Below are 42,623 nucleotides of genomic sequence, written 5' to 3'. Positions count from 1 at the left end.
AGATGTGTATAAGAGACAGGGGCTGGGTCGGGGGCGGTCTGGTCGACGCGGAACGACACTGTCGATGTCGTACGACGTCGACAGTGTCGTTCCGGGTCAGCGGGCGGTGCCGTTCCGGGTCAGCGGCCGGTGTCCTTTCGGGTCAGCTGAGCGTGCTGGTCCGGCTGGTCCGGCCCCGCGCCGCGAGCAGCGCCACGACGGCCACCACGGCGGCGGCGAGCATCACGATCGCCAGCGGCGCCGCGGTGTCCGAGCCGCCGATGCTGACGAGCGGGGACACGAGCGCCGCGAGCCCGAACTGCAGGGCACCGAGCACGGCCGAGGCGCTGCCGGCGGCCGAGGGCACGGCACCGAGGGCGAGTGCCGTGGCGTTGCCGAGCACCAGGCCGAGCGAGCCCACCGCGGTGAACAGCGGCACGGCGAGCCAGATGACCGGCGCCCCGGACACGACGAGCAGCGCGAACGCCACGGTCGACGCGAGCACCAGCACGATGCCGAGCGACAGCACGCCCGTGACCGAACGGGTCGCGGTGAGCTTGGCGGACAGGATGCTGACGCCCATCAGCGCCAGGGCGTTCAGCCCGAAGGCCAGGCCGTAGCCGACCGTGCCGAAGCCGATCATGTCCTGGTACAGGAACGGCGACGCGGAGATGTAGGCCATCATCACGGCGAACGCGAAGCCGAACACCGCGGTGTAGCCGAGGAACGTGCGGGAGCGCAGGGCACGCAGGGCCGAGCCCGAGCCACGGCGTTCCTCGCGCAGGGTGTCGCGGTGTTCCTTCAGGTGGGTCTCGCGGATCACGGCGAGGACCGCGATGAGCATGACGACCGACAGGCCGAGCACGATCGAGAGCAGGCCGCGCCAGCCGATCGGACCGGTGAGCAGGCCGCCGAGCAGCGGTGCGACGACCGGGGCGACCCCGCCGACGATCATCATGAGCGAGAACGCGCGGGCGGCGGACTTGCCGGTCGCCAGGTCGGAGATGACCGCACGGCTGATCACCATGCCGGCCGCACCGCCGAGGCCCTGCAGCAGGCGGGCCGCGATGAGCACGCCGATGTTCGGCGCGAGCACCGCGGCGATGCTGGCGAGCACGCACACCGCGGCACCGGCGATGAGCGGTGGCACGCGGCCGAACCGGTCGGACAGCGGACCGAACACGAGCTGGCCAGCGGTCACGCCCACCAGGAACGCGGTCAGGGTGAGCTGGACGGCGGTGGCGCTCGCCCCGAGCTCGGTGGTCATCTGCGGGAACGCCGGCAGGTACAGGTCGGTGGCGAAGGGGGCGACGGCACTGAGCAGGCCGAGCACCAGGAGCAGCGCGGTCGTGATGCCCTGCTGCTTGGTCGTGGGTGTCGCGATCGTCGCGCGGATGGTTCCGGTGTCCGTGGTCATGGTTATGAAAGCATAACTCATCGCCGGAGATCGGTACAGTACGGTCATGCACTCCGCCGTGTCCGACCACGTCCTCGCCGAGTTCGCGGACGTCCTGCTCCGGATCGCGCGTGACATCGATCCACACGGCTCCGAGACCCTCGACATCGTGCCGCTGACCGGCACCGAAGCGCTCGTGATGCGCTGGATCAACCGCAACCCCGGCACCTCGCCCAGCGCCACCGCCGAGGCGACCGCCCTGCAGCGCAGCAACCTCAGCGTCGCACTCCGGTCGCTCGTGGCGAAGGGCATGGTCGAGCGGCGCCAGGACCCGGCGGACGCCCGGACCGTGCAGCTGCACTCGACCGCCCTGGCCCAGGAGAGCGTCGACCGGCTCTACCGGCACTGGTCCGGCAAGCTCCGCACGGCCCTCGGTGGCGACGAGCGGGGTGCGGTCGAGGCGCTGGAGCTGCTGCAGCGGATCGACGACGGGCTCCGCGCGGGCTAGGCGACGGCGTCCTCGGCGGCGGCGGCGGCATCGTCGTCCCCCTCGTCCTGGATCGGCAGCAGGCGACGCGCACCGTGCCCCTCGTCGCCCAGGGCATCACCGGGGTTCACGACCGAGCAGGCCCCGAGCGAGACGCACCCGCAGCCGATGCACTGCGTCATCTCCTGCTGCAAGCGCTCGAGCTCGAGCTGGCGGGCCCGCAGCCGTGCGCGCCACCGTTCGTTCAACCGGTTCCAGTCGCGCAGCGAGGGCATGCGGTCGGCGGGCAGGGCCTCGAACTGCTCGGCGACCTCGCTGAGCGGGATGCCGAGGCGTTTGGCCACCTGGATGATCGCGATCCGCCGTTCGACGTGCCGCGGGTACATCCGCGTCCCGCCGTCGGTGCGCTCCGGGTGGATCAGGCCCTTGCGCTCGTAGAAGTGCAGGGCCGAGGCTGCGACGCCGGTGCGGCGGACGATCTCGCCGATGGGCAGCAGGTCGGTCGGCCGCGGCGCCGGGATCTCGACCATGGTGGAGATCCTACTGCTGGAACGACTCCCAGAGCAGGAACCCGGTGAACAGCACGAACGGCGTGCAGGCGACCACGTTGAGCCAGCGGTGCTCGACGATCACCGCGGCGAACTCCCGCAGGAACGCACTCGGGACGTAGTACGCCGCCGTGCGCGCGCCGACGACCTGGGCTGGCAGGTCGAGGCGACGGGCCAGGGTCGCGGCCCGCAGCACGTGGTAGTTGTTCGTGACCACGACCATCTGGCCGTCCCGGCCGGCGGCCGTCTGCACGTCCCGCGAGAACCGGAGGTTCTCGCGGGTGTTCCGCGACGCGGTCTCCGCGACGACGTCGTCCGCGTCGGCACCGTGCGCCACCAGGTACTCGGCCATCGCGGTCCCCTCGGGGCGGGGTTCGTCGTCGCCCTGTCCGCCGGACGGCACGAGGAGCGGTCGGCGTCCGGCGGCTCGTTCGGCGCGGTAGACGCCGAGCGCGCGGTCGAGCCGGCTCTGCAGCAGGGGCGGGACCTCGCCGTGCACGAGCCCGGAGCCGAGGACCACGATCGTGTCGGGGACGATGCCGTGCCGCGTCCGCCCGTAGACCACGGAGTACAGGGCGAACGCGACCAGCGACAGCGCGAAGTACCCGCAGACGAACACCATCAGCACGGCGACCGCGATCTTCGTGCCGTCCCACAGTGTGAAGCCCTCGCCACTGCCGGAGACGAGCAGGGCGATGGCGACCGCCGGCAGCACGAACACCGCCACCCCGGCGGCGAGCGACAGCAGGTTGCCGACGCTGCGTCCCTCGGCCCGGAGCATCTGCAGGCCGTTCGCGACCAGGGCGACGCCGAGCACCACCACGGCGAGCGGCACGAGCAGCAGCACCACGGCGACGAGCAGGCTGAACCCGGGGACCACCCTGGTCAGCACGGCCACGACCGTCGCGAGCCCGAACAGCACGGCCGCCGTCAGGAACACCCCGTTGCGGAGCATCCGCGGGTCCCGTCGCCGCCCCAGGACGTACAGCACCAGGAACAGCAGGGCGAAGACGGGAGCGGCGCCCAGCCCGAGCACCGTCAGCCGACCGCGCGACGGATCAGGTCGGCGACCCGTGCCTCGTCGGCCTCGGAGAACTCCGGGCTGATCGCCCACGACGTCGGCCAGAACGTGCCGTCGTCGAGCGCGGACGAGTCCTGGAACCCGAGCGTCGCGTAGCGGGCCTTGAACTTCGCGGCGTCCTGGAAGAAGAACACCGCCTTGCCGTCCCGGGCGTAGGCGGGCATGCCGTACCAGAGCTTCGGCGCGAGCTCGGGCGCGACCTCGAGCGCGATGCGGTGGATGCGCTCCGCCAGACCGCGGTCCGGCTGGGGCATCTCGGCGATCTTCGCCTCGACCGCAGCGGCGTCGGCCGCCGCCTTCTCGGCCTTGGTGCCCTTCGTGCCGCGGGCGCGCTTGACCTCCGCGGCGTGCTCCTGCATCGCCGCGCGCTCCTCGTCGGTGAAGGTGGTCTCGGTCTTCGTCGTCCGTGCCATCGTCGTCTCCTCGTGGTCTCGTGCACCCATCATGGGTCCGGGAAGCGAAGCATGCGAGGTCAGGGCCCGATCGAGTGCCAGGCTCGTCCCATGACCTACATCGCCAGTGACGACCGCTACGACTCGATGACGTACCGCCGGACCGGCCGCTCGGGCCTCGACCTGCCGCTGCTCTCCCTGGGGTACTGGCACAACTTCGGGGACGACATGCCCTTCGAGAACCAGCGCGCCATCAGCCGCCGGGCGTTCGACCTCGGGATCACCCACCACGACCTCGCGAACAACTACGGCCCGCCCTACGGTGCCGCCGAGGTGAACTTCGGCCGGCTGATGCGCGAGGACTTCCGGCCCTACCGCGACGAGATGGTCATCTCGACGAAGGCCGGCTGGGACATGTGGCCGGGACCGTACGGGCAGGGCGGTGGCTCGCGCAAGTACGTGCTCGCCTCGCTCGACCAGTCGCTGCAGCGAACCGGCCTGGACTACGTCGACGTCTTCTACTCGCACCGCCTCGACGCCTCGACCCCGCTCGAGGAGACGATGGGCGCTCTGCACACCGCGGTCCAGCAGGGCAAGGCGCTGTACGTCGGGATCTCGTCGTACGACGCCGAGCGCAGTCGGCAGGCAGCCGAGATCCTCCGCGACCTCGGCACCCCGCTCCTGATCCACCAGCCCTCGTACTCGATGCTCAACCGCTGGATCGAGACCGAGGGGCTGCTCGACGCCGCCGGCGAGCTCGGCTTCGGCGTCATCGGCTTCACCGCGCTGGCGCAGGGGCTGCTGACCGGCAAGTACCTGAACGGTGTGCCCGAGGACTCCCGCGCGGCAGCGGGCAAGTCCCTCGACGCGTCGAGCATCACGCCCGAGGTCGTCGAGCACCTCCGTGCCCTGAACGACGTCGCGGCCGCGCGCGGACAGTCCCTCGCGCAGCTCGCCCTCGCCTGGGCACTCCGCGACGAGCGGGTGACCTCACTCGTCATCGGTGCGTCACGGGTGTCGCAGCTCGAGGACAACGTCGCCGCGCTGTCGAACACGTCGTTCACCGACGAGGAGCTCCGCGTCATCGACGAGCACTCGGTCGGCATCACGGACGTCGACCTGTGGGCGGGAGCCCGCGCGGGCGAGGTCTCCTGACCCGAGCCCCACGCCGCACCAGTCCCTCGGCCGGTCGCATCGCGTGGCCGGCCCCGCTGACCGGTCACGACACGTCGCGGGTCGCCCGCCGAGCGGTCACGACCTGTCGGCTGGCGGCGCCGCAGACGACGGTCTGCGACCGCACCGCGCACGGCCGACGGGGTGTCGTGACCGCTGCGGTGCCCTGGGCGCGCGGCGCGGCGGCCGGGAGGCGCGGGGCACGCCGCCACGCGCCTCCCGTCCGTCGTCCGGTCGCGTCGCGTCGCGTGGCCGGTCCGCGGGGGCCGGTCACGACCCGTCGCGGGTCGCCCGCCGAGCGGTCACGAACTGTCGGACAGCGGCGCCGCAGGCGACGGTCTGCGACCGCACGGCGCACGGCCGACGGGGGGTCGTGACCGCTGCTGGGCCCTGGGCGCGCGGCGCGGCGGACGGGAGGCGCGGGGCACCCCGCCACGCGCCTCCCGTCCGTCGTCCGGTCGCGTCGCGTCGCGTGGCCGGCCCGCGGGGGCCGGTCACGACCCGTCGCGGGCCGCCCGCCGACCGGTCACGAACTGTCGGACAGCGGCGCCGCAGGCGACGGTCTGCGACCGCGCCGCGGCTGACCGCCGGGACGGCGCCCGGAGCGAACTCCTCCGGGGCGCGGCGGCCGGTTGGTACCATCGACAGCGTTCGACAACACGCAGTGTGTATCTACCGGCCGCCGGCATCCCGGCGGACAACGGCGGCACCCGATGGGTCCGCCGCCACCGAACCGGGCGGGCCGAGAAGGCACAACCCCGATGCTCCAGACCCGTTCCACCGACGCCCCGCCCGCTCCGGACCGCTCACTCGTCTCCCTCGCCGGACGCTGGTACTTCCCCGTGGCCTTCATCGCCCGGCTCCCGTTCGCGATGATGGTGGTCGGCGTCCTGACCCTCGTCGTCGCCGCCCGTGACTCCGTCGCCCTCGGCGGCATCAACTCCGCCGCCGTCGGCATCGGCTCCGCGATCTTCGGCCCGATGGTCGGTGCCGCGGCGGACCGTTACGGCCAGCGGGCGGTGCTCGTCCCCGTCGGCCTGGTGAACGCGGCGCTGCTCGGGTTCTTCCCGTTCGTCGTCAGCGGCACCGCGCCCGACCTCGCCGTCCTCGCGGTCGCATTCTGCATCGGTGCCTCGGCCCCGCAGGTCGCCCCGATGTCCCGCACCCGGCTCGTCGCGATCATCCGGCAGCGGATGGCCCCGGCGCGGCGCGAGAAGACCCTCAGCGGCACGATGGCCTACGAGTCCGCCGCCGACGAGACCGTGTTCATCATCGGCCCGTTCCTGGTCGGCATCCTCGCCAGCGCGATCGCCCCGTGGGTGGCCGTCGCCGGCGCCTCGGTCCTGACGTTCGTGTTCGTGACGGCGTTCGCGCTGCACCCGACCGGCAAGCTCGTGGTCGGCCAGCACGCGGAGTCGACGCAGGCACCCGCGCGGCAGCTCCTGCGTCCGCGGCTCGTCGTCGTGGTCGTCGGCATCCTCGGCATCGGCCTGTTCTTCGGCTCGACGCTCACCTCGCTGACGGCGTTCATGGAGACCCACGGCGAAGCCTCGCAGGCCGGCCTGCTCTACGGCCTGATGGGCATCGGCTCCGCCGGGTTGGCGCTCGGGTCGGCAGCGTTCCCCCGGGCCTTCGGCCTCGGCTGGCGCTGGCTCGTGTTCGGCGTCGTGCTCCTCGCCGGTGCGATCGCGTTCGCCAGCGCCGACTCCGTCGTCGCCGCGGGCGTCATCCTCGCGATCATGGGCATCGGGATCGGGCCGACCCTGGTCGCCCAGTACAGCCTCGGTTCCAACCGCTCACCGGTCGGCCGGTCCGCCACCACCATGACGATCCTCGGGTCCGCCGTCATCGTCGGCCAGTCCATCGCCTCCGCGATCACCGGGGACGTCGCCGAGCACCACGGCACCGCGGCCGCGATGCTGCTGCCGGCGGTCTCCGCCGCGATCGTCGTGGTCGCCGCGGTCGGCAACCTGCTGCTCCCGCGTCGGGTCGCGACCGCCTGACCGCGAACGTGACCATCTGACGGACTGGAGGCCCGTGGCGACGCCGCCACGGGCCTCCAGCCGGTCAGGTCGGTGCGTCAGGACTCCGTGTCGTCGACGAGCAGGTCCTCGTGCCGGTAGTCGTCGGCGCGCAGGCCGGCGCGGGCGATCATGTGCGTCGACACCGGCACCAGGAACAGCTGGAACACCATGATCGGCAGCACGACCCAGAACGCCGTCCACGTCCACACCGCGACGACGATGGCGGCCAGCGCGAGTGCGAGCCCGAGCACCTGCGGCTTCGCCATCGCGTGCAGACGGACGAGCGGGTCCGGGAACCGGACGATGCCGACCCCGGCGCCGAGCGACAGCAGCGACCCGACGAGCAGCAGCCCGATGGCGATCCACGCCCGGATGCCGGCGTCGTCGACGAACGACTCGATGATCTCGATCACGACTGGTCCTCCTCGGCGCGCTCGGGGGTGGTGACGGTCAGTCCCTCGTCGGACGGGTCAGCCGAGGGCGTGACGGCCCGGGCCACGGCGACCGTGGCGAACACGCTCGTCGCCGAGATCACCACGAGCACGGGGATGCCGGTCAGGTCCTGGCGGATGACCATCGCGGCGGCGATCACCACGAGCACGGTGGTCAGCACCATGTCGGAGCCGATCATGCGGTCGAGGATCGTCGGGCCGCGCACGATGCGGAACACCGCGAGGGCGAACGTCGCCCCGAGGAGCGCGAGCACGAGCGCGACGGCGATGCCCATCACGACGACGGCGGGGCTCATCGGGTCACCTCCGGCAGGGGCTCGGACAGCTCGGAGACGTCCTGCTTGGATCCCAGTGCGCGGATGACCATGGCCTCGATCCGGAGTGCGACGCGGCGTTCGTCCTCGACCTGCTCGTGGCGCTCGGTGTCGAGCACGTGGAGCAGCAGGCGACGACGCCGCAGGTCCACGTCGGCGACGTACGAGCCGGGCACGAGCGAGATCGCGAGGGTGGCCAGGGTGAAGGTCATCTCGGAGGTCGAGTGCAGCTGCACGAGCGTGATCGAGCTCCGCCGCACACCCCGGAGACGGAACGCGACCCAGGCGACCCGGAAGGACGCCACGACGACGAGCCCGGACCAGACCGCCAGGAACCGCAGCACGTGCACGATCGAGAACCGTGCGGACAGGGGGACCGGCGGGAGCGGCAGCGCCTGGGTGACGATGAGCGCCACGACGATGCCGCACAGCAGCGTCAGCGGGGTCCACGACCCCCAGAGCAGCGCCCACAGCACGGTGAGTCCCGCGACCAAGGGCACGTCGTAGCGCCACGCCAGTGCGATCCGCCTGGCGTTCGAGATGCGGCGGACGTCGGTCATCGCTCACCTCCGAGCACGGCCTGGACGTAGCGGTCGGGCGACTCCAGCGACTCCGCTGCGCGGGTCGCGTAGCCGTAGAGCGGGCCGGCGACGACCGTCAGGGCGACGGACCCGAGCACCGCGACGGTCGTCACGCCGACGAGCATGCGCGGCAGGCGCACCTTCTCGGGAGCCTCGCCGACCGCCTCGGTCGCGCCGGTGGTCGGACTGGAGGCGGTGGCCGCGTGCGGTGCGTCGGTGACCGTCACCGAGCCTCCCGGGTGGTACGCCTCACCCGTCTCCTCGGAGACGGTGAGCGGCGCCGGTTCCGGCGACCGCAGGTGGGCGTGCGGTTCGGCACTCGTCGCGTGCGGGGCGGCAGCCTCGGCCGCCGGCTTCGGCCGCCAGAAGGCGGCGTCCCAGACCCGCATGAGCGCGTACAGGGTGAGCAGCGAGGTGACGACGCCGGCGCCGATGGTGACGTATGCCATCGGGGAACCGTCCTCGGCGGCGGCACGGAACAGGCCGAGCTTGCCGATGAAGCCGGAGAACGGCGGGATCCCGCCCAGGTTGAACGCGGGGATCAGGTACAGGGCGGCCAGCAGCGGTGCGGCCTTCAGCAGTCCGCCGAGCGACCGGGTCGAGGTCGTCCCGCCGACGCGCTCCATCAGACCGGACACCAGGAACAGCGTGGTCTGCACGACGATGTGGTGCACCGTGTAGAACACCGCTGCCGCCGTCCCCGCGACGGTGCCGAGTCCGACGCCCATCACCATGAAGCCGATGTGGCTGATCAGCGTGAAGGACAGCAGCCGTTTCACGTCGGTCTGCGACACCGCGCCGAGCACCCCGACCACCATCGTCAGTGCGGCGACGACGAGCAGCACCTCGTTGAGTTGTGGTCGCGGGAAGATCACCGTCTCGAGCCGGATGATCGCGTAGATGCCGACCTTGGTCAGCAGGCCCGCGAAGACCGCGGTGACCGGCGCCGGGGCGGTCGGGTACGAGTCCGGCAGCCAGAACGCCAGCGGGAACACGGCCGCCTTGATGCCGAACCCGATCAGCAGCATCGTGTGCAGGAGCAGCTGGACGTGCTCCGGCAGGCCGGCGACGCGCTCGCTGATCTGGGCGATGTTCACCGTGCCGGTGGCGCCGTAGACCAGCCCGATGGCGGCGAGGAAGATCGCCGACGCGATCAGGCTCGTGACGATGTACGTCGTGCCGGCCCGGACACGCTGTTCGCTGCCGCCCAGCGTGATGAGCACGTAGCTCGCCACCAGCAGCATCTCGAACGCGACGTACAGGTTGAACAGGTCACCGGCGATGAACGAGTCGAGCACACCGGCCGCGAGCACGAGGTACGTCGGGTAGAAGATCGTGACCGGGGCGTCCTCGTCGTCGGCGGCCAGGCCCTGCCCGATCGAGAACAGCAGGACGAGGAGCAGGACGCTCGCACTGACGGTGAGCAGCAGGGCGCTCAGCCGGTCGACGACGAGCGAGATGCCGTACGGGGCGTCCCAGCCGCCGACCTGCACCACGATCGTGCCGTGCCGGTCGACCAGGACCATGAGCGTGGCGGCGACGGCCAGGGCCACGACGAGCACCACGACGGTGATCGCACGCTGGAGCTTCTGGTGCCGGAGGAGTCCGAGCGCGACCGCGGCACCGAGCAGCGGGACGAGGACGAGGAGCGGGACGAGCCAGGTCATCGGGTCGCCTCCTGTTCTGCGTCGGTGGTGGTCTCCGGGTCCTCGTCGGCCGCCTCGTCGCGGTCGCGGCCGATGGCGGCGTCGGCTTCGTCGACCTCGACCTCGTCGGCGCGGGACAGCTGCCACGACCGGTGGATCAGGGCCAGCAGGAACGCGCTGACGGCGAAGGTGATCACGATCGCGGTCAGGGCGAACGCCTGGGGGAGCGGGTCGGTGATGCCCTCGGCGCTCTTGCCGATCGGCGGGTCGCCCGCGGCCCCGGACATCACCAGCAACAGCAGGTTGAGCGAGTTGCCGAGCAGCAGGAAGCCGAGGAGCATCCGGGTCAGGGAACGTTCGAGCAGCAGGTAGACGCCGCACGAGAACAGCACCGCCATGGCGATCACGAGGACGAGGGTGACGGTCACGTGGCGCTCCCTTCCGGGGTGGGGGCATCGAGGGCATCGCTGACGGACCCCTCGGTGGTGTCGCGGGTGGGGGTCGAGGCGTCCTCGAGGCGCTGCCGGTCGACCTCGGCACCGAGGCTGCGGAGGACGTCGAGCACCAGGCCGACGACGACCAGGTAGACGCCTATGTCGAAGAACGTGGCGGTGACGAACTCGACGTGCCCGAGGATCGGGACGGTGGCCTCGAAGAACTCGGAGTACAGGGCTTCACGGCCGAAGAACAGCGGCACGATCGCGGTGATGGCCGCCGTCGCGACCCCCAGGCCGAGCAGACGACCGGCACGCACCGGGGCCGCTGCACCGAGTTCGGCCGGGCCGCCGGCCAGGTAGCGGGCCGCGAGCGCGATGCCGGCGACCAGGCCACCGGCGAACCCGCCACCGGCCGAGTTGTGCCCGGCGAACAGCAGGTACACCGACAGCACGATGAGGCCGTGGAACAGCAGGCGGACGACCACGTCGAGCAGTGCCGAACGGCCGGTCGGGATCGCGGCGCTCGTCGGCAGCCAGGCGCGGGGCTCGCCGTCGGTGCGCTCGCCGTTCGCGGTCAGGGTCTCGGGCAGGTCGCGCAGCCGGGGCAGGGTGTCCTCGCGCGAGTTCACGAAGATCAGGCTCGCGACGCCGGTGGCCGCGGCGACCACGACCGTGAGTTCACCGAGGGTGTCCCAGCCGCGCAGGTCGACGAGGGCGACGTTCACGACGTTCAGACCGTGCCCGAACGAGCTCGTCAGCGCGGGCAGGTCGGGCCAGAGGGGGCGTGCCGTCCGGGCCGAGGCAGCAACGACGACGACGATCGCCAGCGTCAGCCCCGCCAGCCCGGCGAAGAGCGCCCGCACGACCCGGAACCGCGACGGGTTGGTCGTGGCGATGCGCGGGGGCAGCCGTCGGAGCACCAGGACGAAGGCGATCAGGGTGACCGTCTCGACCACGAGCTGCGTCAGGGCGAGGTCGACGGCGCCGTGCAGGACGAACAGCACCGAGAGGCCGTAGCCGGTGACGCCGACCAGGACCGCGGCGGCGAACCGGGTCTTCGCCGTGAGCACCGCGATGCCCGCGATCGACATCACGATCATCACCGGGATCTGGCCCCACGAGTCGGCGAACCGGACGTGGAACTCCCACGGCCCGCCGAGCACCAGGTTGGCGAGTGCCCCGGCGACGAAGACCGACAGGATCACGGTCAGGTAGTAGGGGAGCGAGCCGCGCTGCAGGCTCGCGGTGAGTCCGGTCGCTCCACGGTCGAGCAGCCGCATGCCGTGCCGGTACGTGCCCGCAGCGCTCGGGAACCCGGCGAGCCGGTGCTGGAGCGCTTCGACCGGACGACGCAGGGCGAACAGTGCGAGGCCGCCGACCAGGGTGATCGCGGACAGGCCGAGTGCGGGTTCGAGGCCGTGCCAGAGCGCGAGGTGCGGGACCTCCTCGCCGCCGAGCGCTGCGGTCGTGGCAGCGGGCTCGATGCCGTGCGCGACCACCGGGGTGAGCAGGCCGAGTGCGAGCCCGGCCAGCGCGAGCACCGAGGGCACGACGGCGAGGCCGTGCAGGGCGTGCGGCTCCGTGGTCGCGACGCCGGGCTTGCGGGCGAAGGCGCCCCACAGGAACCGCAGCGAGTACGCCACGGTGAGCACCGATCCGACGGTCACGCCGATCAGGGCGAACCAGGCCCAGCCGGCGTCGGGGCCGTGCAGGGACTCGGTGAACCCGGTCAGCACGGCTTCCTTCGCGACGAACCCGATCGTCGGCGGGATCCCGGCCATCGACAGCAGCGCGAGCACCGCGACGACCGCCAGCCACGGGCGGGCACGGCCGAGCCCGCTGAGCCGACCGAGGTCACGCGTGCCGGTGACGTGGTCGATCGCGCCGACGACCAGGAAGAGCGTCGACTTGAAGGCGGCGTGTGCGACGAGCAGCGTGACCCCGCCCAGCGCGACCGCGGGGGCACCCCAGCCGGCGGCGAGCACGAGGAACCCGAGCTGGGCCACGGTGCCGTAGGCGAGCAGGAGCTTGAGGTCGGTCTGCCGCAGTGCCCGGTACCCGCCGACGAGCATCCCGGCGACGCCGAGCAGCGTGATCGTCTCGCGCCAGCCGTCGAGCAGCGCGAACGCGGGGGCGAGCCGGGCCACCAGGTAGATGCCGGCCTTCACCATCGCCGCGGCGTGCAGGTACGCGCTGACCGGTGTGGGTGCGGCCATGGCGGCGGGGAGCCAGAAGTGGAAGGGCACGATCGCCGACTTCGTGAGCGCCCCGAGCAGCACGAGGACCACCGACACCGAGACGACCGTGCCGCTCGGGGGATCGGCGACGATCGCGGACAGCGAGGTCGTGCCCGCCGTGACCGAGAGCATCACGAGGCCCGCGAGCATCGCCAGACCACCCGCGGTGGTGACCACGAGCGCCTGCATGGCGGCGGCGCGACTCGCACGCTTCGCGGCATCGTGCCCGATGAGCAGGTAGGAGAAGACCGTCGTGGCCTCCCACAGGACGAACAGCACGATGACGTCGTCGGCGATCACGAGCCCGTACATCGAGCCGGCGAAGGCGGTCAGGACCCCGGCGAACCGACCGAGCCCGGGTTCGTCCCGCGCGAAGTACGAGGCGCAGTAGACCAGCACCAACGCGCCGACGATCGACACCACCAGTGCGAGCACCCACGACAGGGCGTCCATCCGCAGCGTGACGTCGAGGTCGAGCTGGGGGACCCACTGGTGCCGTTCGACGACGCTGCCGTGCAGGGCGGCGTCGGTCTGGGCGATCGTCAGTACCGCCGCCGCGGCGGGGGCGAGGGCCGCGACGTAGAACACGCGGCGGCCGAGGACGGGGGTCAGGGCGGGGACGATCAGGGCGACGATCGCGAACGCGACGAGGACGAGGACCATCGGGCACCTCCTCGGGGTCGGGCTGCAGTCCGGCTCACTGGGCTTTCACAGCCTACGGAGGAGGCCATGTGGAGAACCTGTGCGGCCGGACAGCAGTCCGCTCAGGTCCGGCCGTGTGCGCGAGCGGGGATCTGCGTCGCGAGCTTGCCCCCGGAGACGTCGAGCAGGGTGCCGGTGATGTAGCCCGAGGCGTCGCTCGCCACGAAGACGAGCAGGTCGGCGACGTCGTCCGGCGTCTCCCACCGGCGGAGCGACAGCGTGTCGAGCAGGCGGTCCTGGGCTTCGGTCGGCATCGTCGCGAAGCCGTTCATCGCCGTCGGCACCATGCCCGGTGCGTAGGCGTTCACGGTGATCCCCCACGGGCCGAGTTCCGACGCCAGGACCCGGGTGAACGAGACGACGGCTGCCTTCGACGCCGCGTAGGCCGCGCTCCCGACGCTGGGCACGATCGCCGCGAACGAGGCGGCGTTGATGATCCGACCGCGCCCGGCCGCCTGCATCACCGGAGCCACGGCCTGGCTCATCAGGAACGTGCCGCCGAGGTTGACGTCCATGCAGCGGCGCCAGGCGTCCCACTCCAGTTCGGCGACCGTGCCCGTGACGTTGATGCCGGCGTTGTTCACCAGCACGTCGATCGTGCCGTGCCGCCGGACGACCTCGTCCACGGCGTCGCGCACCGACTGCGGGTCGGCGACGTTGCACACGACGGGGTCGAGCGGGAAGCCCGGCTCGAAGGCCAGGTCGAGCGCGACGACGCGACACCCCTCGCTGAGGAAGCGGTCGGCGAGCGTGCGGCCGATCCCGCGCGCTGCGCCGGTCACGACCACCACGCGGTCGGTCAGGTCGAGGTGCATCGTTGCTCCCGTCGTCGGTGCCTTGAATAGGCATACTATTCGAGCATGACGGATCAGCGTGTGCTCTGGGTCACGGGTGGGGGCAGCGGCATGGGGGCCGCGAGCGCCGAGGCGGCGGCGCGGGACGGCTGGACCGTGGTCCTCAGCGGGCGCCGTGCCGACCGGCTCGAGCAGATCGCGCGCACCGTCCGCGGCGCCGGGGGAACCGCGGACGTCCTGCCCCTCGACGCGAACGACCCCGACGCCGTCACCGCCGCGCGGGACACCGTGCTCGACCGGCACGGGCGGCTCGACGGGCTCGTGCTGGCGGCCGGGCTCAACGCCCCGAGGCGCCGGTGGGACGACCAGTCGCTGACCGACTTCCGCGCGATCGTGGACACGAACCTCACCGCCGTCGTCTCGCTGGTGGACGCCGCGCTGCCGGCACTCCGCGCGACCGGCGGCGTGGTCGTCGTCGTGTCGTCGTACGCCGGGTGGTCCTTCCAGCCGGGGGCTGGTGTCGCGTACTCGGCGAGCAAGTCGGCGCTCGCGTCGGTCGTCCGGACGCTCAACCAGCAGGAGGCCGAGCACGGCGTGCGTGCCACCCACCTGTGCCCGGGTGACGTCGCGACGGACTTCCTCGACCAACGGCCCGAGGTTCCCGACGCGGCCGCGCGGCAGCGCATGCTCCAACCGGAGGACATCGGGCGGACGGTCGCCTTCGTGCTCGGGGCGCCGGCGCACGTGCGCATCGACGAGCTCGTGCTGTCGCCGGTCTCGCAGCGGTGACGAGCACCTTCGAACGGGTCCTCGACCAGGTCGGTGCCGCCGTCGTCTCCGGTGCGGTCGCCGCGGGCAGCCGACGGAGCGTCGACGACCTGGTGACCTGGACCGGCGCCAGTCGCAGCATCGTCCGCGAGGCGGTCCGCGTCCTCGTCGCCCTCGGCCTGGTCACCGCCAGGCGCCGGGTCGGCGTGACCGTCCTCGACGTGCGGGAGTGGGACGTCCTGGACCCGCGCGTGGTGCGGTGGCGCCTGCGGGGCCCCGACGGCGGGCGCGTGGCGGCCGAGCTCCGCGAGCTGCGCGCGGCGGTCGAACCCGCCGCCGCTGCCGCTGCCGCCCGGCGGGCAGCGCTCGACGAGTACGCGGACCGACGGGAGGCCCTCCGCACCACCGCGGACGAGCTCGCGGCCGCCGCGACCCGCGACGACCGCCTCGACTTCGTGGCCGCGGACGTGCGGTTCCACGCGCTCGTGCTCGACCTGTCCGGCAACGCCCTGTACCGACGCCTGCACCAGGTGGTCGGCCAGGTGCTGCGCGAACGCGGGGGCATCCGCCCGGACCGGCGCGACGTCGGCCTCCACCTCGCACTCGCCGACGCCGTCCTCGACGGCCGCCCGGACGACGCGGCCGCGACGATGCGGGCGATCGTCGACCGCACGTGAGCGGAGCGCCCCGGACCTGCGAGGATGGACCCCGGTGTGCCCCTCGGCGCCCGTGGAGGGTGAGTCGTGGACGCAGCACAGGACCTGGTCGTCCAGCTCGTCGGCACCCCGTGGGCGTTCTTCGTGGTCGGCCTCGTGCTCGCCGTGGGCAGCGTCGCGGTCTTCCTGCCCAGCCAGGCACTCGTCGTCGCGATCGGCACGCTCCTGGTGGGCGGTGACGGCGGTCTCCTGCCGGTCCTCTTCCTCGTCGTCGCGGCGTCGATCGGGATGGTCCTCGGCGACCTCGGGCTCTACCACCTGGCGCGGTCGGTCGACCTCGGCTCGAGGTCGTGGTTCGCGCGTCCGAAGGTCCGCGCGGCCCGGGACGCCATCGACGGCCGCTACCGTGCCGCCCCCGGGCGCATCGCGGTACTCGGACGCTTCATCCCGATGGGCCGGTTGACGACGAACCTGGTCGGCGCCGACAGCGGGCTCGACCTCCGGCGGTTCCTGCTCAGCTGTGTGCTCGCCGACGTCGTGTGGGCCGCGTACTGCGTCGGCATCGCCTCGGCCACCGGGCGCTGGAGCCGCGAGCAGCCCTTCCTCGTCACGACCCTCGCGGTCGTGGCGTCGATCCTGCTCGGCCTCGCGATCTCCGCGATCGAGAAGGCCGTCCGACGACGGAGCGAGGCTGCGGCCGCGGCCTGACGAACGTAGGCTGGGCAGCCCGTTCGAAGGAGAACCCGTGCTGCTCGACGACCTCGTACCGGACCCTGACGCGCTCGAGCGCATCGCCACCGGGAGCACCTGGGCCGAGGGGCCCCGCTGGATCCCGTCGACGCGCACGCTGCGGTGGTCCGACATCCCCGGCGACCGGATCCTGCAGTGGCACGCGGACTCGGGGGAGACCTCGGTGTACGCGGACGGTGTCGAGTTCACCAACGGCCGCACGCTCGACCGGGACGGCAGCGTCGTGCAGTGCTCGCACGGGCTGCGTCGGGTCGAGCGGGACCGCGACGGCGTCGTCACGCCGATCGTCGACGTGTGGGACGGGGGCCGGTTCAACTCCCCGAACGACGTGGTGGTCGCGCGGGACGGCGGCGTCTGGTTCACCGACCCCGCCTACGGCATCACGCAGCCGCGTGAGGGACACCCGGGCGTGCGTGAGTACGGCGACCACTGGGTGTTCCGGTGCGGCCCGGCGGGTGAGGACCTGCGGCCCGTGGCGACCGACCTGGACGAGCCGAACGGCCTGGCATTCGACCCGGACGAGCGGGTGCTGTACATCGCGAGCTCATCCGGTGACGAGCCGGTCATCCGCGCCTACGACCGTCGTGGCGACCTGCTGAAGAACGGTCGGGTGTTCGCGCGGCTCGAGCCTGGAGAAGGCGCGCCGGACGGCATCCGGGTCGACGTGCACGGCAACGTCTGGTCGTCCTCGCACCGCGGCGTCGTCGTGTTCGACCCGACGGGTGCCCGGATCGGTGCGGTCGCCGTGCCGGAGGTCACGTCGAACCTGTGCTTCGGCGGCGACGACGGCACGACGCTCTTCCTGACCGCGACGACGTCGGTGTACCGGATCGCCACGACGACGCGGGACGCTGCCGTATCCTGACTCGGCCATGCAGTGCGACTACTTCGACCGCGGGGTGTGCCGGTCGTGCACGCTCATGGGCCAGCCCTACACCGACCAGGTCCTCGACAAGGAACTCCGCACGCGTAAACTCCTGCACGCCGCGGTCGAGGCCGCCGGGGGCCCCGGAGCGGTCTCCTGGTCGCCCGCGATCACGAGCCCGGAGTCGGGGTACCGGAACAAGGCGAAGATGGTCGTGGGCGGGTCCGTCCAGCACCCGACCGTCGGCATCCTCGACCACCGGCAGCGCGGGGTGGACCTGCGGCACTGCGGGATCTGCACGCCCGGCATCCGGCACGCGTTGCCCGTGCTGGCCGAGTTCGTCTCGACCGCCGGGCTGATCCCGTACGACGTCGCCGCGCGCCGGGGTGAGCTCAAGTACGTCCTGGTCACCGAGTCGCCCGACGGCGAGTTGATGATCCGGTTCGTGCTGCGTTCCGAGGGGCAGCTCCCGCGGCTCCGCCAGCACCTCGACGCCCTGCGTGCCGCACTGCCGAACGCGGTCGTGGTGACCGCCAACCTGCTGCCCGAGCACAAGGCCGTCACCGAGGGCGACCGCGAGATCGTGCTGACCGCGCAGGAGACCCTGCCGATGCGGCTCGGCGGGATCACGATGCACCTGCGGCCGCAGAGCTTCTTCCAGACGAACACCGGCGTCGCGACCGAGCTGTACGCGCAGGCGACGGCCTGGATCGACGAGCTCGACCCCGCGTCGATGTGGGACCTGTACTGCGGCGTCGGCGGGTTCGCGCTGCACGCTGCCCGTCCAGGCCGCGTGGTGACCGGCATCGAGACGAGCGCCGAGGCGATCCGCTCCGCGAAGCAGTCCGCTCGTGAGGCCGGCCTCGAAGGCCTCCGGTTCGCCGCCGACGACGCGACCGAGCACGCCCTCCGGGCTCGTCCGGACGCGGTGCCCGAGCTCGTCGTCGTGAACCCTCCGCGTCGCGGGATCGGGGAGCGGTTGTCGACCTGGCTCGAGGAGTCGGACGTCCAGCACGTCGTCTACTCGAGCTGCAACCCGGTGACCCTGGCGAAGGACCTGGCACGCATGCCGTCGTTCCGGCTGCGTCGGGCCAGGGTGCTCGACATGTTCCCGCAGACCGGTCACCTCGAGGCCGTGACCCTGCTCACGCGCGCCTGATCCCGACCGCCGATCGGCATTGCCAGGGAATTGCCAAGGACACGTACCCGGGTACGCCTCGATCACCATGGCCATGGGCATCGAGCCGTTCAGGTTCTGGGGCGGGGTACATAGCATGCACGGGTAGAACCGTTTGTCTCGGTTTGATAACGGTCAAGAGTTTCCTATGGTTGCCGACCGAGGTGCCGCCGGCCCGATGACCACTGCCCCCGGTGGCGCACCCCCACAACTGACCGCGATCGGTCGGGGTGGGCAGTGGATCCCGCAACAGATGCGGCTCGTGACCCCGGTGGAGCAATCACATGAAGAAGCTTTCCCGTACCCGCACCATCGTCGGCGGCCTGGCGTTCGCCGGCATCGCCGCGACCGGTGTCGGCCTCGCGGCAGCCCCCGCGAACGCAGCGTCCGGTTCGACCTGGGACCAGCTCGCGCAGTGCGAGTCCGGCGGCAACTGGGCCATCAACACCGGCAACGGCTACTACGGCGGCCTGCAGTTCAACCTCGGTACCTGGCAGGCGAACGGTGGCGCGGGCAACCCCGCCTCCGCCAGCCGCGAAGCCCAGATCGCCGTCGCCGAGCGTGTCCTCGCCTCGCAGGGCTGGGGTGCATGGCCCGCCTGCTCCGCCCAGCTCGGGCTGAGCGGCACCAGCGGTGCAGCCCCCGCCGCGGCGGCTCCGGCCCCCGCACCGGCTCCGGCGCCCGCACAGCAGGCCGCCCCGCAGCCCGCTGCTCCGGCACCGGCTCCCGCCGAGCAGGCTGCCCCGCAGCCGGCCGCGCCGAGCACGACCGAGTCGACGCCCGCCCCGGCAGCGACGACGCCGAGCAAGCCGGCCCCGGTCAAGACGAGCGGCAAGACGTACACGATCGCCTCGGGTGACACGCTCGACACGATCTCGACGAAGCTCGGGATCGACGGCGGCTGGAAGCAGCTCTGGGCCGCGAACACGTCGACCATCGACGACGCGAACCTGATCTACGCCGGCCAGGAGCTCCAGCTCCCCGCCTGATCTCTCCGCAGACCGAACACGACGACGCCCCACGACCTCGAGTCGTGGGGCGTCGTCGTGCGTGCGGTGCCGGGCTACTGCGGGTTGTCGGCGAGCCAGCCGGCGACGTCGTCGGACCGGAGCGCCTGGGACAGGGACCCGACCGAAAGCTGGTTCAGCGTCACGATCGACTGTCCGTCCGGTGACGTCCCGGAGCCCGCCGTCGGCACCGTGAAGGTCACGAGGTCGTCGGCCCGGACCGCGCGGAGCGACCACCCGAGTTCCGCCATCCGAGCGAAGGTGAACCCCGCGTCGACCGACAGGTGCTCACTGGTCGCGGCGACGAAGTCCTGGATGCGCCCGGGGTTGGTGACCGTGCCGCGGGACAGCAGTCCGTCCACGACGCCGCGCATGAACGCCTGCTGGTTGCGGACCCGGGTGTGGTCGGCGTCGGCGAAGGCGTGACGCTCCCGCACGAAGGCGAGTGCGTCGGCGCCGTCGAGGCGATTCGTCCCCGCCACGAAGTCGTGGTGGGCGGTCGAGAAGGCCTGCGGGGAGGACACGGTCACGCCGCCGAGGGCATCGGTCATGTCCTCGAACCCGGTGAAGTCGATCTCGGCGACGTGGTCGACCCGGACGTCCAGGAGATGCTCGACGGTCTGCACGGTCAGGGGTACCCCGCCCCAGGCGTACGCGGCGTTCATCTTGGCGCGCCCGTGCCCGGGGACCTCGACCCAGGAGTCCCGCATGATCGACATCAGGTAGACGTGCTGACGATCGGCGGGTACGTGCGCCAGCATCAGGGTGTCCGAGCGCCCGCCGGACGTCGAAGGGCCACCATCGGGGTTGCCCTGCGCCCGGGAGTCGGAACCGATGAGCAGGACGTTCTCGCCGGTTGTCGGAGTCGGTCGGGTGCCGCTCGGGAACGGGTTCGTGATGGTCTCGCTCCCGGCGTCGAAGCTCCGAGCGAGACCGCCGACGAACGCACTCGCGACGACGGCGACGACCAGGGCGACGCCGACGAGCGAGCCGAGCGTCGTGATCAGCGCGACGAGGAACGGCCGCCGCCGCCGTCTGCTGCTGGCGGCGTGGTGAGCGTGTGCAACGGCCGCGCGGGCGGCTCGGCGTTCGGACATGCGGGGCTCCTGTGGTCAGGTCGGCACGCACCGACCACGGGATCTTATCGCATGTGGTATTTCATGAACAGTGTTTCACTCGGACTGCGGCTTGCCGAGCAGTTCGCCCAGCGCCGATCGGAGCGCCGGGTCCTCCGGCAGGACCTCGCGCTCGATGTGCCGCGCGGTCTCCCAGGCGGACCGGCCGGCGGACGTCACGCTCACCACGCGGCGCCGGCGATCGGCGGGATGTGGGGTGCGCTCGACCAGGCCGTCCCGCTCCATCCGCTCGAGCGTGCGGGACATCGTCTGCGGCTGGACCCGTGCGGTGCGGGCGATGGTGTCCGCGCCGGTCGGACCGGTCCGGATGAGGATGTCGATCGCGACGACCGCGGCGTGCGAGAGCCCGATGGCGCGGAGTCGTTCGTCCCAGTCCCGCTCGACGGACCGTGCAGCCGCGGACAGCAGGCGCCCGAGGGGCCACTGCTCGCTCGTGTCCTGCATGCCGTGATTCTATGGTCGTCAGCAGCGCTCGACGGTCAAGTAATCAGCATGCTGACGATCGGTGTACGCTCACCGACGTGTCCCGCTTCCTCCGCATCGTCCTCCCCGCGCTCGTCATCGTGGTCTGGCTCGGCATCGCCTCGGTCGGCGGTCCCTTCTTCGGCAAGATCTCCGAGGTCTCGACCAACGACCAGACCTCGTTCCTGCCCGCCTCGGCCGACGCCACGAAGGTGCAGGAGCGGTCCTCCGAGTTCCGCGACGAGTCCGGAGCGCCCGCGATCATCGTCCTCGAGCGCGACGGCGGCCTGACGTCGACCGACCTCGCCGACGCGAAGGCACTCACCACGACGCTGTCCGACCGCGCCGACGTCGATGCCGTCAGCCCGGTGATCCCGAGCGAGGACGGCGACGCGGTCGAGATCGTCGCCACGCTCACGCAGGACGCCGAGACCGGGGACGCGGTCGAGGCCATCCGGGCCGACGTCGACGACGCACTGCCGTCCGGGGTGAGCGGCTACGTCACCGGCCCGGCCGGGTTCACCGCGGACCTGACCGAGGCCTTCGCCGGCATCGACGGGCTGCTGCTCGGGGTGGCGCTCGCCGCGGTGTTCGTGATCCTGATCATCGTCTACCGATCACCCCTGCTGCCCGTGCTCGTGCTCGGGACCGCCACCTTCGCCCTGTGCGCCTCGATCCTCGTGGTCTGGTGGCTCGCCAAGGCCGACATCGTGACGGTCAACGGGCAGGTCCAGGGCATCCTGTCGATCCTGGTGATCGGCGCGGCGACGGACTACGCGCTCCTGTACACCTCGCGCTTCCGGGAGGCGCTGCGCGACCACCGCACCGGCTGGGACGCGACGAAGGCCGCCCTGCGGGGGAGCCTCGAGCCGATCCTGGCCTCGGGCGGCACGGTGATCGTCGGGGTGCTCTGCCTGCTGCTCTCCGACCTCAACTCGAACAAGGCGCTCGGCCCCGTCGCGGCCATCGGCATCGCGTTCAGCCTGCTCGCCGCCCTGACACTCCTGCCCGCGCTGCTGCTCGCGTTCCGCCGCGCGGCGTTCTGGCCGCTGCGTCCCGCGTTCGGCAGCGCCCACCCCGTGCTCACCGGTCCGGACGCCCGCGGCATCTGGGCGCGCGTCGGCCGGCTCGTCGCCCGTCGGTCCCGGGTGGTGTGGATCGTCTGCACGGTCGGCCTGCTCGCGATGGGTGCCGGCCTGTTCGGACTCAAGGCGGACGGGGTGCCGCAGAGCGACCTGATCATCGGGTCGTCGCAGGCCCGTGACGGTCAGGACGTGCTGGCCGACCACTTCCCGGGCGGCTCGGGCAGCCCCGCGCAGGTCATCGGCGCGGAGCGCGACCTCGACCAGCTCGTCGACGCGATCACCGCGGTGGACGGGGTCGACGGTGTCGTCGCCGCAGCGAAGGACAGCCCCGCCGGGACCGTCCCGGTGACCGGGTCCGCCGCCGGCAGCAGCACGCCGACCGTCTCCCGCGGTGACGTCCTGCTCGAGGCGACGCTGTCCGACGCCGCCGACTCGGACGCCGCCGAGCAGACCGTCCGCGACCTCCGTACCGCCGTCGAACGGGTCGACCCGGGAGCGATCGTCGGTGGCGTCACCGCGACGGCGGTCGACACGAACGACACCGGCATCCGTGACCGCACCCTGATCATCCCCGTGGTGCTCGTCGTGATCCTGCTGATCCTGATGCTCCTGCTCCGCAGCATCGTCGCGCCGCTCGTGCTGATCGGCAGCGTGATCGTGTCCTTCGCGGCGGCCCTCGGTGTCGGAGCGCTCGTGTTCGACCACGTGTTCCACTTCCCGGGCGCGGACCCGAGCGTGCCGCTGTACTCGTTCGTGTTCCTGGTGGCACTCGGCGTCGACTACAACATCTTCCTCATGACACGAGTGCGCGAGGAGGCGCTGCGGCACGGTGCACGCGAGGGCGTCCTGCGCGGACTCGGCGTGACCGGCGGGGTGATCACGTCGGCGGGCGTCGTGCTCGCCGCCACGTTCGCCGCCCTCGGCGTGATCCCGATCCTGTTCCTCGTGCAGATCGCGTTCGTCGTCGCGTTCGGCGTCCTGCTCGACACGATCGTGGTCCGTTCGCTGCTCGTGCCGGCGCTGGCCTACGACCTCGGGCACCGGGCCTGGTGGCCGTCGCGCCTCTCGCGCACGAACCCTGACATGTGACACGCTGGACCCATGCCAGTTCCCTCGACGCAGCCCGCTGCTGAGCGCAAGCTCCTCCGTGACACGGTGCAGGACAAGATCCGCGACGCCATCATGGACGGCACGCTCGAGCCCGGGGAACGGCTCAACGACGACGACCTGATCGCCTGGCTCGGGGTCTCCCGCACCCCGATCCGCGAAGCCCTCGCCGAACTCGCCCGGGCCGGCCTCATCGAGATGGCACCGAACCGCTACACCCGGGTCGCGGCGCCGACGAAGGGGGAGCTCCTCGACGCGTACCGCACCCTCGGCGTGATCTACGGCGGCGTCGTGCGGCTCGCGGTGCCCCGGTTCACGGACGCGCAGCGCAAGAAGATCGTGAAGATGCTCGACGACGTGCACGCGCGGGTGAGCGCCGACGAGCAGGACCAGGTGGCGCGCGACGGAGCCGGCATCTACTCGATGTGGGCGGACGCGTGCGGCAACTCGTCCCTCGTGCAGCTCTGCAACTCGACCACGGACGGGCTCTCCTTCAAGCTCCGCGTGCCGGAGCTCGCCGAGCTCCTGCCGGCCGACGTGATCCTGCCCGAGCTGACGAAGCTCAAGGACGCCGTCGTCGCGAAGGACCCCATTGCTGCCGAACTCGCCATGGAGGCGATCCACCTGCTCCCGTCGCGCGACTAGCGCGACCAGCGCGACTAGCGCGACCAGGAGACGGACTGGAGGCCCGTGGGGACGCCGCCACGGGCCTCCAGCCCGTCACGGGGTGACGGCGAGTACGGGGTGACCTTCCAGGCGCATCCCATGTCCGTTCCCCGCGTGGCGGTTATGGTTTCCCGGTGAGCAACGAACCCGAGCAGACGACCGAGCCCGCACACCGCGGTGCCGCGACGCCGCGCCACGGGCGCCAGAAGCGTCGGGCGGGCGTCGTGTTCCCGGCCGTCGCGGGGGTGCTCACGATGGCCCTCCTGCTGGGCGTCGGCTACGCGGGGTACGCGTACAACCAGCTGTCCGACGGCGTCACGATCGTCAACGCGATCACCGGTAAGAAGGACACGAAGGACGACGTCGACGGCAAGGCGCAGAACATCCTGCTCGTCGGCGACGACCACCGGCCGGAGAACGCCACCCCCGAGCAGATGGCGGAACTCAGCACGACGTCGGACGGTGGTGCGACGAACACCGACACGATGATCGTGCTGCACATCAACGCCGACGGCAGCCAGGCGACGATGATCTCGTTCCCCCGTGACTCCTACGTCGACATCCCGGACGTCGGCAAGGGCAAGCTCAACAGCGCCTTCTACTACGGCACGCTCAACGGCGGTGGCGACACCGGCGGTGCGAAGATGCTCATCAAGACGATCGAGAACCTGAGCGGCCTGCAGATCGACCACTACGTCCGCGTCTCGCTGCTCGGCTTCTACCAGGTCGTCAAGGAACTCGGCCCGGTGCAGGTCTGCCTCAACCAGGCCACCAGCGACCCGTACTCCGGCGTCGACCTGCCGGCGGGCAAGTCCTCGCTCAACGCGAAGGAGGCGCTGTCCTTCGTGCGACAGCGCCACGGCCTGCCGAACGGTGACCTGGACCGCAACGTCCGCCAGCAGTACTTCCTGTCGCAGGAGGCCCGGAAGGTCACGTCGGCGGGGACGCTGCTCAACCCGGTGAAGATGGGGAACATCCTCAAGGCCGTCGGCGGATCGATCCAGACCGACACCGACCTCATCGACCTGGCGTCACAGATGCGCAACCTGCGGCCCGGCAACATCCAGTCCGCCACGATCCCGACGCTCGGCACGCCGACGATCTACGTGAACGGCTCCGCCCTGTCGATCGTCGAGGTCGACACCGTCGGCCTGCCCGCGTTCGTGCAGGGCCTGGTCGGCGAACCCGAGGCGTACACGAAGGCCGGCCGCGCACAGCCGGCGAACACCTCGGTCACGGTGCTGAACGGCAGCGGGGTCGAGGGCGCAGCGACGGCTGCGGGGCAGGTCCTCGCCGCCCGCGGCTTCCAGGTCGCCCCGGCCGGCTCGTCCGCGACGACGAAGACCACCCAGGTGCAGTACCCCGCCGGTCAGGAGTCGCAGGCGAAGGCCATCGCGTCCGTGGTGCCCGGCGCCGTCGCCGTCCGCACCAGTGCGGTCACCGGTGTCACGCTCGTGCTCGGCACCGACGGCAAGACCGCGAAGCCGATCGCGACCGAGCCGAGCGCCGGGGCGTCGACGCCGTCGACCGGCGGTTCCAGCACCGGCTCGAAGCCGACGAAGAAGCCCGCGAAGGAGCCGACGGCCAAGTCGACCGACGTGCACAACTACGGCACCGAGGGCACCTGCATCAACTGATGGGAACCCGCCGGGCAACCGGTCGGTAGGTTCACGGTGTGACCAGCGCCGCACGCCCGATCGTCCTGATGACCTACAACATCAAGAACCCGGACCCCGCGCACGACTGGCCGGCCCGCCTGCCGGTCGTGCTCGACCTGATCCACCGGCACGACCCCGACCTGCTGTGCGTGCAGGAGGCCTTCGCGCACCAGATGGACGACCTGCGTGCCGGCCTGCCGGACCACGCCGACGTCGGACAGGGGCGCGAGGGCGGTGACGCCGGCGAACACGCGGCCGTCTTCTACCGCCGCGACCGGTTCCGTCCGTCCGACGAGGGGTCGTTCTGGCTGTCGGACACCCCGGACGAGCCCGTCTCGAACACCTGGGGCAGCCTGTACCCGCGGATCGCGAACCACGCCCGGTTCCTCGACGCCGAGGGGCCCGCGTTCACGCTGCTCACCACGCACCTGGACCACGAGCCCGGTGCGCACGGAGACGAGGTCCGGGGCCGGAGTGCCGCGCTCATCGCCGAACGACTGGCGGGCACCACCGGCCCGGTCGTGTTCGCGGGGGACTGCAACGAACCCGCGGGCAGCGGGACGGCCTCGCGGGTGTTCGCCGAGGCCGGGTTCGCCGACGCCTGGCTCGCCGTGGGGGACCCCGCCGACCGCACCGCCACGTTCAACGACTGGCAGCCGCCGGTCGACTCGGGCGAGCGGATCGACTGGGTGCTCACCCGCGACGTCAGCGCCGTGGACCGCATCGTCATCGACCACGACGGCCCCGAGACCTGGTTCGCCAGCGACCACTTCCCGGTGATCGCGACACTGCGGGTCTGAGTCGCTTCAGCAGCTGCGCTGCGCGTGGACGGGCATCGGTGAACCGAGCACCGTGACGGTCGTCTCGTTCGTCAGGGCGGAGACCCCGTTGGTGCCGGCGTCGTCGGAGTGCTCACTCGACTCGTCGTCGTCGTCGTGCCGGTCGGCCCAGCCCTCGCGGAGCAGGAGCTGCCAGGCGCGCGAGTCGTCCGAGCCGTAGGACACCCGCTCCGAGCGGGGAGCGTCGGCGATCTCGTCCGCGATGTCGTCGCCCACCCGGACACCGCCCGGGCCGATCAGCTCGATCTGCCGGCCGAGCACGCTGCGGACCGAGTCGCGCAGAACCCGGATCTCGACGGCGTTGCCGGCCGCCGCGTCGGTCGTCAGGGCTGCGACGCGGATGGCGCCGCCCCAGGTGTAGGTGGTGCCGGCGGGGAAGCACGCCCCGCCGTCTCCCTCGGCCGTCTGCGTGCGGGACGGTGTGCCGAGCAGACGGTTCAGGACGCTCACGGTCAGACCGGAGTCGCGCATCGAGGACTTGACCACGGTGTCGTCGCCGTTCCGGAGCACGAGTGCCTCGGCGTCGAGCTCGATCGAGTCCACCCGGCGGAGTTCCGCCTTCGTCACATGCACCGGAGCGGCGTCGTGCGAGGTCTCGGCGGCCACGGCCACGTCGGCCCCGAGCCCGGCGGTGCCGTCGAACGCGAGCGCACCGGCCGAGAAGGCCAGCACGGCGGCGCCGAGCGCCAGCAGGGTCCGAGGAGTCACCGTTCGACGGTAGGGCCTCGATCGGAACAGAACGACAGGTGTTACCGAATCGGAGCCTGCCCGTCACCGGACCGTGACAAACGAGGATCACGCACCTGCGGCCCTGGAGTGGTGCGGCCGGCGGGCGTAGGCCGCTCCGCGCAACGGGGGACAGCCTCCTGGACGGCCCGCAGCGACCCCCTGCGTACCGTCGGCGGCATGACGGACCAGCAGAACGACCAGACCGGGCCTGACCAGTACGTGATGCAGGACCCCACGAAGATGTACGCCGACAAGAAGCCCGACGAGCAGTACCTCGAGGGTGCCGGCACCGACGCGGAGATGGCGCAGAACGTCCCCGCCGACCACGGTGAGGACACCTACCGCGGCTCGGGTCGTCTGACCGGCCGCAAGGCACTCGTCACCGGTGGCGACTCCGGCATCGGTGCCGCCGTGGCGATCGCCTACGCCCGCGAGGGTGCGGACGTCGCGATCTCGTACCTGCCCGAGGAGCAGGAGGACGCCGACCGCATCGTCGGGCTCATCGAGGCCGCCGGACGCAAGGCCGTCGCACTGCCGGGCGACATCACCTCGCTCGAGGTCTGCGAGCAGCTCGTGGCCGACGCGGTCGAGCAGCTCGGTGGCCTCGACATCCTGGTGAACAACGCCGGCAAGCAGCAGAACGTCGACGACATCACCAAGATCTCCGACGAGGAGTTCGACGAGACCTTCAAGACCAACGCGTACGCGACGTTCCGGATCACGAAGGCCGCCGTGCCGCACCTGCAGCCCGGCTCCACGATCATCAACACGACGTCGATCCAGGCGTACGCCCCGTCGCCGCACCTGGTGCACTACGCGGCCACGAAGGCGACCGTGAACAACATGGCGAAGGGCCTGGCCGCGCAGCTCGCGCCGAAGGGGATCCGCGTCAACGCGGTTGCTCCGGGCCCGATCTGGACGCCGCTGCAGCCGGCCGGCGGTCAGCCGCCGGAGGCGCTGCCGAGCGCGGGCGAGCAGACCTACCTGGGCCGCTGGGGCCAGCCGGCCGAGCTCGCGCCGGCCTACGTGTTCCTGGCGAGCGGTGAGTCGTCGTACGTCGTGGGCGAGACGCTGCACGTCGACGGTGGGATGCCGACGCCGTAGGGCGCTGTTCCTGACGGGACTCTGACGGGAGGCGCGGTGGCCGGTGGGTACCGCGCCTCCCGTCGTCCGTGTGGTCCGGTCCGCGGCGCCTGGTCGCGTCAGCAGCTGACGGAGCGCGCCATCCGCTCGAGGAGCTCGCGCGCCGACATCGCGGCGGCCAGCTCGACCTCGACGGGGTTGATGCCGATCGCCTGCTCGAACGCGCGACGGCGGGCCTGGTCGGCGATCGGCACCTCGGGGCGCTGGGGCAGCACGGCGATGGCCCGGGCCGCCGCCTCGAACGCACCGGCAGGGCGTCCGAGCTGTTCCCACATGGCCCGGACGTCGTGCGCCACCTGGTCGGGGTCGCCGCCGAACTCGAAGCCGGTCGAGGCCATGGTCGCGAGTCCCTGGGCAGTGGGGTCGTTCGGGGTCATGCCCGCATGGTCGCACGGACGGCCGCGAACCGGCTCGACGTCGTGGTCTGTCCCCCCTTGTGCCGACACCCGTACCGGGGATTCTTATGTCCCCCGTTCTGCGTTTGGATGGAGGTACCCCGGACCCGGGGTGACACGGACAGGACGTCCGGGGACGACGGAGGGCACGATGCTCGAACACACCAGCGCCGACACGCAGGCCGCAGCGGCCGCGGCGGCCACGCTGCACCTGCGGATCACGATCGTGGGTGCCACCGTCGACCTGCTCCGGGACGTCCCCTTCCACGAGGCCCGGCCGGTGCAGGTCGCCGAGCGGATGGGCATCAGCGTCGCCGAGCTGGAGCAGCACTTCCCGTCGTGGGACGGCCTGGTCCTCGCCGCGCTGGACCGCTGGAACGGTGCCCGGATGGACGAGGTCACGCACGAGGTCGGTGACGGCTCGACCGTGGACCTGCTCCGCGCCATCGTCGCCTCGAACGCCGAGGACCCGGCCCTGATGCGCCTGCTCGTCGCCCTGCTGTCCGTCGCGGGCAACCCGGCGCACCCGATGGCGACCTACCTGCGGTCGCGGTACCAGCTCTTCTTCGCGCAGATCAAGCGCGGCCTGGAGCACGACGTCGCGATCGGCCGTGCCCCGCACACGATGGACCCGCGCCGCGGTGCCGAGCAGCTCATCGCCCTGTACGAGGGGCTGCAGCTGCAGGCCCTGCTGCGCGCCGAGCTCGACCTGGTGGCGGCGTTCGACCGCGCGGTCGCCCGGCTCGAGCGCGGCTGGATGGAGCGGTACGAGCCGCAGGCCGCCCGCCGTCTGGCGATGTGGGACGACGACGACTCGGGCAGCTGGGAGATCTGACCGGCGGTTCGTCCGCGGAGCGCGTTCCCCGCGTCGTCGTGCAGCGCCCCGCGGGTACTCCGGGAGGCGCAACCTGACGGAAGGAACCGACATGGCAGCACCGAACCCCATCCAGGTCCAGAAGTACCTGAGCGGCATCGACTACCCGGCGTCCAAGGACGACGTGGTCTCGACGGCCGAGCAGGAGGGCGCCCCGGACGACGTCCTCGAGGCGCTCCGCGCGATCCCGGACGGCGAGTACGACGCCCCGACCGCGGTGTCGAGCGCGGTGTCCGACGCCGGCTGAGCGTGGCGGACCCACTTGTTGAGCAGAAGAGGTCGGGTGCGTGCGTCGCACTCGACCTCTTCTGCTCACGAAGCGCCTTACGAAGCGCCGGCCTCGCAGCTCACGAAGTGCCGCCCGAGCGCGACCCGCGCGGCACCGAACCGTCGCCGGGGTCGTACCCGGTGTCACGGATGACGCGGAGCGCCGTGGTGTCGTTGTGGACCGAGTGCACGACGACCCGACGCGTCCGGCGGAGCGCTCGACGGGCACCGGGCGTCGCGAAGAGCCCGCCGAGCACCAGGCCAGCGCCGATCCCGAGCGCCACGGACACCGCCGCCACGAAGTCGAGTGCGGCGCTCGACGAGCCGGACATGAAGTTCAGCAGGGCGTTCGACACGGCGACACCGGGCAGCAGCGCCCCGCAGAACGCCGGCACCGCGATCGCCGCCACGGCCGTGCGCATCCGGACGGCTGCGTAGGTCGAGAGCACCCCGAGCAGCACCGCCGCCAGGAACGTCGCCCCGAGGAGCGGCAGCCCGGCCTGCCGCAGTGCCCACAGCGCGGCACCGGCGGCGACCGAGAACACCACGGCGACCGGGATCACGCGGGCGCTCGCCTGCTGCACGAAGCAGTTCGCGCCCGCCGACACCACGGTCAGCGACAGCGATGCCCAGAGCGGCAGGGTCTGCGTCACGATGCCGGACGGGTCGACCTCGATCCGCAGCCAGTGCGTCATCGCGATCCCGGCCGGCACCCCGACCACGATCGCCGCGATGACCAGCCCGATGTAGAACGCCCGGGCCACGGCCATCGCCCGGAACCCCGAGATGGCGTCCTGCGCCCAGGTCACCAGGGACGGGTGCGGCAGCAGGAGCACCACGAGTGCCGCGACCATCGTCGCGGCGCCGTTCGCGTTCAGTACGCCGGCCCAGATGGCCAGCGTGCCGATCGCCGACGCCACCGCGCCCTGCGCCCCGGACACGAAGAACTGCGGGTACCCCCGGTCGGTCAGCCAGCGCCCGGAGACGATGATCCCGAGCATCAGCACGAACGCCCCGAGTCCGGCCCGCCACCCGCCTCCGGCCTGCACGGCGATCGAGATGCCGAGGATCGACAGGCCGACGTCGGACAGCCACATCGGCCACCGCGGCGGGAGTCGCAGGACGGCGACCAGGGCGCTCACCGCCGAGGTCATGTCGCGGTCGTCGTGGATCAGGTCGTCGACGATCTGGTTCGCCCGCGCGAGCTTGTCGAGGTCGGAGCCGTCCGACCGCACGGTGCGGACCTTGACGAGCGGCGGGACGTCGGCCGGGGCGTACTGGATGGTCACCGAACTGCCGGAGAAGTCGAGGTCGAGCGGCGCGAGGTTCCACTTCGTCGAGACCGCGACGACCGCCGTCTCGACGCTACGGGTGTCGGCACCCGAGGCGAGCATGACCTCGGCCAGGTCGAGGCAGAAGTCGACGATCTGGGTCGCCGTGTACTGGTCGCGCCCCTTGGCGTCGGGCTCGACGTGCTCGTAGATCGTCCCGCGCAGGCGGGCTCGTGCGTCGCGCAGGTCGTGCTGCGCGAGGCTGCGGCGTCGTGGCCGGGGTGGGCGGCCCGGCTTGTGCGGGCCCGGGGGGTGCTGCTCGGCCATCACGCCATGGTGCCAGTCGACGGCGGCCGAGTCCGGACGTCCGCTGGACGCCTTCGGATCAGCCCCGGCGGCGCGTGCTCAGACGACCGAGGGCGAACGCCGCGACGACCGCGCCCACCAGCACGAGGACCGGTCCCACCGTCGCTTGCCATGGGCGGCTCCCCGCGACGAACGCGTAGTCGGACAGCGGGGCGAAGGCTGCAAAGCCGAATGTGAAGGTCGGAGTCGTCAGCACGAACACGATCCCGACGACGACGGCCAGCAGGCCGAGCCAGAGGGCGACGAGGGTCGGGGTGGCGAGGAAGCGGGGCACGGCACCCAGCGTAGGTGGACGACGGACGGGAGGCCCGTGGCGGGGTCGCCACGGGCCTCCCGTCCGTCAGGTGGTGACGCTCCTACGTCCCGCGCCTACTGCTCGAAGGTCGCGTGCAGCGTGATCTCGACGCCGGTCAGCGCCTTGCTGACGGGGCAGGTCGCCTTGGCGTCCTCGGCGGCCTTGAGGAAGGCGGCCTCGTCGATGCCGGAGACCTCGCCGCTGACGGTCAGGACGATGCCGGTGAGGCGGAAGCCGCCGGCCGGGTCCGGGCCGAGCGAGACGTCGGCCTTGACGTCGAGGGCCTCGACCGTGCCGCCGGCCTCGCCGAGGACCGCGGAGAACTGCATGGCGTAGCAGGCGGAGTGTGCGGCGGCGATGAGCTCCTCGGGGCTCGTGGTGCCCCCGGCGTCCTCGGCGGTGCGCTTCGGGAACGAGACGTCGTACGTGCCGACCTTCGAGCTCGAGAGTTCGACCTGGCCGGAACCGTCCTCGAGGCCGCCGTTCCAGGCGGTGCGTGCGGTGCGAGTGGGCATGCCCGCTCCTTTCGTGTGGGGGAGCGGCCCCGAACGGGACCACCGCTCCTGAGTCAATCGGAGAACGACCGTTCTCGCAATGGGCTCACGGCGAAGACGCAGGTCTGCCCTACGATCTGGCACATGGGGGGCAGCAGCGTGACGGGTTTCCGCGAGTCCGTGCTCGAGCAGGGTCCGGCCGACGTGACGAACCCGGTGGTCGCCTGGCTCCGGTTCTGGACGCAGGGGTGGCGGTTCCACGGGCGGGCGAGTCGCTCGGAGTTCTGGTGGGTGGTCGCGCTCGAGCTCGCGCTGGTCGGGGTCGCCCTCTGGGTCGTCGGCGTGCACGGGACCGGCGGGCGGTGGGAGATGTACGTCGACCCGTTCGGGGTCGTCCCGTCACCGCGGGTCTCGTTCCACCTGATCGACCGCGGGCGGGACGGGTGGTTCGGCTGGGGCAGCGGTGGGCGGGACGTCTGGCCGGACGCGTGGGACCTGGCGATCCTCGTCCCGACGATCCTGACCATCGTGCCCCGGTGGTCGCTGCTCGTGCGGCGACTGCACGACCGGGACCACGCCGGCCTGTGGATCCTGCTCCTCGTGTTCACCGGACCGCTCGGCGCGGTCGTGCTGGGTGTCATGGTGGCGCGGTCGTCGCGCCCTGGTGGGGCACGGTTCGACCGCGGACTGTTCGCGGGAGGGCGTGGTCCCGAGGCAACTGGGCGACACATGTCGTCCTCAACGACAGGTGTAGCGTGAAGGGCGATCAAAGGAGAACCCCATGCGCGCCGTCGTGTTCGAGCAGTACCAGACCTTCCCGTCCCTGACCGAGGTCCCGAAGCCCGCACCCGGGCCGGGTGAGATCCTGCTCAAGGTCGCCGGCGCCGGTGCCTGCCACTCGGACGTCGCCGTGTACCGCGAGTTCCAGCAGGGGCAGCCGGGAGCCCAGGCCCCCGCCTTCGTGCTCGGCCACGAGAACTCCGGCTGGGTCGAGGCCGTCGGCGACGGGGTCACCGGCTTCGCCGAGGGCGACGCCTACCTGGTCTACGGGCCGGTCGGCTGTGGGCACTGCTCGTACTGCTCGAAGGGGCAGGACGCCTACTGCGAGAACGCCGCGACGAACCCCTACATGGGGATCGGCCTCGGGCGCGACGGTGGCATGGCGGAGTACGTGAGCGTCCCGGCGCGGAACCTCGTGCCGCTCGGCGACGCCGACCCGATCGCCGCCGCACCGCTGAGCGACGCCGCGCTCACGCCGTACCACGCGATCAAGAACTCCCTGCCGAACCTGGCTGGTGGCGGTCGCTTCGCGCTCGTCGTCGGGCTCGGTGGCCTCGGGCAGATCGCCGTGCAGATCCTCACGGCGCTCACCGGTGCCACGGTCATCGCGACCGACATGAAGCAGGACGCGATGGACCGCGCCGCCGCCCGCGGCGCGATCACCGTCCCCGGCGGCCCGGACCAGGCCGAGCGCATCCGCGAGATCACCGGCGGACGTGGCGTCGACGCGGCCTTCGACTTCGTCGGTGCCACCCCCACGATCAAGGTCGCGCAGGCCTCGATGGCGGTCGGCGGGCGGTTCACCGTCGTCGGGATCGCGGGCGGCACCACCGAGTGGAACTTCTTCGCGACGCCGTACGAGTCGACGATCACCAACACCTACTGGGGCACGATCGAGGACCTGCACGAGGTCGTCGCGATGTACCGCGCCGGCCAGATCGTCCCCGACGTCGAGCGCTACGCGCTGTCCGACGCACTCGAGGCGTACCGGAAGCTCGAGGCCGGGGAGCTCTCGGGTCGCGCGGTGGTCGTCCCGACGCTCTGAACCGGGCGTACCCGGTCGATTCGGGCGTACCTGGCGGAATCGGGCGTACCTGGTCGAATCGGGCGTACCTGGTCGGAAGTTCTGACCAGGTACGCCCGATTCCACTTTCCAGTGCGGGTGTTCTGGGAAGGAACGGGCGCCGGTCAGCGTCCCGCGGCGTAGCCCTGCGCGCCGCGCGGGTTCGCGGCAGCGCCCAGGATCCCGGTGTCCGGGTCGCGGGTGACGCACGACAGCCGGCCCAGGCTCCAGTCACCGCCGCGGGTCACGACGTGTCCGCGGGCCTCGAGCGCCGCGATGACCTCGTCGCCCAGGCGGTCCTCGACGACCAGTCCGGCGGGCTCCCACGTGCGCGGCCAGAACGACCCCGGGAACGACGTGGTGTGCAGCGCCGGTGCGTCGATGGCCTGCTGCGGGGAGTAGCCGCCGACGATCCAGCGCAGCAGGAACAGCAGCTGCCACTGGTCCTGCTGGTCACCGCCGGGGGAACCGAGCGCGGCGACCGGCTGCCCGTCGTGGAGCACCAGGGTCGGGGTCAGCGTCGTGCGGGGGCGCTCGCCGGGCCGCAGGGTCGAGGCCGTGCCCGGTTCGAGCCACGTCATCTGCAGTCGGGTGCCGAGGCAGAACCCGAGCTCGGGGATCGTCGGCGACGACTGCAGCCACCCGCCGGACGGGGTCGCGCTGACGATGTTGCCCCAGCGGTCCACGACGTCGATGTGGCACGTGTCGCCGCGGGTCTCGCCGTCGGGGGTGACGAACGGCTCGCCGCGGTCCTCGAGCGGAGCGGCGGGCGGGACCTCGGTGTCGGCTTCGGCCGCGCGGGCGACCTGCACGGTCGGCTCGCCCACCCCGACCGACCCGGCGGAGTCGTACGAGGTCCGGACCGGCGGCAGCGCGTGCTCGACCCCGGCGATCGTGCCGGGTCGGAGCTCGGCCGAAGCACGCTCGCCGATCAACGTACGACGTTCGTCGGCGTAGGCGTCGGAGAGCAGGACGTCCATCGGGACCTCGCCGTCGCCGTAGAACGCCTCGCGGTCGGCGAGGGCGAGCTTCTGCGCCTCGACGATCGTGTGCGCGCCGAGCTCGGTCGACGGGTCGAGCAGGGCGTCGTCGAGCGGTTCGAGCAGCCGCAGCGTCTGGAGGAGCGCCGGACCCTGGCCCCACGGTCCGGTCTTGGCGATCGTGCAGCCACGGAACTCGGCGGTCGTCGCGGGTTCGTACGACGCGCGGAACGCCGCCAGGTCGGACGCCCGGATGACCCCGGCGTGGTCGGTGCCCGACGCGTGCCGGTGCGGTTCGCGGACGAACCGGTCGATCGCCTCGGCGACGAACCCCTCCGCCCATTCGGACCGGGCCGCATCGATGCGGCCGGTCCGGCTGCCGGCACCGGCGCCGGCCTCGATCAGCCGGTCGAGCACTGCGGCGAGTGCGTCGTTGCGCACCAGGTCCCCGGGGACCGGCACCGTGCCTCCCGGCAGCCACTGCGTGGCGGAGGTGGGCCAGTGCTGCTCGAACAGGCCGCGCACGGCGGTGATCGTCCGGACCACCGCAGGTGCGACCGGGTGGCCGTCGCGGGCGTACCCGATCGCGGGGGCGAGGACGTCGGCCAGTTCCCACGTGCCGTGGTCGCGGAGCAGGAGCAGCCAGGCGTCGACCGCGCCGGGGACGGTCGCGGCCAGCGCGCCGGAGCCGGGGACCAGGTCGAGGCCCTCGGCGCGGTAGTGCTCCGGGGTCGCGCCCTCGGGCGCGGGACCCTGACCGACCAGCACCGTCGGCACGGGGTTGACCGCCGTCGCGAAGACCGCCGTCAGGTCGCCCCCGGGGCCGTTCAGGTGGGGCTCCACGACCTGCAGGACGAAGGCCCCGGCCACGGCCGCGTCGAACGCGTTGCCTCCGCGCTCGAGCACCGACTGGGCGGTCGCCGTCGCGATCCAGTGCGTCGACGCCGCCATCCCGAACGTGCCCCGCAGGTCCGGACGGGTGGTCTGCGCAGCGGGCGGGACGAAGGCGGGGTTCGGCGTCGACATGGTCCCATCCTGTCCCGCGGCGATCGGCTCCGTGCTGTACACCCCCCGTCCAAGGGGTTGTGCACCCCGCGCAGAAAAGCGAACATCGTTCGGCGACTCGTGCAGGGCGAGCGCCGAACGACCGCGCGCTCGCACGGTCGGTTCCAGGGCAGGGGATCCATGACCACCACTCCGTCGACCGTCGCACGTGCGCGCCGACTCCCACGCATCGCCGGCGCCGTGACGGCACTGGCCCTGGCGGCGGGGGCGCTCGTGGCGACAGCCGAACCGGCAGCGGCCTCTGCGGTCTGGGTCGGCTCGGCCCCGGCCGGCACCAAGATCCTGCCCGGCGACCAGGTCACGTCGCCGAACGGCCAGTTCAAGCTCATCATGCAGGGCGACGGCAACCTGGTGGAGTACGGCATCGGCAACCGTGTGCTGTGGGCGTCGAACACCGCCGGCAACTCCGGCGCGATCGCCGTGGTCGGCAAGAACCGCGCCCTCGACATCACGAAGAACGGCAAGCGTGTGGCCCGCTGGGCCTCGGCCGGCACCGTGAACTCGACCGCGCTGAAGGTGCGCGCCGACGGCACGATGGCGCTGCTCGCCGGCAAGACCGTCGTCGTGAGCTGGAACGGCTACCAGGACCGCGTCCCGTCGGGGAACACCATCCTGGGCGGTACCGTGCTGCGATCCGACACCTCGAACACGCGCATCCTCAACATGCGCACCGACGGCAACCTGGTGCAGAAGGTCAGCGGTCGCGTCGTCTGGCAGTCGCGCACCGGCGGACACCCCGGCGCCTGGGCCGAGCTGCAGGCCAAGGGCAACTTCGTCATCTGGACCCGTGACGCCTCGCGCAAGAAGGTCGCGCTCTGGAGCTCGCGCACCAGCACCGCCGGGTCCGGCAACCTGCTCGTCCAGGTCGACGGCAACGTCGTGCTCTACGGCGCGAAGGACACCCGGGTCTGGTCGAGCCGACCGGTCACCGGCCTGGCCTGGCCCGTCAACGGCACGAAGATCACCGGCCGGTACGGCGACGACCGCGGCGCCGGGCACGTGCCGCGCTACCACCAGGGCACCGACGCCCCGGTGCCGGTGGGGACGGCCGTGTACGGCTCCGGGACCGGGACGGTCACCAAGACCATCGCGAACGACGCGGCCTACGGCAACTACATCGTCGTCACGTACGGCATGACGGCGGTGCTGACGGCGCACCTCAGCAAGATCGAGGTGAAGCAGGGGCAGATCGTGAAGCTCGGCACCGAGATCGCGAAGTCCGGCAACACCGGGCAGTCGACGGGGCCGCACGTGCACGTCGAGACGCGGCGGAACGGCACCCTCGTCGACCCGCTGAAGAACATGCACTTCCGCTGAGGCGGGGAGGGGTCGCGGGGTCGCGGGGCGGTTCGTCGTTCGCTTCGTGAGCAGAAATGGTCGGGTCGTCTTCGGGCACCCGACCATTTCTGCACTCCAAGTGCGGGCCACCTCGCACGCACCTCGCACGGTGCGAGAGCACGCCCGCGGCGCGGATAGCCTGGGCGGGATGAGGAAGCGCGGCGGAACGGTGCTCGTGTTGGTGGCGATCGGGGTCCTGGCGGGCGTCCTGTCCGGGCTGTTCGGCGTCGGTGGTGGGGTCATCGTGGTGCCGGCGCTCATGGCCTTCGCACAGATGGACCAGCGTCGGGCCTCGGCCACATCGCTCGTGGCGATCGCCCCCGCGGCCGTCGTCGGCGCGGTCACCTACGCCGTGCAGGGCGAGGTGCACTGGCTCGCGGCCCTGACCCTGGCGGTCGGGAGCGTCATCGGCGCCCCGATCGGTGCCCGGCTGCTCCGTGCCCTGCCGCTCCGCGCGCTGCCGTGGATCTTCGTCGGGTTCATCGCCGTCGTGCTCGTGTCGCTGTTCACCACGGTGCCGACCCGCGGTGGCGAGGTGCACTTCGGCGTCGTCGAAGCGATCGTCCTGCTGCTGCTCGGGCTGCTGTCCGGGGTGCTGTCCGGGCTCGTCGGCGTCGGAGGCGGGGTCGTCATCGTGCCGGGGCTCGAGGTCGTGCTCGGTGCCGGTGACCTGCTGGCGAAGGGCACGTCGCTGCTCACGATGGTGCCGACGTCGGTGTCCGGGACGGTCGCGAACCTCCGGCGTCGCGCGGTCGACCTGCGGGTCGGCCTGACGGTCGGCATCACCGCCGCCGTGTGCTCTCCGGGCGGTGCCGTGCTGGCGCGCCTTGTGGATCCGCAGGTGGGCACCTGGTTGTTCGCGGCGTTCCTGGTGCTCGTCGCGGTCATCGTGCTCAGCCGCGGACGTCGGAGGGCACCACAGAACGACGCGAGCGAGGGGGAGGTCGCGTGACGGGCCTCCAGGCGGGGCGCGACGCTGAGGCCGTGCTGGCGGCGTTCGCCCGCACCACCGGTGACGTCGCCGCGGCCCGGAGGGTCGCGCGGCAGTTCCACGACCTCGACGAGGGCGAGCGTTCGGCGCTGCTCTGGAGCGAGGACGACGGCGCGAAGCTCGTCGCCGTCCTGCTGCTCGTGCAGGCGATGCGGGCGCACCCCGACCCGGAGCTCACCGACGAGTACCTGTCGGCGGCGAAGGCCGAGCGGTTCGAGGACCCGGTGCTCGTCGACCTGGCGGCCGAGGAACTCGTCGGCGCACCGTTGCTGGGCGCTTCGACCGGTCCGCTGTTCGCGCTGGCGAAGTCCGACGTCGCGATGGTCCGCCGGATCGCGGTCGTCGCGACCCTGGCGTTCGTGAAGCAGGGCGACGCCGAGGTACCGCTCGGGATCGCCGGACGCCTGGTGCGGGAGCGCAGCGAGACGGTGCAGTCGGCGATCGGGTTGGTCCTGCGCGAGACGGGGAAGCGGGCGTCCGAGGCGGCGCTCGTGGCGTTCCTCGAGCAGAGTGGCCGGTTCCTCAGCCCGGCGGCTCGCCGGACGGCGACCGAGCACCTGCCGCCGGCGGAGCGCGACCGCCTGCGGGGCTGACGGCGCTCGCGGTCGTGCGGGAGGCGTTGCTCGCCCTGGCAGAACCCGCCTGAGGCGACGGCCGGGAGGCCCGGTGCGGGTCCGACCCGCCGCTGGCCGCCGTCGCGCGCCGGCCCCACCGCCATGCCGGTCCGACGCCTAGGCTGCGGGCATGCACACCGAGGTGCCCCGGATCGACGCCGGACTCGTCGAACGACTCGTCGCGGAGCAGTTCCCCGACTGGGCCGACCTGCCCGTGCGCGAGGTCGACCACCAGGGCTGGGACAACCGCACCTACCGGCTCGGGGACGCCCTGTCGGTCCGACTGCCGAGCGCGGCCGGCTACGTGCCCGCGGTCGAGAAGGAGCAGGACGTCCTGCCGTACCTCGCCCGGCGGCTGGACGTCGCCGTCCCGGAGCCCGTGGCGCTCGGGGAACCGGGCCAGGGGTACCCGTTCCCGTGGTCGGTGCGGCGGTGGCTCGACGGGGTGCCCGCCGTGCAGGTCGACGACCTCGACCACGAGCGCTTCGCTGCCGAGGTCGGTGCCGTGCTCCGGCAGCTCCGGAGCGTCCCGGCGACGGGCGGCCCCACCGCCGGCGCGCACTCGTTCCACCGGGGGGAGCACCCGTCCGTGTACGACGCCGAGGTGCGGACGGCGCTCGACACGCTCGGCGGCGGCGGCGGCGGCAGCAGCAGCGGCAGGACCGGCGGCGCCGTCGTCGAGCGCGGCGCGTGCGAAGCGGTCTGGGCCGAGGCCCTCGCCAGCCGCTGGGACGGGCCGGCCGTCTGGTTCCACGGAGACGTCGCCCCGGGCAACCTGCTCGTCGACGACACCGGGCGGCTGTGCGCGGTGATCGACTTCGGCACGTGCGGCGTGGGCGACCCGGCGTGCGACCTCGTGCTCGCGTGGACGATGCTGGACGGCCCGGCGCGACGGGTGTTCCGGCAGGCGGTCGACCTGGACGACGACACATGGGCGCGCGCCCGGGGCTGGGCGCTGTGGAAGGCGCTCATCATGCTCGCCGGCAGTGCCGGACCGGGTGGTCGCGACGAGCACGAGCGGGTCCTCGCAGCCGTCCTCGCCTGAGGTCGCGACCACCGCTGCCCACCCGCGCCGACGTCCGCGAGGGGGACGCGGGGCTGGGAGCGTCCACGGGGCGGGCGCGTACCGAGGAGGGGAACGCGAGTCGTGCCTCCAGGCAGGCTCGAAGCGACCACGAGAGGAACGCAACGTGCGCGCACTGACCTACCAGGGCACCGAGAAGGTGTCCGTCGAGACCGTCCCCGACCCGACCATCCAGGAGCCGACCGACGCGATCGTGCGGATCACCTCCACGGCGATCTGCGGCTCCGACCTGCACCTGTACCGCGTGCTCGGCCCGTACATCGACCGCGGCGACGTCCTCGGCCACGAGCCGATGGGCATCGTGGAAGAGATCGGATCCGGCGTCACGAACCTGAAGGTCGGCGACCGGGTCGTCATCCCCTTCAACATCTCCTGCGGCCACTGCTGGATGTGCCAGCACGGCCTGCAGTCGCAGTGCGAGACCACCCAGGTGACCGAGTACGGCACCGGTGCCTCGCTGTTCGGCTACACGAAGATGTACGGCCAGGTCCCGGGTGGCCAGGCGGAGTACCTGCGCGTGCCGCACGCCGACTACGGCCCCATCGTCGTGCCGGACGACGGCACCCCCGACGACCGCTGGCTGTTCCTGAGCGACATCCTGCCGACCGCGTGGCAGGCCGTGCAGTACGCACAGGTGCCCGAGGGCGGCACGCTCGCCGTGCTCGGCCTCGGTCCGGTCGGCCAGTTCGCCGCCCGCATCGGCAAGCACCTCGGCTACCGCGTGCTCGCCGTCGACCCCGAGCAGGTCCGCCGTGACCTCGGGGCGAAGCACGGTGCCGAGGTGTTCGACCTGACGAAGGACCTGGTGCCCGAGCTCGTCGACCTGACCGACGGCCGTGGCCCCGACGGGGTCGTCGACGCCGTCGGCATGGAGGCCCACGGCAACCCGATGGCGGGCTTCGCCCAGCGCGCCGCCGGCCTGCTGCCCGACAAGCTCGCGCAGAAGGCGATCGAGACGGCCGGCGTCGACCGCCTGGCGGCCGTGCACGCTGCCATCGACCTGGTCCGCCGCGGCGGCACCGTCTCGCTGAGCGGTGTCTACGGCGGCATGGCCGACCCGATGCCGATGATGACGCTGTTCGACAAGCAGATCACCATCCGCGAGGGCCAGTGCAACGTGAAGCGCTGGATCGACGACATCATGCCGCTCGTCTCCGACCCGTCGGACCCGCTCGGCACGCTCGACCTGACCACCCACCGCGTCTCGCTCGAGGATGCCCCGCACATGTACGAGGTCTTCCAGAAGAAGCAGGACGACTGCGTCAAGGTCGTGCTCGACCCCGCGATGGCCGCGGCCTGATGCGTATCGTCGTCGTCGGCGCGACCGGAAACGTGGGGACGGCGGTGCTCCGTCGGCTCGCGGCCGTGCGCGCCGACGACGACGGTGACACCGGCCGTCACGCCGCCGGTGACGGTGACACCGGCCGTCACGCCGCCGGTGACGTCGCGCGTGACGCTGCCGGCGTCCAGATCGTCGGTGTCGCCCGGCGGCTGCCGGACCTGCGCGCGGAGCCGTACGCCGCCGCCGTCTGGCACGCCGTGGACGTCGGCGCCGCGGACGCCGTGGACCAGCTCACGGCCGTGTTCCAGGGCGCCGATGCCGTCATCCACCTGGCGTGGGCGCTCCAGCCGACGCACGACATCCCCGCGCAGCACCGCACGAACGTGACCGGGACGGCGAACGTCCTGGCGGCCGTCGCGCGCGCCGAGGTGCCCCAGGTCGTCGTCGCGTCGTCGGTCGGTGCCTACCGCGGAGTGGACGTCGACGGCAAGCGCACCCCTGTGGACGAGAGCTGGCCGACGGACGGCATCCCGACGGCGACGTACTCGATCCACAAGGCCGCCAACGAGGCCGCGATGGACGCGTTTGAGGCCGACCACCCCTCCGTGACCGTCACCCGGCTGCGCCCGGGACTGATCTTCCAGCGGGACGCCGCCGCCGAGATCCGCGGGCTGTTCCTCGGACACCTCGTGCCGATGTCGATCGTGCGGTGGATTCGCTGGCTCGTGCTGCCGTTGCCGTACCCGTTCGTGTTCCAGGCCGTGCACGCCGACGACGTCGCCGACGCCTACTGGCGCGCGGTCGACCGACGGGCAGCGGGGGCGTTCAACATCGCCGCGTCGCCCGTGCTCAACCCGCCGAGACTGGCGCGCGCCTTCGGCATGCTCGGTGCCGTCCGGATCCCGCTGCGGTTGCTGCGCGGGGTCGTGACGGTGACGTGGCGGCTGCGGTTGCAGCCGACGGACGCCGGGTGGATCGACATCGCCGCCGGCGTGCCGATCATGCGGACCGACCGTGCCCGGTCGGTGCTCGGATGGGAGGCCCGACACACCTCCGAAGAAGCGTTGCGTGCACTCGTGGCCGGGTTCGCGGACGGTGCGAACGTTCCGGGGTCGGGGCCGCTGCGCGGCTGAGTGGGCTGGGCTGGCCGGGGGCTGTCTCTTATACACATCT

43 protein-coding genes are annotated in these 42,623 nt (G+C 72.1%); 24 read left to right on the top strand and 19 right to left on the bottom strand.

Annotated elements, in window-relative coordinates:
* Positions 1-142: 142 nt before the first annotated feature.
* Positions 143-1,396, bottom strand: coding sequence for a multidrug effflux MFS transporter (locus DEJ03_RS17065; RefSeq protein ID WP_110865557.1), 1,254 nt, complete (start codon positions 1,394-1,396; stop codon positions 143-145).
* A gap of 46 nt (positions 1,397-1,442) precedes the next feature.
* On the opposite strand from DEJ03_RS17065, the gene DEJ03_RS17060 reads away from it, so the two are divergent.
* Positions 1,443-1,883 carry a MarR family winged helix-turn-helix transcriptional regulator gene (locus tag DEJ03_RS17060; protein WP_216852147.1) on the top strand — a complete coding sequence of 147 codons (441 nt, stop codon included), beginning with the start codon at positions 1,443-1,445 and terminating at the stop codon, positions 1,881-1,883.
* Here the strand turns inward: DEJ03_RS17060 and soxR are convergent.
* From soxR to DEJ03_RS17045, 3 genes are read right to left on the bottom strand one after another with little or no spacing between them, the layout of a single operon-like run.
* Positions 1,880-2,392, bottom strand: coding sequence for a redox-sensitive transcriptional activator SoxR (soxR, locus tag DEJ03_RS17055; protein WP_110865556.1), 513 nt, complete (start codon positions 2,390-2,392; stop codon positions 1,880-1,882). The genes DEJ03_RS17060 and soxR overlap by 4 nt on opposite strands.
* A 10-nt stretch (positions 2,393-2,402) precedes the next feature.
* Complete coding sequence (locus DEJ03_RS17050) at positions 2,403-3,446, bottom strand: YdcF family protein (protein WP_258370905.1); 1,044 nt, start codon at positions 3,444-3,446, stop codon at positions 2,403-2,405.
* Between the two features lie 2 nt (positions 3,447-3,448).
* Positions 3,449-3,904, bottom strand: a complete 456-nt coding sequence (locus DEJ03_RS17045; protein ID WP_220034159.1) for an iron chaperone — start codon at positions 3,902-3,904, stop codon at positions 3,449-3,451.
* A gap of 90 nt (positions 3,905-3,994) precedes the next feature.
* Between DEJ03_RS17045 and mgrA the strand changes: the two genes are divergently transcribed.
* Together mgrA and DEJ03_RS17035 are read left to right on the top strand one after the other, a co-directional pair.
* On the top strand, positions 3,995-5,038 hold the full coding sequence (gene mgrA / locus DEJ03_RS17040; protein ID WP_071245810.1) for an L-glyceraldehyde 3-phosphate reductase: 1,044 nt from the start codon (positions 3,995-3,997) through the stop codon (positions 5,036-5,038).
* A gap of 779 nt (positions 5,039-5,817) precedes the next feature.
* Positions 5,818-7,059, top strand: a complete 1,242-nt coding sequence (locus DEJ03_RS17035) for an MFS transporter (protein WP_110865555.1) — start codon at positions 5,818-5,820, stop codon at positions 7,057-7,059.
* Positions 7,060-7,136: 77 nt separating this feature from the next.
* On the opposite strand, the gene mnhG is transcribed toward DEJ03_RS17035, so the two are convergent.
* The 7 genes from mnhG to DEJ03_RS17000 form a co-directional block, all read right to left on the bottom strand.
* On the bottom strand, positions 7,137-7,493 hold the full coding sequence (gene mnhG / locus DEJ03_RS17030) for a monovalent cation/H(+) antiporter subunit G (protein WP_071245814.1): 357 nt from the start codon (positions 7,491-7,493) through the stop codon (positions 7,137-7,139).
* The gene (locus DEJ03_RS17025) at positions 7,490-7,828 is read right to left on the bottom strand and encodes a hypothetical protein (RefSeq protein WP_051597118.1); all 339 of its coding nucleotides are present in this window, start codon (positions 7,826-7,828) and stop codon (positions 7,490-7,492) included. Before DEJ03_RS17025 ends, mnhG begins: the two co-directional genes overlap by 4 nt.
* The gene (locus tag DEJ03_RS17020; protein WP_110865554.1) at positions 7,825-8,406 is read right to left on the bottom strand and encodes a Na+/H+ antiporter subunit E; all 582 of its coding nucleotides are present in this window, start codon (positions 8,404-8,406) and stop codon (positions 7,825-7,827) included. The genes DEJ03_RS17025 and DEJ03_RS17020 overlap by 4 nt, the downstream gene beginning before the upstream one ends.
* Positions 8,403-10,094, bottom strand: coding sequence for a Na+/H+ antiporter subunit D (locus tag DEJ03_RS17015; protein ID WP_110865553.1), 1,692 nt, complete (start codon positions 10,092-10,094; stop codon positions 8,403-8,405). Before DEJ03_RS17015 ends, DEJ03_RS17020 begins: the two co-directional genes overlap by 4 nt.
* Positions 10,091-10,501, bottom strand: a complete 411-nt coding sequence (locus DEJ03_RS17010; protein WP_110865552.1) for a Na(+)/H(+) antiporter subunit C — start codon at positions 10,499-10,501, stop codon at positions 10,091-10,093. The genes DEJ03_RS17015 and DEJ03_RS17010 overlap by 4 nt, the downstream gene beginning before the upstream one ends.
* The gene (locus DEJ03_RS17005; protein ID WP_110865551.1) at positions 10,498-13,410 is read right to left on the bottom strand and encodes a Na+/H+ antiporter subunit A; all 2,913 of its coding nucleotides are present in this window, start codon (positions 13,408-13,410) and stop codon (positions 10,498-10,500) included. The genes DEJ03_RS17010 and DEJ03_RS17005 overlap by 4 nt, the downstream gene beginning before the upstream one ends.
* A 101-nt stretch (positions 13,411-13,511) precedes the next feature.
* Positions 13,512-14,264 carry an SDR family NAD(P)-dependent oxidoreductase gene (locus DEJ03_RS17000; RefSeq protein WP_110865550.1) on the bottom strand — a complete coding sequence of 251 codons (753 nt, stop codon included), beginning with the start codon at positions 14,262-14,264 and terminating at the stop codon, positions 13,512-13,514.
* A gap of 45 nt (positions 14,265-14,309) precedes the next feature.
* On the opposite strand from DEJ03_RS17000, the gene DEJ03_RS16995 reads away from it, so the two are divergent.
* The 6 genes from DEJ03_RS16995 to DEJ03_RS18350 all read left to right on the top strand — a co-directional run bounded on the left by DEJ03_RS16995 (position 14,310) and on the right by DEJ03_RS18350 (position 19,448).
* A complete protein-coding gene (locus tag DEJ03_RS16995; RefSeq protein ID WP_181422769.1) occupies positions 14,310-15,032 on the top strand; it encodes an SDR family oxidoreductase in 723 nt (240 codons plus the stop codon).
* Positions 15,029-15,688, top strand: a complete 660-nt coding sequence (locus tag DEJ03_RS16990; RefSeq protein WP_110865548.1) for a FadR/GntR family transcriptional regulator — start codon at positions 15,029-15,031, stop codon at positions 15,686-15,688. Before DEJ03_RS16995 ends, DEJ03_RS16990 begins: the two co-directional genes overlap by 4 nt.
* A gap of 66 nt (positions 15,689-15,754) precedes the next feature.
* A complete protein-coding gene (locus tag DEJ03_RS16985; RefSeq protein WP_071404822.1) occupies positions 15,755-16,375 on the top strand; it encodes a DedA family protein in 621 nt (206 codons plus the stop codon).
* A gap of 40 nt (positions 16,376-16,415) precedes the next feature.
* Positions 16,416-17,282 (top strand): SMP-30/gluconolactonase/LRE family protein, encoded by an 867-nt coding sequence (locus tag DEJ03_RS16980; RefSeq protein WP_375342302.1) that lies wholly within the window; start codon positions 16,416-16,418, stop codon positions 17,280-17,282.
* 7 nt (positions 17,283-17,289) lie between these two features.
* On the top strand, positions 17,290-18,441 hold the full coding sequence (gene rlmC, locus DEJ03_RS16975; RefSeq protein ID WP_110865547.1) for a 23S rRNA (uracil(747)-C(5))-methyltransferase RlmC: 1,152 nt from the start codon (positions 17,290-17,292) through the stop codon (positions 18,439-18,441).
* 302 nt (positions 18,442-18,743) lie between these two features.
* Positions 18,744-19,448 (top strand): transglycosylase family protein, encoded by a 705-nt coding sequence (locus DEJ03_RS18350; RefSeq protein ID WP_071404824.1) that lies wholly within the window; start codon positions 18,744-18,746, stop codon positions 19,446-19,448.
* Positions 19,449-19,522: 74 nt separating this feature from the next.
* Here the strand turns inward: DEJ03_RS18350 and DEJ03_RS16965 are convergent, their stop codons facing one another.
* Both DEJ03_RS16965 and DEJ03_RS16960 read right to left on the bottom strand, forming a co-directional pair.
* Complete coding sequence (locus tag DEJ03_RS16965) at positions 19,523-20,563, bottom strand: LCP family protein (RefSeq protein WP_110865546.1); 1,041 nt, start codon at positions 20,561-20,563, stop codon at positions 19,523-19,525.
* Positions 20,564-20,638: 75 nt separating this feature from the next.
* Complete coding sequence (locus DEJ03_RS16960) at positions 20,639-21,046, bottom strand: MarR family winged helix-turn-helix transcriptional regulator (RefSeq protein WP_110865545.1); 408 nt, start codon at positions 21,044-21,046, stop codon at positions 20,639-20,641.
* A gap of 77 nt (positions 21,047-21,123) precedes the next feature.
* Between DEJ03_RS16960 and DEJ03_RS16955 the strand changes: the two genes are divergently transcribed.
* The 4 genes from DEJ03_RS16955 to DEJ03_RS16940 all read left to right on the top strand — a co-directional run bounded on the left by DEJ03_RS16955 (position 21,124) and on the right by DEJ03_RS16940 (position 26,380).
* Positions 21,124-23,238 carry an efflux RND transporter permease subunit gene (locus tag DEJ03_RS16955; protein ID WP_110865544.1) on the top strand — a complete coding sequence of 705 codons (2,115 nt, stop codon included), beginning with the start codon at positions 21,124-21,126 and terminating at the stop codon, positions 23,236-23,238.
* A 12-nt stretch (positions 23,239-23,250) separates the two neighbouring features.
* The gene (locus DEJ03_RS16950; protein ID WP_110865543.1) at positions 23,251-23,901 is read left to right on the top strand and encodes a GntR family transcriptional regulator; all 651 of its coding nucleotides are present in this window, start codon (positions 23,251-23,253) and stop codon (positions 23,899-23,901) included.
* A gap of 155 nt (positions 23,902-24,056) precedes the next feature.
* Positions 24,057-25,559 carry an LCP family protein gene (locus DEJ03_RS16945; protein ID WP_110865542.1) on the top strand — a complete coding sequence of 501 codons (1,503 nt, stop codon included), beginning with the start codon at positions 24,057-24,059 and terminating at the stop codon, positions 25,557-25,559.
* Between the two features lie 38 nt (positions 25,560-25,597).
* Positions 25,598-26,380, top strand: a complete 783-nt coding sequence (locus DEJ03_RS16940; RefSeq protein ID WP_110865541.1) for an endonuclease/exonuclease/phosphatase family protein — start codon at positions 25,598-25,600, stop codon at positions 26,378-26,380.
* A gap of 6 nt (positions 26,381-26,386) precedes the next feature.
* On the opposite strand, the gene DEJ03_RS16935 is transcribed toward DEJ03_RS16940, so the two are convergent.
* Positions 26,387-27,127, bottom strand: coding sequence for a hypothetical protein (locus DEJ03_RS16935; RefSeq protein WP_110865540.1), 741 nt, complete (start codon positions 27,125-27,127; stop codon positions 26,387-26,389).
* 198 nt (positions 27,128-27,325) lie between these two features.
* On the opposite strand from DEJ03_RS16935, the gene DEJ03_RS16930 reads away from it, so the two are divergent.
* The gene (locus tag DEJ03_RS16930) at positions 27,326-28,252 is read left to right on the top strand and encodes an SDR family oxidoreductase (RefSeq protein WP_110858602.1); all 927 of its coding nucleotides are present in this window, start codon (positions 27,326-27,328) and stop codon (positions 28,250-28,252) included.
* 98 nt (positions 28,253-28,350) lie between these two features.
* Here DEJ03_RS16930 and DEJ03_RS16925 read toward each other — a convergent pair whose 3' ends face one another.
* The gene (locus DEJ03_RS16925; RefSeq protein WP_027467174.1) at positions 28,351-28,668 is read right to left on the bottom strand and encodes a hypothetical protein; all 318 of its coding nucleotides are present in this window, start codon (positions 28,666-28,668) and stop codon (positions 28,351-28,353) included.
* Positions 28,669-28,837: 169 nt separating this feature from the next.
* Here DEJ03_RS16925 and DEJ03_RS16920 point away from each other — a divergent pair, with 169 nt between their 5' ends.
* Together DEJ03_RS16920 and DEJ03_RS16915 are read left to right on the top strand one after the other, a co-directional pair.
* Positions 28,838-29,521, top strand: coding sequence for a TetR/AcrR family transcriptional regulator (locus DEJ03_RS16920; protein ID WP_027467173.1), 684 nt, complete (start codon positions 28,838-28,840; stop codon positions 29,519-29,521).
* Between the two features lie 91 nt (positions 29,522-29,612).
* On the top strand, positions 29,613-29,807 hold the full coding sequence (locus DEJ03_RS16915) for a DUF2795 domain-containing protein (protein ID WP_027467172.1): 195 nt from the start codon (positions 29,613-29,615) through the stop codon (positions 29,805-29,807).
* A gap of 100 nt (positions 29,808-29,907) precedes the next feature.
* Here DEJ03_RS16915 and DEJ03_RS16910 read toward each other — a convergent pair whose 3' ends face one another.
* From DEJ03_RS16910 to DEJ03_RS16900, 3 genes are all read right to left on the bottom strand, one after another.
* A complete protein-coding gene (locus DEJ03_RS16910; protein WP_110865539.1) occupies positions 29,908-31,425 on the bottom strand; it encodes a threonine/serine exporter ThrE family protein in 1,518 nt (505 codons plus the stop codon).
* A gap of 58 nt (positions 31,426-31,483) precedes the next feature.
* Entirely contained in the window at positions 31,484-31,738 is a 255-nt protein-coding gene (locus DEJ03_RS16905) for a hypothetical protein (protein WP_110865538.1), read from the bottom strand.
* A 95-nt stretch (positions 31,739-31,833) separates the two neighbouring features.
* A complete protein-coding gene (locus DEJ03_RS16900; protein ID WP_027467170.1) occupies positions 31,834-32,274 on the bottom strand; it encodes an OsmC family peroxiredoxin in 441 nt (146 codons plus the stop codon).
* Positions 32,275-32,397: 123 nt separating this feature from the next.
* On the opposite strand from DEJ03_RS16900, the gene DEJ03_RS16895 reads away from it, so the two are divergent.
* Positions 32,398-33,012: a DUF805 domain-containing protein gene (locus DEJ03_RS16895; RefSeq protein ID WP_110865537.1), complete on the top strand. Its 615-nt coding sequence runs from the start codon at positions 32,398-32,400 to the stop codon at positions 33,010-33,012.
* A gap of 22 nt (positions 33,013-33,034) precedes the next feature.
* The gene (locus DEJ03_RS16890) at positions 33,035-34,078 is read left to right on the top strand and encodes an NAD(P)-dependent alcohol dehydrogenase (RefSeq protein ID WP_110865536.1); all 1,044 of its coding nucleotides are present in this window, start codon (positions 33,035-33,037) and stop codon (positions 34,076-34,078) included.
* A gap of 143 nt (positions 34,079-34,221) precedes the next feature.
* On the opposite strand, the gene DEJ03_RS16885 is transcribed toward DEJ03_RS16890, so the two are convergent.
* Positions 34,222-36,102, bottom strand: coding sequence for a gamma-glutamyltransferase family protein (locus tag DEJ03_RS16885; protein ID WP_110865558.1), 1,881 nt, complete (start codon positions 36,100-36,102; stop codon positions 34,222-34,224).
* A gap of 159 nt (positions 36,103-36,261) precedes the next feature.
* Between DEJ03_RS16885 and DEJ03_RS18345 the strand changes: the two genes are divergently transcribed.
* The 6 genes from DEJ03_RS18345 (at position 36,262) to DEJ03_RS16855 (ending at position 42,583) form a co-directional block, all read left to right on the top strand.
* Positions 36,262-37,458, top strand: coding sequence for a peptidoglycan DD-metalloendopeptidase family protein (locus tag DEJ03_RS18345; protein ID WP_110865535.1), 1,197 nt, complete (start codon positions 36,262-36,264; stop codon positions 37,456-37,458).
* Between the two features lie 169 nt (positions 37,459-37,627).
* Positions 37,628-38,431 (top strand): sulfite exporter TauE/SafE family protein, encoded by an 804-nt coding sequence (locus DEJ03_RS16875; RefSeq protein ID WP_110865534.1) that lies wholly within the window; start codon positions 37,628-37,630, stop codon positions 38,429-38,431.
* The gene (locus DEJ03_RS16870) at positions 38,428-39,063 is read left to right on the top strand and encodes a DNA alkylation repair protein (RefSeq protein ID WP_181422768.1); all 636 of its coding nucleotides are present in this window, start codon (positions 38,428-38,430) and stop codon (positions 39,061-39,063) included. Before DEJ03_RS16875 ends, DEJ03_RS16870 begins: the two co-directional genes overlap by 4 nt.
* A 151-nt stretch (positions 39,064-39,214) precedes the next feature.
* Positions 39,215-40,129 (top strand): aminoglycoside phosphotransferase family protein, encoded by a 915-nt coding sequence (locus DEJ03_RS16865; protein ID WP_110865532.1) that lies wholly within the window; start codon positions 39,215-39,217, stop codon positions 40,127-40,129.
* Between the two features lie 145 nt (positions 40,130-40,274).
* A complete protein-coding gene (locus DEJ03_RS16860) occupies positions 40,275-41,468 on the top strand; it encodes a zinc-dependent alcohol dehydrogenase (protein ID WP_110865531.1) in 1,194 nt (397 codons plus the stop codon).
* Complete coding sequence (locus DEJ03_RS16855) at positions 41,468-42,583, top strand: NAD-dependent epimerase/dehydratase family protein (protein WP_110865530.1); 1,116 nt, start codon at positions 41,468-41,470, stop codon at positions 42,581-42,583. The genes DEJ03_RS16860 and DEJ03_RS16855 overlap by 1 nt, the downstream gene beginning before the upstream one ends.
* Positions 42,584-42,623 lie beyond the last annotated feature (40 nt).

This window comes from Curtobacterium sp. MCLR17_043 (genome assembly GCF_003224215.1).
GTDB classification, from domain to species: Bacteria; Actinomycetota; Actinomycetes; order Actinomycetales; family Microbacteriaceae; genus Curtobacterium; species Curtobacterium flaccumfaciens.
This window is presented reverse-complemented; position numbering and strand designations above follow the sequence as displayed.

Excerpts from the sequence above, each read along its gene's own strand:
- DEJ03_RS17065 (WP_110865557.1), bottom strand. The coding sequence starts at position 1,396 with ATGACCACGGACACCGGAACCATCCGCGCGACGATCGCGACACCCACG.
- DEJ03_RS17060 (WP_216852147.1), top strand. The coding sequence starts at position 1,443 with ATGCACTCCGCCGTGTCCGACCACGTCCTCGCCGAGTTCGCGGACGTC.
- soxR (WP_110865556.1), bottom strand. The coding sequence starts at position 2,392 with ATGGTCGAGATCCCGGCGCCGCGGCCGACCGACCTGCTGCCCATCGGC.
- DEJ03_RS17045 (WP_220034159.1), bottom strand. The coding sequence starts at position 3,904 with ATGGCACGGACGACGAAGACCGAGACCACCTTCACCGACGAGGAGCGC.
- mgrA (WP_071245810.1), top strand. The coding sequence starts at position 3,995 with ATGACCTACATCGCCAGTGACGACCGCTACGACTCGATGACGTACCGC.
- DEJ03_RS17035 (WP_110865555.1), top strand. The coding sequence starts at position 5,818 with ATGCTCCAGACCCGTTCCACCGACGCCCCGCCCGCTCCGGACCGCTCA.
- DEJ03_RS17025 (WP_051597118.1), bottom strand. The coding sequence starts at position 7,828 with ATGAGCCCCGCCGTCGTCGTGATGGGCATCGCCGTCGCGCTCGTGCTC.
- DEJ03_RS17020 (WP_110865554.1), bottom strand. The coding sequence starts at position 8,406 with ATGACCGACGTCCGCCGCATCTCGAACGCCAGGCGGATCGCACTGGCG.
- DEJ03_RS17015 (WP_110865553.1), bottom strand. The coding sequence starts at position 10,094 with ATGACCTGGCTCGTCCCGCTCCTCGTCCTCGTCCCGCTGCTCGGTGCC.
- DEJ03_RS17005 (WP_110865551.1), bottom strand. The coding sequence starts at position 13,410 with ATGGTCCTCGTCCTCGTCGCGTTCGCGATCGTCGCCCTGATCGTCCCC.
- DEJ03_RS17000 (WP_110865550.1), bottom strand. The coding sequence starts at position 14,264 with ATGCACCTCGACCTGACCGACCGCGTGGTGGTCGTGACCGGCGCAGCG.
- DEJ03_RS16995 (WP_181422769.1), top strand. The coding sequence starts at position 14,310 with ATGACGGATCAGCGTGTGCTCTGGGTCACGGGTGGGGGCAGCGGCATG.
- rlmC (WP_110865547.1), top strand. The coding sequence starts at position 17,290 with ATGCAGTGCGACTACTTCGACCGCGGGGTGTGCCGGTCGTGCACGCTC.
- DEJ03_RS18350 (WP_071404824.1), top strand. The coding sequence starts at position 18,744 with ATGAAGAAGCTTTCCCGTACCCGCACCATCGTCGGCGGCCTGGCGTTC.
- DEJ03_RS16965 (WP_110865546.1), bottom strand. The coding sequence starts at position 20,563 with ATGTCCGAACGCCGAGCCGCCCGCGCGGCCGTTGCACACGCTCACCAC.
- DEJ03_RS16960 (WP_110865545.1), bottom strand. The coding sequence starts at position 21,046 with ATGCAGGACACGAGCGAGCAGTGGCCCCTCGGGCGCCTGCTGTCCGCG.
- DEJ03_RS16950 (WP_110865543.1), top strand. The coding sequence starts at position 23,251 with ATGCCAGTTCCCTCGACGCAGCCCGCTGCTGAGCGCAAGCTCCTCCGT.
- DEJ03_RS16930 (WP_110858602.1), top strand. The coding sequence starts at position 27,326 with ATGACGGACCAGCAGAACGACCAGACCGGGCCTGACCAGTACGTGATG.
- DEJ03_RS16925 (WP_027467174.1), bottom strand. The coding sequence starts at position 28,668 with ATGACCCCGAACGACCCCACTGCCCAGGGACTCGCGACCATGGCCTCG.
- DEJ03_RS16920 (WP_027467173.1), top strand. The coding sequence starts at position 28,838 with ATGCTCGAACACACCAGCGCCGACACGCAGGCCGCAGCGGCCGCGGCG.
- DEJ03_RS16915 (WP_027467172.1), top strand. The coding sequence starts at position 29,613 with ATGGCAGCACCGAACCCCATCCAGGTCCAGAAGTACCTGAGCGGCATC.
- DEJ03_RS16910 (WP_110865539.1), bottom strand. The coding sequence starts at position 31,425 with ATGGCCGAGCAGCACCCCCCGGGCCCGCACAAGCCGGGCCGCCCACCC.
- DEJ03_RS16900 (WP_027467170.1), bottom strand. The coding sequence starts at position 32,274 with ATGCCCACTCGCACCGCACGCACCGCCTGGAACGGCGGCCTCGAGGAC.
- DEJ03_RS16895 (WP_110865537.1), top strand. The coding sequence starts at position 32,398 with ATGGGGGGCAGCAGCGTGACGGGTTTCCGCGAGTCCGTGCTCGAGCAG.
- DEJ03_RS16890 (WP_110865536.1), top strand. The coding sequence starts at position 33,035 with ATGCGCGCCGTCGTGTTCGAGCAGTACCAGACCTTCCCGTCCCTGACC.
- DEJ03_RS16885 (WP_110865558.1), bottom strand. The coding sequence starts at position 36,102 with ATGTCGACGCCGAACCCCGCCTTCGTCCCGCCCGCTGCGCAGACCACC.
- DEJ03_RS18345 (WP_110865535.1), top strand. The coding sequence starts at position 36,262 with ATGACCACCACTCCGTCGACCGTCGCACGTGCGCGCCGACTCCCACGC.
- DEJ03_RS16875 (WP_110865534.1), top strand. The coding sequence starts at position 37,628 with ATGAGGAAGCGCGGCGGAACGGTGCTCGTGTTGGTGGCGATCGGGGTC.
- DEJ03_RS16865 (WP_110865532.1), top strand. The coding sequence starts at position 39,215 with ATGCACACCGAGGTGCCCCGGATCGACGCCGGACTCGTCGAACGACTC.
- DEJ03_RS16855 (WP_110865530.1), top strand. The coding sequence starts at position 41,468 with ATGCGTATCGTCGTCGTCGGCGCGACCGGAAACGTGGGGACGGCGGTG.